General features: G+C 46.4%; 60 protein-coding genes, 1 pseudogene and 3 riboswitches (1 of these 64 only partly in view). Of the genes and pseudogenes, 13 read left to right on the top strand and 48 right to left on the bottom strand.

Annotated elements, in window-relative coordinates; genetic code table 11:
* From moaD to AB1K91_RS16145, 10 genes are all read right to left on the bottom strand, one after another.
* A protein-coding gene (moaD, locus tag AB1K91_RS16190; protein ID WP_413091323.1) for a molybdopterin converting factor subunit 1 crosses the window boundary here: on the bottom strand, window positions 1–38 show its 5' end (the start). 196 nt of this gene lie to the left of the window's left edge; 38 of the gene's 234 nt are visible here — the first part of the coding sequence; the start codon lies at window positions 36–38; its stop codon lies off the left edge, out of view.
* A complete protein-coding gene (locus tag AB1K91_RS16185; RefSeq protein ID WP_413091321.1) occupies window positions 31–510 on the bottom strand; it encodes a molybdenum cofactor biosynthesis protein MoaE in 480 nt (159 codons plus the stop codon). The genes moaD and AB1K91_RS16185 overlap by 8 nt, the downstream gene beginning before the upstream one ends.
* Window positions 503–1816, bottom strand: coding sequence for a molybdopterin molybdotransferase MoeA (locus AB1K91_RS16180; protein WP_413091320.1), 1314 nt, complete (start codon window positions 1814–1816; stop codon window positions 503–505). The genes AB1K91_RS16185 and AB1K91_RS16180 overlap by 8 nt, the downstream gene beginning before the upstream one ends.
* A gap of 5 nt (window positions 1817–1821) precedes the next feature.
* Window positions 1822–2817 (bottom strand): ThiF family adenylyltransferase, encoded by a 996-nt coding sequence (locus tag AB1K91_RS16175; protein ID WP_413091318.1) that lies wholly within the window; start codon window positions 2815–2817, stop codon window positions 1822–1824.
* Window positions 2818–2834: 17 nt separating this feature from the next.
* The gene (gene moaA / locus AB1K91_RS16170; RefSeq protein ID WP_413091316.1) at window positions 2835–3854 is read right to left on the bottom strand and encodes a GTP 3',8-cyclase MoaA; all 1020 of its coding nucleotides are present in this window, start codon (window positions 3852–3854) and stop codon (window positions 2835–2837) included.
* A gap of 96 nt (window positions 3855–3950) precedes the next feature.
* Window positions 3951–5375: a tetratricopeptide repeat protein gene (locus tag AB1K91_RS16165; protein WP_413091314.1), complete on the bottom strand. Its 1425-nt coding sequence runs from the start codon at window positions 5373–5375 to the stop codon at window positions 3951–3953.
* A 14-nt stretch (window positions 5376–5389) separates the two neighbouring features.
* A complete protein-coding gene (narI, locus tag AB1K91_RS16160) occupies window positions 5390–6067 on the bottom strand; it encodes a respiratory nitrate reductase subunit gamma (RefSeq protein WP_413091312.1) in 678 nt (225 codons plus the stop codon).
* 17 nt (window positions 6068–6084) lie between these two features.
* Window positions 6085–6621 (bottom strand): nitrate reductase molybdenum cofactor assembly chaperone, encoded by a 537-nt coding sequence (gene narJ, locus AB1K91_RS16155; protein WP_413091310.1) that lies wholly within the window; start codon window positions 6619–6621, stop codon window positions 6085–6087.
* Between the two features lie 16 nt (window positions 6622–6637).
* Entirely contained in the window at window positions 6638–8110 is a 1473-nt protein-coding gene (narH, locus tag AB1K91_RS16150) for a nitrate reductase subunit beta (RefSeq protein WP_413091308.1), read from the bottom strand.
* Window positions 8100–11783, bottom strand: coding sequence for a nitrate reductase subunit alpha (locus AB1K91_RS16145; protein WP_413091306.1), 3684 nt, complete (start codon window positions 11781–11783; stop codon window positions 8100–8102). Before AB1K91_RS16145 ends, narH begins: the two co-directional genes overlap by 11 nt.
* Before the next feature lie 186 nt (window positions 11784–11969).
* On the opposite strand from AB1K91_RS16145, the gene AB1K91_RS16140 reads away from it, so the two are divergent.
* Window positions 11970–13475: a nitrate/nitrite transporter gene (locus AB1K91_RS16140; protein ID WP_413091304.1), complete on the top strand. Its 1506-nt coding sequence runs from the start codon at window positions 11970–11972 to the stop codon at window positions 13473–13475.
* Between the two features lie 35 nt (window positions 13476–13510).
* Here AB1K91_RS16140 and AB1K91_RS16135 read toward each other — a convergent pair whose 3' ends face one another.
* The 12 genes from AB1K91_RS16135 to AB1K91_RS16080 all read right to left on the bottom strand — a co-directional run bounded on the left by AB1K91_RS16135 (window position 13511) and on the right by AB1K91_RS16080 (window position 25504).
* A complete protein-coding gene (locus AB1K91_RS16135; protein ID WP_413091302.1) occupies window positions 13511–14821 on the bottom strand; it encodes a TRAP transporter large permease in 1311 nt (436 codons plus the stop codon).
* Entirely contained in the window at window positions 14818–15309 is a 492-nt protein-coding gene (locus AB1K91_RS16130; RefSeq protein ID WP_413091300.1) for a TRAP transporter small permease, read from the bottom strand. Before AB1K91_RS16130 ends, AB1K91_RS16135 begins: the two co-directional genes overlap by 4 nt.
* A gap of 39 nt (window positions 15310–15348) precedes the next feature.
* Window positions 15349–16359: a TRAP transporter substrate-binding protein gene (locus tag AB1K91_RS16125; RefSeq protein ID WP_413091298.1), complete on the bottom strand. Its 1011-nt coding sequence runs from the start codon at window positions 16357–16359 to the stop codon at window positions 15349–15351.
* A 61-nt stretch (window positions 16360–16420) separates the two neighbouring features.
* The gene (locus AB1K91_RS16120; RefSeq protein ID WP_413091297.1) at window positions 16421–17611 is read right to left on the bottom strand and encodes a Gfo/Idh/MocA family protein; all 1191 of its coding nucleotides are present in this window, start codon (window positions 17609–17611) and stop codon (window positions 16421–16423) included.
* Window positions 17608–18702 carry a Gfo/Idh/MocA family protein gene (locus tag AB1K91_RS16115; RefSeq protein WP_413091295.1) on the bottom strand — a complete coding sequence of 365 codons (1095 nt, stop codon included), beginning with the start codon at window positions 18700–18702 and terminating at the stop codon, window positions 17608–17610. Before AB1K91_RS16115 ends, AB1K91_RS16120 begins: the two co-directional genes overlap by 4 nt.
* Before the next feature lie 14 nt (window positions 18703–18716).
* Entirely contained in the window at window positions 18717–19535 is an 819-nt protein-coding gene (locus tag AB1K91_RS16110) for a sugar phosphate isomerase/epimerase family protein (RefSeq protein ID WP_413091293.1), read from the bottom strand.
* A complete protein-coding gene (locus AB1K91_RS16105; protein WP_413091291.1) occupies window positions 19532–20707 on the bottom strand; it encodes a dihydrodipicolinate synthase family protein in 1176 nt (391 codons plus the stop codon). Before AB1K91_RS16105 ends, AB1K91_RS16110 begins: the two co-directional genes overlap by 4 nt.
* Before the next feature lie 14 nt (window positions 20708–20721).
* Window positions 20722–21873, bottom strand: a complete 1152-nt coding sequence (locus tag AB1K91_RS16100; RefSeq protein ID WP_413091290.1) for a Gfo/Idh/MocA family protein — start codon at window positions 21871–21873, stop codon at window positions 20722–20724.
* A gap of 80 nt (window positions 21874–21953) precedes the next feature.
* The gene (locus tag AB1K91_RS16095) at window positions 21954–22742 is read right to left on the bottom strand and encodes an AraC family transcriptional regulator (protein WP_413091288.1); all 789 of its coding nucleotides are present in this window, start codon (window positions 22740–22742) and stop codon (window positions 21954–21956) included.
* 67 nt (window positions 22743–22809) lie between these two features.
* Window positions 22810–24138, bottom strand: a complete 1329-nt coding sequence (locus AB1K91_RS16090) for a hemolysin family protein (RefSeq protein WP_413091286.1) — start codon at window positions 24136–24138, stop codon at window positions 22810–22812.
* 176 nt (window positions 24139–24314) lie between these two features.
* Complete coding sequence (locus AB1K91_RS16085; RefSeq protein ID WP_413091284.1) at window positions 24315–24704, bottom strand: sporulation protein; 390 nt, start codon at window positions 24702–24704, stop codon at window positions 24315–24317.
* A 257-nt stretch (window positions 24705–24961) separates the two neighbouring features.
* Entirely contained in the window at window positions 24962–25504 is a 543-nt protein-coding gene (locus tag AB1K91_RS16080; protein ID WP_413091282.1) for a DinB family protein, read from the bottom strand.
* 249 nt (window positions 25505–25753) lie between these two features.
* Between AB1K91_RS16080 and AB1K91_RS16075 the strand changes: the two genes are divergently transcribed.
* Together AB1K91_RS16075 and AB1K91_RS16070 are read left to right on the top strand one after the other, a co-directional pair.
* Entirely contained in the window at window positions 25754–26389 is a 636-nt protein-coding gene (locus tag AB1K91_RS16075; RefSeq protein WP_413091280.1) for a protein kinase family protein, read from the top strand.
* Window positions 26390–26403: 14 nt separating this feature from the next.
* Window positions 26404–26814, top strand: coding sequence for a hypothetical protein (locus tag AB1K91_RS16070; RefSeq protein WP_413091278.1), 411 nt, complete (start codon window positions 26404–26406; stop codon window positions 26812–26814).
* Between the two features lie 49 nt (window positions 26815–26863).
* On the opposite strand, the gene AB1K91_RS16065 is transcribed toward AB1K91_RS16070, so the two are convergent.
* From AB1K91_RS16065 to AB1K91_RS16020, 10 genes are all read right to left on the bottom strand, one after another.
* Entirely contained in the window at window positions 26864–27136 is a 273-nt protein-coding gene (locus AB1K91_RS16065; RefSeq protein WP_093727965.1) for an HU family DNA-binding protein, read from the bottom strand.
* Window positions 27137–27378: 242 nt separating this feature from the next.
* Window positions 27379–28848, bottom strand: a complete 1470-nt coding sequence (locus tag AB1K91_RS16060) for a nicotinate phosphoribosyltransferase (protein WP_413091276.1) — start codon at window positions 28846–28848, stop codon at window positions 27379–27381.
* Window positions 28849–29010: 162 nt separating this feature from the next.
* A complete protein-coding gene (locus AB1K91_RS16055) occupies window positions 29011–29193 on the bottom strand; it encodes a YolD-like family protein (protein ID WP_095216313.1) in 183 nt (60 codons plus the stop codon).
* Between the two features lie 208 nt (window positions 29194–29401).
* Window positions 29402–29707: a DUF3219 family protein gene (locus AB1K91_RS16050; RefSeq protein WP_413091274.1), complete on the bottom strand. Its 306-nt coding sequence runs from the start codon at window positions 29705–29707 to the stop codon at window positions 29402–29404.
* A gap of 66 nt (window positions 29708–29773) precedes the next feature.
* Window positions 29774–30538, bottom strand: coding sequence for a MerR family transcriptional regulator (locus AB1K91_RS16045; protein WP_413091272.1), 765 nt, complete (start codon window positions 30536–30538; stop codon window positions 29774–29776).
* Window positions 30539–30635: 97 nt separating this feature from the next.
* Entirely contained in the window at window positions 30636–31061 is a 426-nt protein-coding gene (locus tag AB1K91_RS16040) for an NUDIX domain-containing protein (protein ID WP_413091271.1), read from the bottom strand.
* Window positions 31062–31076: 15 nt separating this feature from the next.
* Window positions 31077–32228: a GNAT family N-acetyltransferase gene (locus AB1K91_RS16035; protein WP_413091269.1), complete on the bottom strand. Its 1152-nt coding sequence runs from the start codon at window positions 32226–32228 to the stop codon at window positions 31077–31079.
* Between the two features lie 114 nt (window positions 32229–32342).
* Window positions 32343–32696: a hypothetical protein gene (locus AB1K91_RS16030; protein ID WP_413091267.1), complete on the bottom strand. Its 354-nt coding sequence runs from the start codon at window positions 32694–32696 to the stop codon at window positions 32343–32345.
* 196 nt (window positions 32697–32892) lie between these two features.
* A complete protein-coding gene (locus AB1K91_RS16025; protein WP_413091265.1) occupies window positions 32893–33717 on the bottom strand; it encodes an aldo/keto reductase in 825 nt (274 codons plus the stop codon).
* Between the two features lie 80 nt (window positions 33718–33797).
* Entirely contained in the window at window positions 33798–34643 is an 846-nt protein-coding gene (locus AB1K91_RS16020; RefSeq protein ID WP_413091263.1) for an aldo/keto reductase, read from the bottom strand.
* A 170-nt stretch (window positions 34644–34813) separates the two neighbouring features.
* On the opposite strand from AB1K91_RS16020, the gene AB1K91_RS16015 reads away from it, so the two are divergent.
* Genes AB1K91_RS16015 through AB1K91_RS16000 form a run of 4 tightly spaced genes read left to right on the top strand, consistent with a single transcriptional unit; the run spans window position 34814 to window position 37475 of the window.
* Window positions 34814–35272, top strand: a complete 459-nt coding sequence (locus tag AB1K91_RS16015; protein WP_413091261.1) for a LytTR family DNA-binding domain-containing protein — start codon at window positions 34814–34816, stop codon at window positions 35270–35272.
* Complete coding sequence (locus AB1K91_RS16010; protein WP_413091259.1) at window positions 35269–35712, top strand: DUF3021 family protein; 444 nt, start codon at window positions 35269–35271, stop codon at window positions 35710–35712. Before AB1K91_RS16015 ends, AB1K91_RS16010 begins: the two co-directional genes overlap by 4 nt.
* Window positions 35699–36637, top strand: a complete 939-nt coding sequence (locus AB1K91_RS16005) for an ABC transporter ATP-binding protein (RefSeq protein ID WP_413091257.1) — start codon at window positions 35699–35701, stop codon at window positions 36635–36637. The genes AB1K91_RS16010 and AB1K91_RS16005 overlap by 14 nt, the downstream gene beginning before the upstream one ends.
* A complete protein-coding gene (locus AB1K91_RS16000) occupies window positions 36603–37475 on the top strand; it encodes an ABC transporter permease (RefSeq protein ID WP_413091255.1) in 873 nt (290 codons plus the stop codon). The genes AB1K91_RS16005 and AB1K91_RS16000 overlap by 35 nt, the downstream gene beginning before the upstream one ends.
* A gap of 159 nt (window positions 37476–37634) precedes the next feature.
* On the opposite strand, the gene AB1K91_RS15995 is transcribed toward AB1K91_RS16000, so the two are convergent.
* Entirely contained in the window at window positions 37635–38156 is a 522-nt protein-coding gene (locus AB1K91_RS15995; protein ID WP_413091253.1) for a recombinase family protein, read from the bottom strand.
* A 148-nt stretch (window positions 38157–38304) separates the two neighbouring features.
* Between AB1K91_RS15995 and AB1K91_RS15990 the strand changes: the two genes are divergently transcribed.
* From AB1K91_RS15990 to AB1K91_RS15975, 4 genes are all read left to right on the top strand, one after another.
* Window positions 38305–39777: a SulP family inorganic anion transporter gene (locus tag AB1K91_RS15990; RefSeq protein WP_413091252.1), complete on the top strand. Its 1473-nt coding sequence runs from the start codon at window positions 38305–38307 to the stop codon at window positions 39775–39777.
* A gap of 14 nt (window positions 39778–39791) precedes the next feature.
* Window positions 39792–40211, top strand: a complete 420-nt coding sequence (locus AB1K91_RS15985; protein WP_413091251.1) for a universal stress protein — start codon at window positions 39792–39794, stop codon at window positions 40209–40211.
* A 62-nt stretch (window positions 40212–40273) separates the two neighbouring features.
* On the top strand, window positions 40274–40726 hold the full coding sequence (locus AB1K91_RS15980) for a GNAT family N-acetyltransferase (RefSeq protein ID WP_413091249.1): 453 nt from the start codon (window positions 40274–40276) through the stop codon (window positions 40724–40726).
* Between the two features lie 162 nt (window positions 40727–40888).
* Window positions 40889–42685: a zinc ribbon domain-containing protein gene (locus AB1K91_RS15975; protein ID WP_413091247.1), complete on the top strand. Its 1797-nt coding sequence runs from the start codon at window positions 40889–40891 to the stop codon at window positions 42683–42685.
* Between the two features lie 40 nt (window positions 42686–42725).
* Here AB1K91_RS15975 and AB1K91_RS15970 read toward each other — a convergent pair whose 3' ends face one another.
* From AB1K91_RS15970 to AB1K91_RS15900, 15 genes and pseudogenes are all read right to left on the bottom strand, one after another.
* Entirely contained in the window at window positions 42726–43547 is an 822-nt protein-coding gene (locus tag AB1K91_RS15970; RefSeq protein WP_413091246.1) for a zinc ribbon domain-containing protein, read from the bottom strand.
* Between the two features lie 141 nt (window positions 43548–43688).
* On the bottom strand, window positions 43689–43826 hold the full coding sequence (locus AB1K91_RS15965) for a DUF2292 domain-containing protein (protein WP_413091244.1): 138 nt from the start codon (window positions 43824–43826) through the stop codon (window positions 43689–43691).
* 175 nt (window positions 43827–44001) lie between these two features.
* Complete coding sequence (locus AB1K91_RS15960) at window positions 44002–45165, bottom strand: homoserine dehydrogenase (RefSeq protein WP_413091242.1); 1164 nt, start codon at window positions 45163–45165, stop codon at window positions 44002–44004.
* 85 nt (window positions 45166–45250) lie between these two features.
* Window positions 45251–45346: riboswitch (SAM riboswitch) on the bottom strand.
* A gap of 71 nt (window positions 45347–45417) precedes the next feature.
* Window positions 45418–46428: a ThiF family adenylyltransferase gene (locus AB1K91_RS15955; protein ID WP_413091240.1), complete on the bottom strand. Its 1011-nt coding sequence runs from the start codon at window positions 46426–46428 to the stop codon at window positions 45418–45420.
* Window positions 46428–47192 carry a thiazole synthase gene (locus tag AB1K91_RS15950; RefSeq protein ID WP_413091238.1) on the bottom strand — a complete coding sequence of 255 codons (765 nt, stop codon included), beginning with the start codon at window positions 47190–47192 and terminating at the stop codon, window positions 46428–46430. The genes AB1K91_RS15955 and AB1K91_RS15950 overlap by 1 nt, the downstream gene beginning before the upstream one ends.
* Window positions 47193–47197: 5 nt before the next feature.
* Entirely contained in the window at window positions 47198–47401 is a 204-nt protein-coding gene (gene thiS, locus AB1K91_RS15945; protein WP_413091236.1) for a sulfur carrier protein ThiS, read from the bottom strand.
* Window positions 47398–48519, bottom strand: coding sequence for a glycine oxidase ThiO (gene thiO / locus AB1K91_RS15940; RefSeq protein WP_413091234.1), 1122 nt, complete (start codon window positions 48517–48519; stop codon window positions 47398–47400). Before thiO ends, thiS begins: the two co-directional genes overlap by 4 nt.
* On the bottom strand, window positions 48503–49132 hold the full coding sequence (locus tag AB1K91_RS15935; RefSeq protein WP_413091232.1) for a thiamine phosphate synthase: 630 nt from the start codon (window positions 49130–49132) through the stop codon (window positions 48503–48505). The genes thiO and AB1K91_RS15935 overlap by 17 nt, the downstream gene beginning before the upstream one ends.
* 87 nt (window positions 49133–49219) lie before the next feature.
* Window positions 49220–49331, bottom strand: a riboswitch (TPP riboswitch).
* Between the two features lie 111 nt (window positions 49332–49442).
* A pseudogene (locus AB1K91_RS15930) lies at window positions 49443–50214 on the bottom strand (SDR family oxidoreductase).
* A 21-nt stretch (window positions 50215–50235) separates the two neighbouring features.
* Window positions 50236–50988, bottom strand: coding sequence for an SDR family NAD(P)-dependent oxidoreductase (locus tag AB1K91_RS15925; protein ID WP_413091230.1), 753 nt, complete (start codon window positions 50986–50988; stop codon window positions 50236–50238).
* A 279-nt stretch (window positions 50989–51267) separates the two neighbouring features.
* The gene (locus AB1K91_RS15920; protein ID WP_413091228.1) at window positions 51268–51666 is read right to left on the bottom strand and encodes a DinB family protein; all 399 of its coding nucleotides are present in this window, start codon (window positions 51664–51666) and stop codon (window positions 51268–51270) included.
* Complete coding sequence (locus tag AB1K91_RS15915) at window positions 51663–52151, bottom strand: NUDIX hydrolase (protein WP_413091227.1); 489 nt, start codon at window positions 52149–52151, stop codon at window positions 51663–51665. The genes AB1K91_RS15920 and AB1K91_RS15915 overlap by 4 nt, the downstream gene beginning before the upstream one ends.
* A gap of 13 nt (window positions 52152–52164) precedes the next feature.
* Window positions 52165–53163 (bottom strand): serine hydrolase domain-containing protein, encoded by a 999-nt coding sequence (locus tag AB1K91_RS15910; RefSeq protein WP_413091226.1) that lies wholly within the window; start codon window positions 53161–53163, stop codon window positions 52165–52167.
* A gap of 307 nt (window positions 53164–53470) precedes the next feature.
* Window positions 53471–53785, bottom strand: coding sequence for a putative quinol monooxygenase (locus tag AB1K91_RS15905; protein WP_413091224.1), 315 nt, complete (start codon window positions 53783–53785; stop codon window positions 53471–53473).
* Between the two features lie 146 nt (window positions 53786–53931).
* A complete protein-coding gene (locus AB1K91_RS15900; protein WP_413091222.1) occupies window positions 53932–55095 on the bottom strand; it encodes an MFS transporter in 1164 nt (387 codons plus the stop codon).
* A 54-nt stretch (window positions 55096–55149) separates the two neighbouring features.
* A riboswitch (purine riboswitch) is annotated at window positions 55150–55249 on the bottom strand.
* A gap of 371 nt (window positions 55250–55620) precedes the next feature.
* Here AB1K91_RS15900 and AB1K91_RS15895 point away from each other — a divergent pair.
* A complete protein-coding gene (locus AB1K91_RS15895) occupies window positions 55621–55935 on the top strand; it encodes an ArsR/SmtB family transcription factor (RefSeq protein ID WP_093728003.1) in 315 nt (104 codons plus the stop codon).
* A 98-nt stretch (window positions 55936–56033) separates the two neighbouring features.
* Entirely contained in the window at window positions 56034–57200 is a 1167-nt protein-coding gene (locus AB1K91_RS15890; protein WP_413091221.1) for an MFS transporter, read from the top strand.
* Window positions 57201–57318 lie beyond the last annotated feature (118 nt).

The following is a 57318-nucleotide window of genomic DNA, read 5'->3' as shown; positions in this document are numbered from 1 at the left end:
GACTCCTGTAAGTGAGCAAACAATAATACCTTAATCATTCATCTCAACCCCCTCCGAAAGCGGCTGTCCGTCGGGATAGGCAATGTCCCCTGCCTGATTGCCTATCCACGTCTCGCCACCTTCCCAATGTTCTTTCTTCCAAATCGGCACCATTTCTTTGATACGCTCGATTGCAAAGGCATTCGCATCATAAGCTGCTTTCCGATGAGGGGATGAAACAGCGATGACCACTGCAGCCTCCCCGATCTCCAGCCTTCCGATTCTGTGTGTGATAGCAGTTTCCGTTCCCGGCCATCTTTCTTTGATTTCATCACCGATTTGCTTCAGCATCCGAGCTGCCATCGGTATATAAGCTTGGTACTCGAGATACAGCGTCCTCCTACCTTTCGTCCATTCCCGGACAGTCCCGATAAAAGTAGTGATTGCCCCGGCATCCCTGGCTTGCACCCGGCAGATGATCTGTTCCACTGGAATTGGTGCTTCTGTAATGCAATAGCATTCCTTATCCATATCGCTCACTCCCATCGTATTTGGACGTCATTTGTTTGAATCCGTTCCAGGTTGTGCCGCTGTCATTCTCCAGCAAGATGACGGTCACACGTGCTCCACGTTCGTATCCGATCGTTCCCCGCGGCAGCATGATCAGACAATCCGCCCCGGAAAGCGACGTGACCGAATTTGACTTATCCAACCCTACTGGTGTAGCTTGAAGAGCTCCTTCTACTATCGAGATGCTGCCTCGCACAAATCGATCATAAGGATTTGGCTTTGGAAAACTGACACCGAGGAAAGCGCATGCTTTCTGATGATAAGGTACCTTTGAATGAAGAAATGTCCGAATCACCGGATGCACATATAATTCAAATCCAACATAGCAAGCAGATGGATTACCGGATAAACCGAACAACAGCTTCCCGTCTTTTACAGCCGCAGTCGTGACACTCCCAGGTCGCATGGCAATTTTATTGAACAGGACATCTGCCTGCATCCGTTCATAGATGGCTGGCAAGTAATCAAAATCACCTACCGAAACACCTCCGGTAGTTAGCAGTATGTCTACTTGTTCAAACGCTTGTTTTACTCGTTTCAGACTCATTTCCAAATCATCCGGACATTGGCCAAAGTACACCGCCTCCCCGCCAGCCCGCTGAATTTGCGCCCGCAGCATTGCCGCGTTGCTGTTGCGAATTTTGCCCAGCTCCATTTCATCCCCGATATCAAGCAGTTCGCTTCCCGTTGAAAGGATGCCGATCACCGGTTTTTTAGCCACTGGCACTTGGGCATATCCAAATGTGGCCAACAGTGCTGTCACGCCGGGATTGATTCGTTGTCCTTCCTGTACAAGTACACTTCCTTCCCTTGCATCTTCTCCTTTGAAAGAAATATTCTCCCCTGCTGCCACTGGATGTTTCAATTCGACAAATTGCTTGCCTGCCTCCTGAAGGGCCTTTCCTTTCTCCAGCATCACGACAGCATCACAGCCTGTTGGTATTGCAGCTCCTGTCATGATACGAACCGCCTGATTACGTTCGACTACTCCGTCATATAAATAACCTGCTCCAATTGTGGCGACGATTTCAAAACGCCTTGGGTATTTACGCGAGATCCCTTTTGTATCACATGCCCGGATTGCATAACCATCATAAGGTGACTTATGGAAAGGAGGGACCGGATGAGTCGCTGTCAAAGGACCGGCTATTACGCGATCGTAACTTTCCTCGATTGGAACCCTTTCAACTCCGCCCCGATCTGCATAACGCATGACCCGGCATATCGCTTCGCCGACACGGATTGGTCTTCTTTTCTCCACTTGCATTTTTTTCACCCCACTAGTTGGTAATAAAGTCGTTTGGCTTCTGCGATAGAATTGGTACCGTGTACCAACGTTCTTCCATCGCGGAAAAAGACAAATCGCAATTGCGCGTAGCCCGCTACAATCAGATGTTCATTTTTCACTGATATGTCCGGAAGCAACGACTCCAGGACATCCAGATTCACCGGATGACGCCGGATAAGAACTGTATCTCTGCCGCATAATGCCGCTGCCTGCAGCGGATCTTGAAGCAGTGACGGATAAGTGGGATCCTTCCCGCAGGATGGACAGCTTTCCTGTCGCGCAGCTTGCATATCGATTTGGCGATAATGGTTCGACCACAAATCAACCATCATCATGGTTGATCGCAACGCAGTATCTGCTCCTACAAGCAGCTTCAAAGCTTCTGCCGTTTGGTGCGCTGCTACCATCTGGACTGCCGGACCAATGATCCCTTCTTTATCACAAGTCGCACCGCCCTCTGCCTGCTTGAAAAGACAATGAAAGCACGGGGTCTGCCCTGGCAGAATGGTATAGCTCATTCCTGCGCTTCCTGCGCAGGAGCCGAAAATCCACGGTATATTACGCTGAAGCAAGATGTCATTCAACACGTACCTTGTATCGAAATTGTCTGTTGCATCAATCACCACATCCACATCATCCACTAAAGACGGCAATGTCTGCTTCGTTGCTTCCATCACATGTGCCTGTACATCCACATCTTTGTTTATTGCTTGCAGATGATTTCTGGCTGCAATTGCTTTTGGTATCGCTTGCGCAGCATCAGCTTCCGTGAAAAGCTGCTGGCGCTGCAAATTGGTATATTCCACATAGTCTCGATCAATGAGACTCAATTTGCCGACTCCAGCTCGTGTGAGTGTTTCAGCATTCGCTGTCCCAAGTGCTCCGCAGCCTACAATCAGAACGTGCTTTTGCCGAATTTGTTGTTGACCATCATGTCCAATACCTGACCACGCTTCCTGCCTGGCATATCGATCTTCCATCTAAGCTCACCCTTTCTTTATCCGCCGATGTAGGACATCTCGATTTTTTTCCGGCTGCGAACAGTTTCTGCTGTTCTTTCATCTGAATATCTATCTGAACGGTATGCCCACGTTTGAGCGATCAGCTGTTTTAATTCTTCCTCTGTTGCACCGTTACGGAGTGATGTCCGGAAATCCACTCCACCAGTTGCAAACAAGCAGTTGTACATTTTCCCATCCGCTGCTATTCGTGCCCTTGTACAGCCTGAACAAAAGGACTCCGATACAGAAGTGATGAAACCCACTTCCGATTGACTATTTCGATAGCGATAACGCTTGGCTACTTCACCGTTATAAGCAGGCTCCAGCGGCTCCAATCCAAAATGCGTATCGAGCAGGTCATGAATTTGCTGTTTGGGAACGACTTTGTCAAAATTCCAGCCATTCGTCTGCCCGACATCCATGAATTCAATAAACCGCAGCGCGACACCGGCTTCACGAAAATAAGCGGCCATAGGCAAGATTTCCTGTTCGTTCTTTCCTTTGATTACCACCATGTTCACCTTCACTTCCAGCCCTGCCAATCTAGCTTTTTCTATGCTGGCTATTATGCGAGCTGGTCCAACTCCCGTGTCGTTGATGGAACGAAGCAAGCTATCATCCAGCGCATCCAAGCTGACATTCACACGATCTAATCCTGCTTGTTTCAGATCAGTTGCCTGGGAGCCGAGCAGCAGACCATTCGTTGTCAGTCCGATATCTTGTAATCCCGATAAAGATGTAAGCTTGCCGATCAGCTCCGGCAGGCCACGTCTCAGCAACGGCTCTCCCCCTGTGAGACGAATCTTCCGGACTCCCAGACTTGTGAAGATACTGGCCAGACGTACTATTTCATCGAAAGTAAGCAAATTATCTTTGGGCAAAAATGGGAAATCTTTTCCGAATATCTCACGAGGCATACAATAAGTACACCTGAAATTACACCGGTCGATGACAGAGATACGCAAATCCTGCAAAGGGCGTCCAAATTTATCTGTTAGTCGTTTCATGTATGCCATCTCCTTTGTTTCTTGCCTTCATCTTACGCCCTTTCATGAATAGAGTCTGTGAAATATGTCACACATAAACATATAAAAAATCCGCTAAAGTCATCTTTAACGGATTTTTTCCAACTGCCATTTCACTAATTTATTTTCATAGATATAGCGCTTCAAGGGATTCTCGTTTTTCTCGTAGAATCGAAGAATCTGTGCCAACGCTTCTTCTATCCCCTGCCTATGGCGTGTTTTTTCCATTACCGCCACCGCTTCTTCATAACAGACGGCAGCTTGTTTCTGATCACCTATTTCTTCATAACAACCCCCTAGCTTCAGCATTGTCATGCCTTGCTCAAAGCGATGATGGGAATTTTTCCGATAAATAACCGAAGCGTCCTCGAAAAGACGGATTGCCTCCCCGTTATGATGCAGCTCAAATTCGAACGAAGCTAATAGCTGCAAGGCATCTGCACGCATCTTTGTTTTCTCTTGCCTTCCTGAAAACAGCTGCTTTAGTATTTGCCTCCCTCTCTCATACTCCTTTTCTTGTCCATACAACGCGGCCAATGCATATAATGCTGGGTCGCGTATCGATGCAGGTGTATGCGGAGGAATGTTTTCCAAGTAGCGTTTCGCTTTCTCTATATGCCCTGCTTTAATGGCAAGCAAGCCAATCTTGATTTCCAGATAGCTCATGAGCTGATCGGCTGCTTGCCCTGCTGATCTGGCGCGTTCATAGTATGAGATCGCTCGCGGAAACTGTTGCATCTCTTCATCTATCTCGCCAAGCAGCACATATACACGCACGGACAGTTCCGTTTCATCAGCTTGTTCTGTTAGCTGCAATGCCTTGGATAGAATGCGTCGCGCCTTCTTTAAATCAGTGTAGAAGAAAAGTTCTCCTTGTCTGATGCGCCATGCGAGCTCACGTTTCCTTGCTTGCAGACGCATCATCTCTTTGATCTGTTCTTTCACAAGAGTTTGTGCTTCTTCATATAGTCCTGCCTCTTCATATACTTGGACAAGCAAATGCAGCACCTGCTGAACTGCCGGGTGCAGATCAGCGGCTGCTTGCTTGAAGAAGCTGACACTTTCCTTCAACTGTCGAATGGCCAAATCAATCTGTTCCTCGACAATAGCTGTTTTGGCAAGCTGGAGATATATTTTCCCCGAAACAAAAGCGTCCTTGAATTGCCGTTTCTCCAGGAAAAGAAGCAGCTTCGCCAACTCCACCCGGGCCGCGGCAGCTTGTTTGTAACTCGTCTCCATCGCTGCGTAGATGAGATAGGAGTCGATGATAAGTGATAAATCCGGACCCGATACCGCTTCGGCCAAACGGATGGCACGCTGACAATGCAGGATGGTTTGTTCGTATTGACGGCTGCTCGCATGATAGCCTGCCAGCAGGTGATAGATTCGAAGTCTAAGGGAATCATCAGCACCAGCCGACATATCTTCCAGGAGCCTAATGACTTCTTTTGATGCTTTTCCTGTTTGCAGTTCAGCTTTCAAAGCAGTGAATTCTTCCATTTGCACTGGCATAAGCATGCACTCCTTTATTTGACGGTTACTTTTCTTTTATAAATCACATAACTTCTGGATAAGTAACGAATCGGGAAACTGAAAGCATGTACCAATCTGGTAAATGGCCACGCGATATATAAAACGAACGTCATGAAAATATGAATTTTGAACCATACCGGAACGGACTCCATCAGCTCTGGCTGCACGCGGAAGATGAACAGACCGCGAAGCCATGGTGCGATTGTCGTCCGATAATCAAAGCCATGTGAATCGACATTGAATGTCGTTGCCAAGAGACCTGTCGCAATGACAAGCAGCAATAAAACCAACGTCACCCAGTCAGACGTTGTTGATGTCGCACGCAGCCGCTTAAAACTGAATCTTCGGTACGCGAGCAGCCCCACTCCGATAAAGGCAGCAATACCAGCCGGTATACCGAATACAATAGCCATCATGTGATAGGTATGCTCGGAAACACCCAATCTCATATAGAAATCTATCGGTATCAAAAGCCCCATTACGTGACCGCCGAATACCATCATCAATCCCCAATGAAAGAGCAAGGAACCGACGCGCAATCTGCGTTTCTCCAATAATTCACTGGACTTTGTCGTCCAGCCGAACTGATCCTTCTGATAGCGATAGATATGCCCGCCAATGAATATCGTAGCGACGATGTAGGGGAATATACCCCATAGCAATGTCTCCATCTCTGTTTCTCTCCTTTTTAGCCAGCCTTCTCCTCAGGCTCCCACGCGATCCCTTCCTGTTCCATCAAACAGAAAAGTGCATCTAGCAAGGCGGCGTAATAGCTGCCTTCTTCCCTCAATTTGCTGCGGATTTCATTGATGGCCTTTCCATGCATCTCCAGCACTTCCTTACGTGCTGCCTCAGGAGCATAAGCACAGAACTCCAAAAGCAGCGGCAAATAATCAGGCAATTCCTCTTCTGTCGGAGTAAAGCCGTATGCCTCATAAATCATCTTCAGCTTCAGAAGCTCCAAACCGCGTTCCCGCTGCTCCCCAAGCTTAAGATACGATACATACAAATTGGTCAGACGTCCAAAATCGAAGTGATTGATATAGTGATCGATGATCTGATCTATGTCGCGATCCTCTAATTCTTTTAAAAAGGCAGCCAAATGTTCCTGCGCGTCCTTCGGCTCCATTTCTGCACAAAATGCACGGATATCCATCAGGTCGTCTGTCAAGTCCCTCGTAGGATAACGCAGCAGGTAGGACACGACTTGCAATGCGATATGCATGTGTACCTCTCCTTTCCTATTTCACAACGCCGCAGCTGCCAGGGCCGCCTGCAAAGTCCAAGCCGCACGCTCCCTGTTCGGCATACAGATCGGCAACTTCTTCCTTATGGCTGTGCGGAATGACAAAACGATCTTTATATTTGGCGATTGCCAGAAGCCGATACATATGGCGGATATCCTTCTCTGTCATTTCAAGTTCTTCTATCAAACTTGCATCAAATGCTCGTCCTGTCGTTTCAGCCCGCATAAATTGACGCATCACCGCCATTTTCTTCAATACAGTACGAATATGGCTCGTATCTCCTGCTGTCAGCAGGTTGGCTAAATACTCTACTGGAATGCGCATGTTATCGATGGCTGGGAAGATATCTGCTGTATCTGCACCGCTGCCTTTTCCTTCGATCATGTTCATGATTGGACTGAGAGGCGGCACATACCATACCATCGGCATCGTCCGGTATTCCGGATGAAGCGGCAAAGCAATTTTCCAGTCGATGATCATTTTATAGATCGGTGACTGCTGGGCAGCTTCGATCCAGTCTGCCGGGATGCCATCTTTTTTCGCTTGTTTGATGACATCCGGGTCATTTGGATCAAGGAAGATTCCAAGCTGCGCATGGTAAAGTTCCTTTTCATCCGGCACGGAAGCAGCTTCCAATACACGGTCTGCGTCGTACAGCATGACCCCGATATAGCGGATACGTCCGACACATGTCTCGGAACAGATGGTTGGCTGGCCATTTTCGATACGTGGGAAACATAATGTGCATTTTTCCGCTTTATTTGTCTGCCAATTGAAGTAGACCTTTTTGTATGGGCAAGAGGAAACACAGTGCCGCCACGCACGGCAGGCATTCTGATCGACAAGCACAATCCCGTCCTCGTCCCGTTTATACATAGCTCCGGATGGACAGGAACTCACACAGGATGGGTTCACGCAATGCTCACAGATGCGAGGCAGGTACATCATGAATACATCCTCGAACTCCGTCTTGATGGATTCTTCCATCTTTTCGACGTTCGGATCACGCAGCCCAGTCACATGTCCGCCAGCCAAGTCATCTTCCCAGTTCGGGCCCCACTCCAGATCCATGAATTCACCAGTGATGGCAGATTTGGCGCGGGCCACCGGTTGGTGCTTGCGCTCTGCGCTGGTTGTCAACGTTTCATAATCATAGTTCCAAGGCTCGTAATAATCGTCCAATTCCGGTAAGTAAGGATTGTGGAACAAATTCAGCAGCCGGCTTGTCTTGGAACCGGATTTCAGACGTAAAGTATCGCCCTTCAACTCCCACCCGCCTTTGTATTTCCCCTGGTCTTCCCAGCGTTTGGGATAGCCGATTCCAGGTTTTGTCTCGACATTATTGAAGTACATATATTCCGCACCAGGGCGATTTGTCCAAGTGTTTTTACAGGTGACGCTGCATGTATGGCAGCCGATGCATTTATCCAAATTCATCACCATGCCGACTTGCGCTTTAATCTTCAAGCCAATCGACCTCCTTCAGCTTGCGGATGATGACATTCAAATCTCGTTGGTTGCCGGTAGGGCCGTAATAATTGAACCCATAGCTTAATTGGGCATAGCCGCCGATCATATGTGTTGGCTTCACATGAATGCGTGTCGGGCTATTGTGTGTACCGCCTCGGTTTTTGGTTAGCTTTGTGCCCGGCACATGAATATGGCGATCTTGGGCGTGATGCATGAAAGCCATCGTCCTTGGTATTCTGTGTGACACGACCGCCCGTGCTACGACCACGCCGTTCCGATTGAAACATTCGATCCAGTCGTTATCTTCCACGCCAGCTTCTGCTGCGTCGTCTTTATTGAGCCACACTGTTGGGCCGCCCCGGAACAGTGTCAGCATCGGCTGCGAATCGAAATACATACTGTGAATGGACCACTTATTATGCGGAGTCAGATAGTTCAGCGTGATTTCTTTTCCTTCGATATCCGGTCGCTTGCTGCGAAACGGCTGCTGGTTCAGGATCGGTTTGAATACGGCGAAAGACTCCCCGAATTCCTTCATCATGTCATGATCAAGGAAATAAGATTGTCTTCCTGTTATCGTTCGGAACGGGATCAGCTTTTCGATATTGGTAGTGAAAGGCGAATATCTTCTGCCGCCTTTTTCGGAACCGCTGAAAGCAGGGGATGTGATCACCGTTTTCGGCTGTGCCGTTATTTGATCGAATGTGAATACCTCTTCTTCCCGTTCTTCAGCCAAATCTTTCAGTTCTAAACTCGTCTGCTTCTCCAGTGCTTCCCACGCTTTCACGGCGACTTTCCCATTGGTGGTAGAAGAGAGCATCAAGATCGCTTCACATGCATCCCGTGCATGTTTGATATCCGGACAGCCATCGGCAATACCGCCATTTTGAACCGTGCCCAGCACATGCTTCACCGCTTCGTATTCCTTCTTCATTTCCCAGCTGATTCCCTTACCACCGAACGGCTGCTTGCCGATATTCGGCCCAAGTGCCACCATCTTGTCATATACATCTTTATAATCACGCTCGACCACGTGAATCTGCGGCATCGTTTTCCCCGGTATTGGCTCACATTCACCTTTGGACCAGTCTTTGATTTCTCCCATAGGCTGCGCCATCTCTGCCGGTGTATCATGGTTAAGCGGTGTTGCCACCACTTCTTTTACTGGCGCCATTTCGAGTTCCTTGGCAAGGTCTGATACTCCCTTAGCCAGTGTGCTGAATATATCCCAATCCGATTTCGCTTCCCATGGAGAAGCAATTGCCGGATTGAACGGATGCACAAATGGATGCATATCCGTACTGGATAAGTCGTGCTTTTCATACCATGTCGATGCTGGAAGAATCACATCGGAATAAAGCGCTGTACCTGCCATCCGGAAATCCAGGTTCACAAGCAAATCGAGCTTTCCTTCCGGTGCTTCGTCCCTCCATTTAATTTCCTCAGGCCGTATGCTTTCCTCATCTGAATTGAGCAGGCCATGTGAAGCTCCGAGCAAGTGTTTCAAAAAGTACTCATGCCCTTTTCCGGAGCTGGAAATCAGATTCGCCCGCCAGACAAATAGCGTACGCGGAAAATTGACTGGGTCATCCGGATCCTCTATCGCGAATTGCAGTTCTTTCTCTTTTAACTGGGCAGCCACATACTCGCCGATTTCTTCTGTAGTCTGCTTTCCTTTAGCAACGGCTTCTTCGTACAATGCTATTCCATTCTTATTGAAAGTCGGGTAAGACGGCAGCCATCCGAGCCTTGCCGCCAAGACATTGTAGTCTCCATGATGATCATATCGGGCACGGTCCACCGTTGCAGCCGTCAAATCGCTGACAGGTGTTTCCTCAAACCGCCACTGATCTGTCGCGAAATAGAAGAAGGATGTACCATTTTGCAGTTTCGGCGGTCCGCCCCAGTCTTTCGCCGTCGCGATGCTGTTCCAGCCTTCCACGGGACGCAGTTTCTCCTGACCGACATAATGAGCCCAGCCGCCGCCATTCACTCCTTGTGCACCGACTAGCAGGACGAGATTCAGCACTGCGCGGTAAATGGTATCGGAATTGAACCAGTGGTTGATGCCGGCACCGACGATGATCATGGACTTGCCATTTGTGTCCACGGCATTTTGCGCAAATTCCCTCGCTATTTTGATGACCAAGTTACGGTCGACACCGGTGATGCTTTCCTGCCACGCTGGTGAAAATGGCGCGATGTCGTCATACGATTTTGCGACTGTGCCACCGATACCCCGGTCCACACCATAGTTCCCCAGCATCAAATCGTAAACTGTCGTGATGTACATTGTTTTCCCATCCATCTCGAGCTTTTTGACAGGTACGGCGCGTGGGAGCGCTTTATTCTCCTGGGCATCGAAGTATGGCATGCTCACATGCACCACTTCATCCTCCCGGCCAAGGAAGCTCAATACAGGCTCGATTTTCTCGCCGGTCTGTTCATCCTCAAGCTTCAGATTCCACTTCCCTTTTTTGTCCCAGCGGGAGCCCATTGTTCCATGCGGGATGGCGAAACGATCGGTTGCCTTGTTGTACATCGCAGGTTTCCACTCATCATTTTCAGTTGATAGATGAATATCCTTGGCATGGAGAAAACGATCGGCCGTGAATATATCGCCGTCTTTTTTCAGCTTTACTGCAAAAGGAAAGTCTGTATACTGTTTGGCGTATGTTTCAAAATACGGCGTACGCTGCTTCTGATAATACTCTGACAAAATGACATGCCCCATCGCCATGGCTAGCGCCCCATCCGTTCCTTGGCGCACAGAAAGCCAGTCGTCTGCAAATTTTGTGGATTCCGCATAATCCGGGCTGACAGAAATGACTTTTGTTCCTTTGTATCGTGCTTCGACAAGGAAATGAGCATCCGGCGTACGTGTGAGCGGTACGTTTGAACCCCATGTCATGATATAGCTGGAGTTGAACCAGTCCGATGATTCCGGTACATCGGTTTGATCTCCCCAAATTTGCGGGGAAGCAGGCGGCAGATCAGCATACCAATCATAAAAGCTCAGCATCGGGCCGCCGATCAAGGACATGAACCTACTTCCTGCTGCGTGACTGATCATACTCATTGCCGGGATCGGGGAAAAGCCGACATTGCGATCCGGCCCATACTTTTTCATCGTATACAATACCGACGCTGCTATAAGCTGCGTTACTTCCTCCCATGTGCCGCGCACCAATCCGCCTTTTCCTCGTGCGCGCTTATAGGACATAGCTTTTTCTTTATCTTCCACAATTGATTTCCATGCCTCCAGCGGATTGGCATGCGCTGCTAACGCTTCCCTCCACAGGTGGAGCAGCTTTTTCCTTACATATGGATACTTCACGCGCAGAGGGCTGTAGATATACCAGGAGAAACTTGCACCGCGGGGACAGCCGCGCGGTTCGAATTCCGGCATATCCGGTCCGGTTGTCGGGTAGTCCAGCTGCTGGCCCTCCCAGGTGACAATTCCATCCTTCACATATATGTTCCAGCTGCAAGAACCCGTGCAGTTCACACCATGAGTGGAACGAATCACTTTATCGTGCTGCCATCTTTTCCGGTAAACGTTCTCCCAGTCTCGGTTTCCTTCTTGTAATTGGCTATGCTTTTCGGCATATTTTTCGATTGGTTTCAAATAATGCATACGTTGCCAGAGCGGTGAGCTTTTCTTTTTCATTGTTGTCCCTCCAAACGAAGTTCTTACATTCAGTTAAACACCGATTTGCAATCGAGGTTGTGAGAAACATCACACATACGCAAAAAAAACATCCTAGATTGTGATGTTTTTCACTACCTGCTTCCAACAGAGTTTGTAAGATAACAGCATAAAAGACACTTACTAATGGAAAGGAAAGGTTTCCTCATGAAAAAACCAACAATTCAGCTATCTTTGCAAACATCCAGTCTGGTAGTCGGGTTCATGATTTGGGTGTTGCTTTCTTCCTTGATGCCTTACATCCGGGAAGATATCACACTGACTTCCGGCCAAGCCTCACTCGTTACGGCTATTCCTGTCGTACTTGGGTCGCTATTACGGATTCCGATTGGTTTTTATACAGATCGAATCGGGTCACGGATCATTTTCTTGTTTAGCTTTATCATTTTATCGGCACCAGTTTTCTATATCAGTACAGCCGATAGCTTCATGGATTTGATTATCGGGGGGCTGATTTTAGGTGTAGGCGGTGCAACCTTTTCCATCGGGGTGACTTCCCTGCCCAAATACTATCCGAAGGAAAAACACGGTTTCATTAACGGCATATACGGTATCGGCAATATCGGGACAGCAATCACGACCTTTGGCGCACCGATTCTAGCAGGAGCGATAGGCTGGCAAGGCACCGTGCAACTTTATTTGATTTTACTTCTCGTATATGCCGTGCTTATTTTCCTATTCGGAGACAAGCGTGAAGAGAAAGCAAAGAAATCCATGGTAGAGCAAATCAAAGGTGTTTACCGAAACCCGATTCTCTGGTTTGTCAGTTTGTTTTATTTCATTACATTCGGGGCTTTTGTGGCGTTCACTGTATTCCTTCCAAGTCTTTTGGTCGACAGCTTCGGGCTGGATCCCGTTGATGCCGGGATCAGGACTGCCATCTTCATTGTCATCGCCACCCTGCTGCGTCCTGTCGGGGGATGGCTGGCTGATCGCTTCGATGCCTTCATCCTATTGATGCTTGTATTCGTCGGTGTCGCCTTGTCCGGCATTTTGCTATCCTTCTCTCCAAGTCTGCCTTGGTATACGGTTGGCGCGCTTGCCGTGGCATGTACAGTCGGTATCGGAAACGGTACGGTTTTCAAGCTCGTACCGTTGTATTTCCACAAACAAGCTGGGATCGTGAATGGAATCGTGTCTGCCATGGGTGGCTTAGGCGGCTTCTTCCCGCCGCTGCTTCTTACATCGGTTTCCGCCATCACTGGACAACACGCAATCGCCTTCATGCTATTATCCGAATTCGCGATGGTGAGTTTTTTGATCGTCGTCTATCTTTACTACCGCGAACAAGTGGATGTAAGCAGCAAGATCATCAGCGGAACAGCGGAAGGTATCATGGTCACGGACAGTCACTTGGTCATTCAGCAAATCAATCCGGCATTCACCCGCATCACTGGCTACACCCAGGATGACGTAGCAGGTAAAAAGCCCAATCTGCTGCAATCCGGTCGACATGATAAAGCCTTTTACGAAGCCATGTGGCAGTCTATTGAAAGAGAAGGTTTCTGGGAAGGGGAAATATGGAATAAGCGAAAGAACGGGGAGATCTATCCAGAATGGCTGACAATCAGTCCCGTGAAAAACAATGCAGGAGAAACAAAGAGCTATGTCGGGATATTCAATGATGTAACCAATTTAGCTGTTAGCCAATAACAAAAGCCTTCTTCCCGTGGAAGAAGGCTTTCTCTTCATTTATCGAGTACACCCATGAGCTCCGGCAGCCAGAGACTAAGTGCCGGGATATAGGCTACTGCAAGAAAGGCAAGAAAAACCGGAATGTAGAACAGCAGCAATGGCTTCGTCATTTCTTCAACCGTAACATTGCCGACCTTGGATCCGATGAAAAGGACCGTTCCCACTGGTGGTGTAATCGTACCGATAGCCAATCCCATCGACATGATCGTTCCGAAATGGATCGGATCGACACCGAATTCCAACGCAACCGGCAGCAGGATCGGTGTAAAGATAAGCAAGGCAGGCGCGATATCCATGAAGGTTCCGACAACCAAAAGGATCAAGACGATAATGAGCATCAGTATGACCGCATTACCGCTGAAGTCAAGTATGCCGGAGGAAAGCATCTGCGGCAGCTTGGAATAAGACAAAATCCAGGACATCGCTCCTGATGCGCCAATCAAAAGAAGGATGACCCCGGAGAACATGACCGTATCCCGAAGAATGATCGGGATGTCTTTCCACTTCAAGCTGCGGTAAATCAAACTCAGCACCAGTGCATATAAAATTGCCACAGCCGCTCCCTCTGTTGCGGTAAAGACACCGAATGAAATACCGCCGATGACGACTACGATCAGCATCAGGCTTGGGATAGCATCGAGAACGACTTTTGCTGCCTGGGAGAAGCGGATTGGTTCGGAAACCGCATAGCCCTTTCTTTTGGCCACGATATAGGCTGTCACCATGATTAGCACCGACATTAGGATACCTGGCAAATACCCGGCAATAAACAAGGCGCCGATCGATGTTCCGCCGCTTAAAACAGAATATAAGATTGGCGTGCCGCTTGGCGGGATGATCAAACCTGCCGGTGCAGAAGCTACGTTCACAGCTGCTGAATAAGATGGATCATAGCCTTCTTTCTTCTGCATCGGCGCCATGATTTTCCCCATCGTTGCAGCTGATGCAATGGCAGATCCGGACAAGGCTCCGAACAAAGTATTCCCAATGACATTCGTGTGCGCCAAGGAACCAGGAAGTCGTCCAGCCAACAGCTTGGCCAAATTGATCAAGCGCAATGCAATGCCACCGGTATTCATGATACTTCCTGCCAATGTAAAGAAAACAAGCGACAACAGGACAAAGCTATCAATTCCAGCGATGAACTGCTGCGATACAACCATTAGTATTTCGTCGAATGGCAGCAGCATTGCTCCTGCTGCCAATGATGATAAACCGATACTGATCGCAATCGGGACGCCGAAAAAAATCAAAAGAAAGAACAAAGCAAATAGTACAATACCCGCAAGAACGACACTCGTCATGCTGCATCCCTCCCACGGGCAGCTTCTTTACGTGCCATAAGTCGATTCGTCACGATGTAATACACACTCAATAAACCGGACAATGGCAGCGCAGCATAGACATAGCCCATCGGCAGTCCAAGAACCGGCGAAGTCTGTGTCATGGAAGCAAGCATCAGCTGTGTGCCGCCAATGATAAAGACGACGACCATGAACAGAAGCACCGTCACTTCGATAATTAGCTCGGCTGCTTTTTTATCTTTGGCAGCCTTCCATTTGGACATCAGGAATGTGAGTGCAATATGCTCTTTCACTCCAAAAGCATAACTTGCTCCGAGCAATCCAACCCAAATGAAAGAAAACCGCAATACCTCTTCTGTGAACACGCTCGGATTCTGCAGGACAAAGCGTGTGAAGACTTGCCAGATTGCACCTGCAACCAAGAAGACAGTCAATGTACAAGTCACCAGCAAAATACATTTATCTACCCAATACCGTACTTTTTCCACCTCGTTCAGCTCCTCTGGTTTTTCTGTAACGCCGCCGTGTCACTGCAGGGCTGCAATGTCATCCAAGACTTTAGCCACTTCCGGGTCCTTTCGTCTCTCTTCAATCAGCGGCTGCACTAGTTCCTTGAAAGGCTCCTGATCGAGTTCATTGAAAGTTACACCCATCTCGTCCTCTGCTTTTTTGATGCTTTCTTCGATCAGCTGGTCCCAGCGTTCATTATGATTCTCAGAAGAAATTGCTGCTGCTTCCTCGACAGCCTGCTGCTGTTCTGCCGTCAGACTATCCCATGTCTTTTCGCTCATGATAAGAAAATCCGGAATTCGCGTATGTTCATCATAAGAAAAAAACTTAGCTACCTCGCCATGATTCGCATCCGTCAGTGCAATCGGGCTGCTCTCGGCCCCATCAATGACCCCTTGCTGCAGCCCTGTGTAAACCTCCGGGGCAGGCAATGGCGTCGGCGAAGCTCCCAACAGTTCCATCGTCCGGATGGATGTTGTATTCGTCATTGTCCGTATCTTCAGCCCATCCAAGTCTTCCGGCTCCTCAATCGGTGTGTCTGCTGTATAAAAGCTTCTTGCCCCGGCATCGTAATAAGCGATACCATGCAAACCGATAGACTCCAACTCTTCATAGAGGTCCTTCACGATATCAGACTGCATCACCCGCTTGAAATGCTCTTCATCCTCGAAGACATAAGGCAAACTGAAAACAGAGAAATCAGAGTAGAAACTCTCCAGAACCCCGCCATTCACTTTAGCCATATCGACTACTCCATTTTGAACAAGCTCAAGCATTACTCTTTCATCACCAAGACCGCCTTCAGTATAGATATCTGTTGTCAGCACGCCATCAGTGCGGTTTTCCAGCTCCCCGCTGAATTCCTCCAGACTGGCATATACCGGACTATTTGGATTATGGATATGTCCCATCGTCAGCCTTCTCGCCTCCTGGCCAGCGGCATCCGAAGAAGGAGCGACAACCATGAGCACGCCAATGGCAAGCAGCAAAACAGCAAGAATCAGCCACGTCGTTTTCGCTCGATTCATAACTCACCCTCCATAACATGTTATAAAGCGCTTACAATTTACAGCATCCGACAGCCTGCAATCAAGTACTCCCCTTCTGCAGTGTCGAAATCACATCAATTCGTTCAGCGGATTTGCTCCATGGTACATACAATTCATGCGGCAGCTTTCCGCTCCTATAGCACGCATGCATCGTCTTATCCAAATCGATGACGGTCCTGCCATTCTTCGCTGTCTTTGAAATTACTTCGTTAGGGAATGGCTGTACAGCCGCTTTATCATGATGTAATGCATCAATGATCGCCGCATGACCGAGCGCAGTTTCAAAGGTGCATGGAATCTCCCTGCCATCTGTCAGCGCTGCAATGCAATAATCCAACTTATCCAAATGATTCGCCTGCGGATTGCCATAGACTTTCTCCTGACCATCTTCCGTGTACCCAGTGATGATGCCTTGGTCAAGATTGCAATCATAGATGATATTTCCTTTTTCGAAAGTGTAACTGAACTGCGGACCATGCTCTGTCTCTGTAGCATGTGATCCATAAAAAAGCAGTTCGCACCCTTCATCTGTATAAAAACGGATGGCGCATGTATCAAATGTTTCTATGTCATTGGCTCGGTACAGCTCAGCTTCCAGGCGTTTGACGCCGACAGTCCCCTGCAGCTCCTGACCCAGCATGTAAAGCATATTATGGATGAAGTGAGCCGCAGCATTATTGGCTACACTATCGCGAATTTGCCGTCCATCTTGCGCACACAGCTTCCCTGCCCAAGCCGAACGAGAAAAATAGGCTTCATCCCGCGGCCACAGCACCAAGGTTTTCAGCTGCTTCGGCTTTCCGTAGACCCCTTTTTGGATATCCTTTTTCAGCTCAAGGATCGGCGCAGTGAACGACCAGTTGAAACCGATAGCAGCCCACTTGCCTGAGTCTGAAATTGCCTCTTCCCATTTCACCCGATCACGCATATCAGCGAAAATCGGTTTTTCACAAAGAACATTTGATCCATGCCGAAGTGCAAAAATTGCCTGCTCGGTATGCAGATGGATGGGCGTCGCAATAATCGCCAAGTCTGCTTGCCTTTGTTGATAAAAAGCGGCCAGGCTCGTATAAATCGGAATACCTCGCTGCTTCACATGTTTCAGAAGACTGCTTTTTTCCGGATCGATCTCTACGATACCTGCAAATATAATATCCTCCCGTTTCAGCAATGCGTTCAAGTAATGCTCGCCGTATCCATTCATGCCAACTAAAACGACTGCTTGCTTCATCTTCTCTCCCCTGCCTTTGTCAGGCTGATAGCTTGCTCTTGCGCTTGGATGGCCAGAGCCGCTGCCTGGAAAGTATGTTCCTGACGCATTGCCGTCTCCGTCCCCAGCATACAATCATCAATCAACTGTCCGAAATATGGAATGCCGACCTTTCCTTTAGCCGGGAAGTAGACCTCTTCATGGTCCGTTACCACGTACAGATGATCTCCTTCCGCCGATCGTGCCACATCCGTGTATTTGCGCAGTTCCACAAACCCATTCGTGCCGTGCAGCACCGTTCGTCCGTCTCCCCAGACCCGAAGCCCTTTGGGTGTGAACCAATCGACACGGAAGTATTGGCTGACGCCTGTATTTGTAACAAGTGTGGCATCACCGAAATCCTGCCAGTCACCATACTGCGGATGGGCATAATTCGCCACCTTGCTATGCAGCACCTTCGCTTCGTTACATCTTGCATAATGAAGCAGCTGTTCGATTTGATGGCTGCCGATATCACAAAGGATCCCCCCGTTTTTCCCGGGATCGAAAAACCATGCCGGTCTCGTTTGTGCCTGCAGTCGATGCGGACCGGAACCGGTGAGCTGGAATAGCTCCCCGATCAGTCCTTCCTGTACAATCTCATCAGCAAGCAAAGCAGCTTCCACTGCTAATCGCTCGCTGTAAAATACCGCCCATTTCTTTCCCGATCGGCGCACCGCATCCTCCGCAGCATGCAATTGAGCCATCGTCGTGAATGGCGCTTTTGCAGACAGAAAATGCTTGTCATGTTCCAACACCTGAACACCTAATGCCCCCCGCGCAGACGGCACGATACTTGTAGCCACCAGATCAACTCCGCTATGCAATATCTCCGACAGCTCCGCCACGACTTTTCCTGTTTGGAATTCCGCCGATAGTGCATGTGCCTGATCAGGATTACGGTCATAGATATGCACAAGCTGTGCCCCTGCATCCAATAAACCTTGCACCATACCATAGATGTGCGGGTGATCCAGCCCAGCAACGGAAAAAGTGAAAGGAACGATTTCCCGGTTAGCAGCCGCTTCAGCAGCTCTTTGGGCCAGCTCCTCCAATTGGTTCAGCAGTGCCATATAAATACTCCCCTTCATACATGTGCCTGATAGCATCGCTTCATTTGATGAAGCACTTCATCTCCCGGCTGATCCCAAATTTCCTGATTGATGATTTCCACTTCGATTGGCCCATGATAGCCCGCTTCCTCCACCATATTGCGCATCTCGCGCAGATCGATGACACCGTCTCCCATCATGGCCCTTCCTTTGAACATATCCTTCATCGGTACCTTCCAATCCGATACGTGGAACCCGAGAATCTTACCCTTGGCACGGGCAATTTGCTTCTCAAGCTCTGGATCCCACCAAACATGGAAGGCATCGACCACCACCCCTAGATGATCGGATTGAAGTTTTTCAGCCAGTGTGTTCGCCTGTCCCAGTGTATTGATCACCGAGCGGTCAGCCGCATACATCGGGTGAAGCGGCTCGATTCCAAGCTTTACACCCATCTCTTCCGCATACGGCAGGATTGCCTCAATTCCTGCCTCCACCCAATGACGAGCCTGCGCAATATTTTTATCGGAAGCGGGTCCACATACGAGTACCAGTACATCGGTCCCCAATGCCTTTGCATCTTCTATCGCCCGTTTATTGTCGTCGATACGCTGCTGTCTCTCCTGCTCTGTCGCTGCCGGGAACATCCCGCCGCGGCAAAGACTGGAAACTTGTACGCCGTATTCGGTCAACAGCTTTTTCGCTTCTTTCACACCGACTGCTTCCAGCTTGTGACGCCAAATCGAAATCCAGTGGATATCATGGCGGGCACATCCTTGGATTGCTTCATTCAGGGACCAGTTTTCTGTCGTAATCTGATTGAGACTGAGAAGCTGCAAATCTGCCTTTGTCATGACATCACCTTCTGTTCGATGCCTGCAAGCTTCAGTACAAGCTGCATCCGCTCCGCCGCAAGTGTTGGGTCCACCAAGACACCCGCCTGATCAGCCAGACGGAATAGCTCACTCAAATGAACAACCGATCTAGCCCCTTCCGCTCCACCGATCATCCGGAAATGTGATTGATAACCATTCAGATAGGCTAGGAAAACGACTCCTGTTTTGTACGCGTACGTCGGCGTTTCAAAGATATGCCTTGCAAGCGGTACCGTTTTATCGAAAATCTCCCGATATCCTTCCAGATCATCGGCATCAAGTGCACGCAGCGCCTCGGATGCAGCTGGTGCAATCGCATCGAATATCCCGAGCAGTGCGTGACTGTATTGCTCGCCATCCCCTTGAATCAACTCTGGATAATTAAAATCGTCTCCTGTATACATCCGGACAGATGCCGGCAGTTTGGATCGCATCTCGATCTCCCTGTCTTTATCCAGCAAAGAAATTTTAATTCCGTCGATTTTCGTTTCATGCTGGTGAATCAAATCAAGACAAGCGTCCATCGCCTGGCTGATTGCTTCCGCTCCCCAGTAGCCTGTCAACTTCGGATCAAACATTGGCCCGAGCCAATGCAGGATGACTGGCTGTTTCACTCCTCCAAGCACATGCCCGTATACATCCTTGTAATCCGCGGCAGATCGGCCACTGGCAGCCAATGCGCGGCTTGCCATCAGAATGATCCGGCTCCCGGCGCCTTCGACAAATGTACACTGCTCCTCATAGGCTTGCTTGATCTCTGACATCGTATACGTCCTGTCTGCCGGCAAATGATCCGTCCCAGCGCCGGATGCAAGCACTGCATTCTCCTTTTTTGCCTCCACCGCACTTAGCGAAATCAATTCCTTAGCCATCTCCCATGTAAGACCCATACCGCGTTGTGCTGTATCCATTGCTTCTGCAACCCCGAAACCAAGCTTCCATAATGCTTTGCGATACGCCAAAGTAGCATCCCAATCAACGGCTCCGCCAAGGATGGGATGTGCAATGGACGTTGCATCTGCAACCACATGAGCTGCAGAATAAGCAATTCTTGTTCGGAAGGTTCCCTCGGCCGGATAAGAGGAAGCCGGATGGACCAGTTTATATTCTTCCAGTTTGCGCCCTTGCTTCGGTAAAAGAATCGTTGTCATGCAGCTTCCTCCTTTTAATCATCCAGACTCGGAACAGTGACCCATTTCTTCTCACGCCAAGCTTCCAGCCCTAAATCCGATAGCTGGGTGCCTTTTGCACCTTCCAGCAAGTCCCAAGGGAATGCTGCATTCTCTTCCACATGTTTCAGGAACAATTCCCATTGAATCTTGAATCCATTATCATAAGTGCGGTTTTCCGGTAATGTCTCCCACTGGGAACGGAAATCGATTGTATTTGGAATATCCGGATTCCATACCGGCTTTGGCGTTGTCACCCGATGCTGGATCTTGCAATCACGAAGACCCGCCACCGCGCTTCCCAATGTTCCATCCACCTGGAAAGTAACCAAATCATCACGATCGACCCTTGTCGTCCACGAGGAATTAGCCTGGACAACTATCCCGTTCTTAAGAGCAAAAATAGCATAAGCAGCATCATCAGCCGTTGCTTTGTAGCGATTGCCCGCTTCATCTACACGGTACGGGATATGTGTTGCTCCAAGACAGGTCAAGCTATCGATTTCCCCGAAAAGATGGTCGATGACATATCGCCAATGGGCAAACATATCGACGATGATACCGCCGCCGTCCTCAGCTCGGTAATTCCAGCTCGGCCGCTGTGCTTCCTGCCAATCGCCCTCGAACACCCAGTAGCCGAAGTCCAGTTTTACAGAAAGAATCTCCCCGAAGTAATTGCTATCGATCAAATGTTTCAGCTTCTGAAGGCCCGGAAGGAACAGCTTATCTTGTACGACGCCATTTTTCACACCAGCCTCGCGTGCCAATCTGGCCAGCTCCAAAGATCCTTCCAGGCTGGTTGCCGTCGGTTTCTCACAATAAATATGCTTCCCAGCCGCAATGGCCTGCTTGATGCTTGCTTCCCTACGATTGGTCGTCTGTGAATCAAAATAAATCTGATTATAATCATCGGCCAAGGCTGCATCTAAGTTGGTACTATAACGATCCACATCATTTTCCCGTGCAAGCTTTGCAAGTTTTTCTTCATTGCGCCCGATGAGAATCGGATCCGGCATCAATCTGTCCCCGCTCGAAAGCAGCACACCGCCTTCTGCCCGTATCGCAGCGATAGACCGGATAAGATGCTGGTTCGTTCCCATCCTTCCTGTTACACCGTTCATGATTATCCCAATTTTTTTAGTCGCCATTCCGCGCCCTCCCACTATCCAATTTAAGGATAGTATAAGTAAAGCGTTTACATTTTTCTTATCAATCTTTTCCGTTATTCTCAATTCCGGAAATCATCTGTCGTTCGCCGATAAACATTCGGTGTGACACCTACATATTTTTTGAAGACACGATAAAATGTCGAGACCGCTTCAAATCCAACTTCAAAGCAAATCGAGACAATTTCCCTATCAGATTCACGCAGCATTTTCTTCACTTTCAGCAGCCGGACCTCTGTCAGGAATTGATAGGGTGTCATATCATACATTTCTTTGAAAATTTGATTCATGTAACGGCTGCTCACACCTGCTTTGGCAGCAACTTCTTCCATACTGGCAATCTCGAAATATCTTGTTTCCAAGTGATGCTTGAGCCATTTCGCCCGTCTTGTATTTGTGTCCTGCGTCGTATCTCCCCGCTGCATGATAGCAAGCTGGTACAGCACCTGCGAGAGCAGGAGCTTCAACCCCATCGTATGAATCGGGTGTCCCTGCGATTGCTCAAACAGCATCTTGCGCAACAATTGACGAATCTCACTGCTTTCGAATAGGGATAGATCCAAGACTCGCGCTTTAGCAAATACCGGTTCGACAAGATAAGATATAACATCTTCAGCCAGATGCCGGAAATCGAATTCCAGCACGAGCACTGTCATTTTAGAATCGGCTTGGATGGCATGGATTGTATGCGGAGAGATAAGCACAATGCTATCAGGATGCAGCTTCTGGATTTCCATATCCAATTCACATTTTCCTTCTCCATCCAGGACGTATAGCAGCTGATGGGTGTTATGCTGATGCCGGGCGACTTCATTCTTTTCCTGATGTTTATTTTCATAAAGTTTAATCAATAGACGTTACCTCCAGTAAAAAAGGCCAGGATGCATATGGGGCATCCCGGCCTTTTTATTTACCTTATCAAGCTTCCAGACGCGGAAGCTGTTCTTGTTCAAGGATGCGCAGTTCAACCAAAATGATCTGATGATTATCCATTTCGATAACTTCCCACTCATTTCCTGCTGCATCCACCACAGTTGTCTGTGAATCCACTTCATCATTCTTAACAAAAATCCAGCCGCCTATCGTATCAACATCGTCCCGGTTGTCGAATACAAAGCCGAATCGATCCTCCAAATCATCCAGCAGCACACGGCCGTTGATATGGTATGTCAGATCAGAAACTTCCTGTACATCCGGTACCTCATCTTCATCAAATTCATCGTGGATTTCTCCAACGATTTCTTCAAGGATGTCCTCCATCGTCAGGATCCCTGCAGTACCGCCATATTCATCCACAACAAGTGCAATATGCACGCGTTCTGTCTGCATCTTCAGTAGAGCATCCTGCAAGGATGTTCCCTCATGGATGAGCGGCAGCTCATGAATGAAATTAGGCAGACTCTGTCTTCTGCCTGCAGCAAAATCCGTCAGCATTTCCTTCACATTGACGAAGCCGATGATATGGTCCTTATCACCATCCTCCGTCACCAAATAACGTGTGAACTGGTGTTCATCGATGATGTCAATCACTTCAGCAGCAGTCATGGACTTCTCCAAAGTGACCACCTGTGTCCGCGGTACCATGATATCCTTCGCTACGCGTTCGTCAAATGTAAAGATGTTTTCCATATAACTAAGTTCTGTTTTGTTGATTTCACCACTTTGATAGCTTTGCGTCATGATAATGCGCAATTCTTCTTCCGAGTGTGCCGATTCATGGGCTGCCGGTTTCACGCCGAACAGCTTCAGAAACACACGAGCAGAACCATTCAGCAAGTAAATGAATGGTGCCATCAGCTTACCGAACCAATACAGCGGCGGCCCTAGAATCAATGTCAATTGCTCTGTATACTGGATTGCCAATGTCTTTGGCGCCAATTCACCAATCACCACATGCAAGAATGTAACGGACGCAAAGGCAATGGCATAAGACAGAACCGTAGACAAGGAATCAGACAGCCCGATTTCGTGGAATAACGGATGAAGCATTTTCTCCACGGTCGGTTCACCTAACGCACCCAAGACAAGCGCGGTTACAGTGATACCAAGCTGACAGGCCGACAGATAATAATCCAGGTTATCCACTAGTTTCTTTACGATGGTTGCCCGTTTATTGCCCTCTGCGACCAGCTGATCGATTCGCGACATACGCACTTTCACAACTGAAAACTCTGCACCTACGAAAAAGGCCGTAAAAATGATGAATAACACAACTAAACTTAAATTAATGACTATTGATGGGTCCAATTAATTCCCTTCTCTACTTGAAGGGACTCACCTCACTTATTTGATTGATAGTTTACAAGCCGATTAATAAAATAGCTGCGACGCCTCGACGAGGAGCAGCGCTAGCAAAACTTCTGTCATAAGTGGTTGTTATTCTCAGCAAAGCCTCCCCAATGCAATCTCCTCCTTTTTGGCATCTACGCTAAAATCCGTACTTGCCTATCATCTTTCGCACATTTTTCATTGGCGAATACAAGCTTGGTCTGCAGCTCATAGACCAATGTACCGGAGCTCGGTTCCAGTTCCTCTGGCAATCGGAACGTGAACGGCTTGTCGATCTGTTCATTTGATTTCAGCTGCTTGGACATGAAGATGCTTATAACATTCTTTATATTCACTATTTTATCGGTTGCGCTGTTTTTTATAACCAAATCGCAATCCAATCTATTTAAATCCTGATCCTTCCAGCCTCCAAGAAGCCGAATGTGCCCTTCGATCTTATCGCCTGCATGATAGCTTGCCTGATTCAGTTCGAGCGTGATGGATGGTGCTCGCCGCTGCATCAACTCTAAGCATTTCTTCAACACCGAAATAATTCCTCCATTAACATATACTAAACGAAAAGGACCCCCACAATGTGAAGGTCCCGTCTGTAATCAATCTTCACCAAATTGGCAAAGGTCTGGCAAACAACATGACGTTGTCAGTTAAACCGGCGACAGCAAGCTATCACGTATTGTCGACTTAACTGGAAGCTACTCCCCTTTGGAGCAATCACAATCTTATTCTATTAATCTTCAATATAGTCTACATGATTGTCATTCCTCTGTCAATATACCCCAAATCACATACGATTGAGCGGATACATGGCAGAAGCGAAGTAACGGTCATGAAGGATATGGTGGTGATGGCGTTCATGGCCAAGCATCATATAAGCCAGTGCCCGGACCGATGTGACATGGCCGTTTGCCATTCCCTGCCTGATCCAGTCCTGATCACTCAGCGATTCCACTAAAGCAATCGTTGATGCACGAACTGCCCTGTATTGCGCCAGCAGGCTCGCCACTGTCATCTGGGTGAATTTTGCTTGCTCCACATAGGAATCCTCATCAAAACCTGGCAGAGGCGTCATATCTCCGCGGGCAACGGTAAGCAGCCGGTAAGAAAGGATTCTTTCCGTATCTGTAAGATGGCCAATCATTTCTTTGATCGTCCATTTTCCAGCATCATAAGCAAAGCTTGCCTGCTCATCAGTCAGCCCTTGCAAAAGATTCGTTGTCTGTCGCTCCTGTTCCTTTAACAAGGCAACAATATTTCCCTCCGGAACGAGATTCATGTAATCTTGGTAATAAGCAGGATATTCTGTTTTACTAGGTTTCTCTTGCATGGGATCACCTTTTTCTTTATATGATTACAAGCCGAAAAAAGAAGGGGCTTTATAGAGGACGATATCGCTATTTTCCCGACGAGTAAAGCAAACAGTCCACATTTTGGTGAAAATAACCACAAAGCAGGAAACACACACTGAAATTACGAAAGGTGGACCAGCTTTTTTACTATTTTTATGCACCTACTTCCCAGTTCGTGCGTATAAATGACTGTATAAGCCTTGTCCCAAAGAAAAGGAGTGCTGGAGATGGCTGATTTTGAGCAGCTTGCCGAGCAGATTCAGATGTCAGGTTCCGATACGATGCCCGATTTGACAGCGTATCCCGCCTCTTTAGTCCTGATCGGGACCGGCAGGAGCGCATTTGCATTCCGCCTTAATGATTCCTCTAAAGTAATGAAGGTGTTCTTTCCCGCTTTCCGTCACATCGCAGCGGAGGAAGCGGAAATCTATAAAACGCTTGAAAACAATCATTTCTTTCCAGCGCTGCACGAAGCAGGTGACGGTTATTTGGTAATCGATTACATCCCTGGCCAAACCCTATACGATTGCCTGCGTGAGGGCATCCGCATAACCGATCATCATATTGCAGATATCGATAATGCATTGGCACATGCAGCAGCAGAAGGATTGAACCCATCTGATATCCACCTCCGGAATATCCTCATTACACCGGGAGGAGATATCCGATTGATCGACCCAGCGCGATTCCGTCAGCAGAAGCACTGCACACAATGGGAGGACCTGCACCGGGCTTATAAGAGATTCTACAAGAAAAAGCTCTTCCCAAAAAAGATACCAGGCTTTCTGTTGGAGCTGATCGCCTACCTATACAAAAGACGGAAATCCATCACCATTCAAGCACCGAATAAAGCCATTCACTAAAGGAGACGCATAACATGACAACTACCATATCACAAGCAGAAGCCTATCAAATTGAACGAATTGTCCATAGCGGACTGGGACGGGAACAAACAGCTGAGCTGATCGAATCAGGTAATATAAGCGCCATCCAGGGTAGTTACCCAAAAGCCGACCCTGAAATGCTGCAAGAACAAAAAAGCAAGCTCACAGCTGCTTTGAAAGATGGCTACAGCATTTCATTCCCCACCTTCAACGGCATACGCAACCTTCTTCAGTTGCGCTTCGGCTTGGAAGAAGACAAAGATTACACCACAGATGACAAGACAGTTCGCGGGTTGAAGGCTGACGAAGCTACAATCGCCATTCTGCGCATGATGTTTGAACCTATATGGAAAGTGGAAAAAAGCAGCGATAAACTATCCATCACACATATCAGCAAATTATAAAAAAAATGCCGACGCATGCGTCGGCATTTCCATTCCGCAAGGGAATCTCTTATTTAACAGCTTCTTTGAAATCTTTACCTGCTTTGAAAGCTGGAGCTTTGGAAGCAGGGATAGTGATTTCTTCACCAGTCTGCGGGTTACGGCCAGTACGTGCCGCACGCTCCCTCACTTCGAAAGTACCGAAACCTACAAGCTGTACTTTTTCGTCTTTAGCTAATGTTTCAGAGATTGTTTCAAGAAGTGCATCAACTGCTTTGCTTGCATCTTTTTTAGATAGTTCTGCTTGTTGCGCTACTGCTTCTACTAATTCTGCTTTGTTCATGAAAAACACCTCATTTAATAAATTTATACATAACCTTCACCTGATGTAAAAGCTGTATGTTTGTGTTTAATATGCAGGAACATTGCTGCTCCCGTATTTCCTTATTATAGCATGTATCCTGGCTTCCATGGCTATTAATCTGCATTCTTAACATTGCTGCAACAGCATTTTCACAGGTTTTCCATTTGCGAGATATCAACCGGATGATACAGTTATTCCCAATAAACAGAATTGTAACCCTATTAAGTTGACTTATGCAAAGATTTTACATGGTCTTTCACTTTCTGGATATTATCCATCTTATTATCCCAGCACTTTTGACTGAGATCGACAGGATATTCCTCCGGCGCTTTCGGACGTTTATACTCATCCCATAGAAGAGAAAGATTCGCCTTCGCGTAAGTCTTGATATCGTCAATAGCCGGAAGCTCGTAAACAAGCTTGCCATCCTGGAAGATTGTCTGATGCAAATCGACTGCGTCATAATTCGTTACGAACTTACTGACATACGTATGGACAGGATGGAACATTTTCAGATGATCCTCTTCCTGTGGATTCTCATCCTCCATGGCGATGTAGTCCCCTTCGGATTTTTTATTGATCCGATTGACGATCCGGTAAACCTTCTTCAAGCCTGGTGTCGATACTTTCTCTGGATTGGCACTGATTTTAATCGTATCCTGCATGGCACCATCATCTTCTATGCTCACCAGTTTGTACACCGCACCTAAAGCAGGCTGATCGTAAGCAGTAATCAGTTTCGTACCAATACCCCAAATATCGATTTTCGCCCCTTGTGATTTCAAGCTCTGAATCGTTTCTTCGTCAAGATCATTCGATGCGGAAATCTTCGTTTCAGTAAATCCAGCATCATCCAACGCTTTCCGAGCCTTTTTGGACAAGTAAGCTAAGTCTCCGCTATCCAGTCTTATCGCAGTGAACTTAATCTTATCACCTTGCTCCTTCGCAACACGGATGGCATTCGGTACACCAGAACGAAGGGTGTCATATGTGTCGACAAGGAATGTACAATTCGTATGTCGCTCTGCATACTTGGTGAATGCTGTATATTCATCACGGTAAGCCTGAATCATTGAATGCGCCAGTGTCCCTGCTACCGGAATGCCGAATTTCTTGCCCGCACGGACATTCGACGTTGCCTCAAATCCGCCGATATAGGCCGCTCTCGTACCCCATACTGCTGCATCCAGCTCATGTGCACGACGACTGCCCATCTCCAGTGCAATCTCATCGCCTAGCAGAAGCTTGATTCTGGATGCCTTTGTGGCAATCAGCGTCTGGTAATTGACGATATTTAAAATTGCCGTCTCTACCAGCTGCGCCTCAGCCAGCGGTGCCTCGATCCGCATAAGCGGCTCATTGCTGAAGACAAGCTCCCCCTCTACAACAGAATGAACAGTTCCAGTAAAGCGTAAATCCTTCAAGTAAGCCAGGAAATCTTCCCCATAGTCAAGCTCATCCTTTAAATACGCCAGATCACTCTCTGTGAAACGGAATTGCTGTAAATATTCTATAACGCGTTCCAATCCTGCAAATATGGCAAAGCCATTACCGAACGGCAGCTTGCGGAACGAAACCTCGAACACTGCCTTTCTTTCATGGACCCCATCATTCCAATACGTCTCCGCCATATTGATTTGATAAAGATCTGTATGTAAAGTCAGTCCATCATCTGGATATTGCGAACTCATGCTTGAAACCTCCACTAATCAGCCCTTCTTCTGACAGCTGTTTTCCCGTATCCGTTTACATTAGGGGACGGGTATCTTATTCGTTCCATCTATTGTACCGCAAAACTGGTAAAAAACATAAAAAAATGCCGAAAACATCGAAAGATGCTTTCGGCTGTCCGATCAATGTATCTGCTGAATACCCGCGATATGGATTATCATTCGTTTCTTCTCATCATTTTCCAGACAAAGCGTTTGGTCCAAGAGATTCAGATTATGATATCTTCCGGTAAAGGTATGCAGCGTACCGTTCTCATAGTAAGAGATCGTCATATCACCGTTTTCCTTAAGCGCTTTCAAGATCACCCTCAGCCTCCCCTTTCTGTATACCTCACACTTTATACTGTTAGTATACGCGATAAAGTAACCGCTTACACATTACAGTGTGACCAATTTGTGAAGTTTTATACATAAAGAAAGGTATCTTTCAAGGCTTGATATGCAAGGAAAGAATTCTTTTAAAACAATCCAGTAATTCAGCTGATTTTATATATAAAGGGAGCTGCGTTGTCACTCACATCGCAGCCCCTGGCTTTTCCTCCAGCACTAGCGAATATTCACCCACCTGTCCCTCTTCGTAAAGATTGGTGATGCTCGTACTATATTGTTTGATCGCGGCCTTGAAAGCAAGGTTATCTTCAGGAACTTCCACCTGAAAATCATCCTTATAGAGCAAAACCGCCACATCATGATAAGCTTCGCTTGTCACTGGGAATTTAAACTTGATCTCCTGCAACTGCTTTCCACTTTTATCGACATATTGATGCGCATATTCATATGCGGCCAATTCCATACCGTTCACAAACACTTTTCTATTCATGTCATCGCTCCTTTACCTATAAGTGTATCACCTCCTTGATAAACAATACAAAACTGAGCATGGCGCTTAAAGCTTCGTGTAATGCTCGATGCAATCCCGCAGAAAATGGGCTGCACCATTTCCAGCCTTGTCGTCATAATAAACCGTAAAACGATCATCCTGGACATACATCTCCGCTAAATGTGCATGCGCTTCTTTTGAATAGTCCGGCCATGTGAATGACAGCCATTCTCGATGCAGCTCAGCCACTCGCATGGCTTCTTGTCCAGCAGGATCTCCTTGCTGCATTGCACTTTTCAGCTTTTCAAATAAACACCGTTCCACTTCCTGCATCTTTTTGTACTGCTCTTCCGATAATCCCCGGAACTTCTGATTGGCAGCTTCGACTGTTTGTTCGCCATATGCTTCCCTGATCTCTTCCCCGTACAATGCTTCATTTTCCGCAATTTTCTTTTCCTTGAAGCCTGTGAACTTCTCGTTATCCGTCATTCGGACCTTCCTTTCCATTGCATGAATGCTTTTTTCAACGTTTCCAAGGAGCATACGAATACGTTCCTGCTCTTTTAGTAAGCTATCCCTGTGCTCCTCCAATGCCTTCTTCCTATCGAATCCCGGCGAATGAATGATGGACTTGATTGTATCCAGATCAACTTCCAACTCCCGGTAAAAGAGAATCTGCTGCAGCAAATCCACCTCTTTTTCCGTATAAATACGGTAGCCGCTCGCATTGATTTCAGCCGGTCGGAGCAGGTCGATTTGATCGTAATAACGCAATGTACGTTTACTCACACCAGCAAGCTCCGCAAGCTTTTGAACGGTATATATCATCATGCTTCCTCCCCTCTGATTTACACTCTAAACGTTGACGCTGCGTAAACCGCAAGCCTTTTTTCAAAGAAAAAAAGACAAACAGATAAAATCAGTTTGTCTAAAGTGTGCTTCGCCACACTGAGGCAGGAAGCTGCTTTTCACGCAAAACCTCGATAAGCGGATATGGCTGCAAATCCAGTTGTTCAAGTTCGGCCGGCTTCGCCCAAAAGAAACGAAGATGCGGCTCCTTGCTCTCGATCTGTTCGCTATCAATCACCGCTTCAAATACATGCGTCAATTCAAAATGCGTTGTATCTCCGTGCTGCCAGCTATGTTCAAAGTCTCCGAGAAAGTGAACGACTTTCCCATCCACACCCAATTCCTCCTGCAGCTCTCGCAGCAAAGCCGATTCAGCACCTTCCCCGATCTCGACATGACCACCGGGCAAGAAGCTATTTTGCCACCCGTCTGCCTTGGCAAGCAAGATTCTGTCGCCTTTTTGGATAACAGCTCGGGCAAGGCGGTGAAATTCTTTCTTTTTCATATAATGCCAGTCTCCTTAGAAGAAATCATAAATATACGGCTCACGCCTCGGGATACTATACTCCAATTCTTTGACCATCTCTTTTGGTCCATCGATCAAACCAGCCTGCCACAGGACAAGCGGACGCTTGTAGCCGAACATTATAGCAGAGAGCAGGTTGATCGATAACTTGATTCCACTGGACTCAGAAGATGTCTTAGCTTTTCCATCTTGAAAAACAAATGTCCGGTTATGTTCCTTGATGATGGGATCCTCCACTTGAAGCACAACACCTGCTGGATCCTCCTGCCAATCATACTTATCGAAGAAAGCAGGAATATCAACAATTCGAGCCATAAAGTATGGATAATGCTTCACTGCAAGTTCGGGATCCGGCAGCATGAAAACGAGTGGATCATGCGGCGGCAAATCCAGCGTAACCTCTTCAAACATGGAATCATGCTGCGCAATGAAGTTCCACAAACCGATGCGTGCATCTGCCGTAAGAGCAACAAATTCTGGAATAGCTAGTTTGTCACGAGATGCAATCTCATAAATGATGTATCCCTGCGCCTTCCCATCAGCATCCCGATAAAGGGCGATGAAGTCATGATCACCGTAAAAACGCTGTTTCCACCAGGAAGCACCCCGTGCAAGCATGCCGCTGTATGTAGCTGCATAAGCCGTATAGATATCCTCGATTTCCTGTGAATGTCCTTCCTTCTTCACACGTTCGATTTTTCCATCCACCGGCGCCATCCGCACAAGATCTTTTTTCTTCAGTGTGTAAATCGTACGATCTGTGAATAGCTCATAGCCAAATCGACGATAAAAATCGACATAGAAAGGATGCAGCATGGAAACAGGCATCCCTTGCCTTCGCATGTGATAAAGCGTATCAGTCAAAAGCTGCTTGATATAGCCATTCCGACGGTATTCAGGATAGGTAGCTACACCCGCAATACCGCCCATTGGAATCGTCTGCTCACCGAGTCTTATCGCTAACGGCAGCAAATGCAGCTTAGCAGCCAGTTTCCCATCTTCCTTGATTCCGTAAAGCTGCTGATACTGATCCATCTGCCCCAGTCTTTCATCCCGCGTATCTTCCGTGATGCGATACCGGAAGGCATACTCCGACATTTGCATTGCCGCTTCCAAATCATGCATTTGTAACCGTTCTGTCTTCATCCTGATCCCTCCTCCATTTTTCCTTTTTACTATAGCATACGTATTCCAGAAGATTACCATTGACCCGTGTTTGTATCGATTTATTGTTTACTGTTTTTTTTATAGGTTTTTGCCTTATCCCTCTTTCTTACTTTCTTCTGCTTGCAAAGCTACATCCCCTTTTGCAAAATGAATGCGACATCCGCCTTTCGTATGCTTTCCTTCGACCCTGATGGAGTAACGCCGGTGTTTCGTTTTAGCTGTAACCTTCCCTTGCGCGTCTTCAGAGAATGTTTCTCGCCAGATCAGCCGTTTACGGTCACGCCATTCCAACATCAATTCCCCTTCCTCTACTTCCACTTCATAGGAGAGTGTTACCATGTGATCCGGCTTAAATTTAAAATAATAATAATCAAAACCATTGAATTTACCATAAGTGATACTTAACTGCTGTTTGGATTGCTTATATGTAAAATCCTTCTTACTCACTATTTTGACTACCCGAAGCCTTATCAATAAGCCAATTATTATCAAGAAAATGATAATAGCTATAACATTTGAGAGCAATTAGTTCCGTCCTTTCAATACAATTAGTCCAGACTATACCAATATAAATGATTCTGCTTCCCCATGATTGTCAAGTTATGAAAAAAAGAGCGCCGATGCGGCGCTCTTTTCGTCTTTCTTATCGCTTGTTCATATCATTCGGATGTGCACCTTTGCGGCGGCCTGCATCCAATTTGTTGATTGCATCCATATCTTCAGCAGAAAGCTCGAAGTCGAATACTTGGAAGTTTTCTTCGATACGGGATGGTGTAACGGATTTCGGAATGACGATTGTGTCATTCTGAAGATGCCAGCGAAGCACGACTTGCGCTGCTGTTTTGCCAAGCTTTTCAGCGATTGCTGTCACGACTTCATCCTTCAGTACATCGCCGCCCTGATCCAGCGGGCTCCACGCTTCCAAGAATATATCATGCTTCTTGCAGAACTCTTTTAGTTCGTTTTGTGCCAAGTACGGGTGGCATTCGACTTGGTTCAATACTGGAGTGATTTCTGTTTCTTTCATCAGGCGTTCGAGATGCTCAATCTCAAAGTTGCATACGCCGATTGCTTTCACGCGGCCATCTTTGTAAAGCTTCTCCAATGCTTTGTAAGTATCCACATACTCATCATATTGCGGTGTCGGCCAGTGGATAAGATAAAGATCCACATAATCCAGACCAAGACGCTCCAGGCTCGCTTCAAATGCTGCGATTGTGTTGTCATATCCTTGATCGGAGTTCCACACTTTTGTCGTGATGAACAAATCTTCTCTGTTCACGTTCGCTTCCTTGATCGCTTTGCCGACGCCTTCTTCATTTTTGTAAATCATAGCTGTGTCGATGCTTGTATAACCAACTTCAAGTGCTTTTGCTACTGCAGCAGTTGCTTCTTCGTTTCCTACTTGCCATACTCCAAAGCCAAGCTGTGGCATTTTCAAGCCATTGTTAAGTGTTACATAGTTCATTGAAAGCACTCCTTTAGCGGTTTTTATCGTATTTAGTATAGCGTTGCCTGCATAGGCTGTCATGTAAAATGCCTATGCGGTCACACGACCTCCAACGGTACTTTCGACGTTGGCGGCAGGAATTCCTTGTTCAATTTTGCATGATCTTCTTTATTCAATACAAGATTTCCAGCCTCAGCATTCTCCACCACATGAGCAGCCTGCCCCGATTTCGGAATGCTGAGAACCTGGCCAGACTGGATCGTCCATGCTAAGGCGATTTGAGAAACGGACACTTCATATATTTTTGCTAGTTCCCGGACTGCAGCATTCTGCAGAATCTCCTTCCGGTCACCTTGTGCCAATGGACAATACGCCATGATCGGAATACCTTTTTCCTTATGCCATGGCATCAAATCATATTCGATCCCTCTAGCTGTGAGATTATAGAGCACTTGATTGACTGCACAATTCTTTCCGTTCTCGACATTCCACAACTCTTCCATATCATCAGTATCGAAATTCGATACGCCCCAGCGTTTGATTTTCCCAACTCCCTTCAGCTGTTCAAAAGCAGCTACCGTTTCAGCAAGAGGCACTGCTCCGCGCCAGTGCAGCAGATACAAATCCAAATAATCAGTGCCCAAGCGCTCCAGGGAACGATTACATGCCTCCAGTACATCCTCATATGCTGCATTGGAAGGCAGCACTTTTGAAACGAGGAAGACTTCATCTCTTCTATTAACAATAGCTTCCCTTACAAGACACTCCGATCGGCCCTTTCCGTACATTTCCGCTGTGTCAATCACCAAAAGTCCTTGATCGATGCCAGTGCGCAAAGCTTGGATTTCATCATGACGCTTCGACCCATCATCCCCCATGTTCCATGTACCTTGTCCAATCGCAGGTATTTCCGTTCCATCCGGCAGCTTAATCATCCTCATCATCTACTCCTCCTTATTACTTATTTTTTCCCTCCAAGCATTCTTTATCAAACGTTTGTCCAATTGCAACGGCATCTTACTGCCCCCTATTGGCAGGATACACCACCTGCTATTGTTTTTCCTGAGTCGACCGTTACACTGAAAATACCAACAATAAAAACAGGAGGTTTGCCATGAAAATCACAATCCAGGAGGACGATAATTGCAAGGAAACAGAAGTGCAGATCACCTGTCGCCAAGCCAATTCGCGAATTCTTGAATTGGTCAGAATGCTATCGGCATCCAGCCAAGAAAGATTGTCTGGCGAGCGGAATGGCGAGTTGCATCTCCTCCAGCCGGAAAGCCTTTATTATATCGAGTCCGTAGATAATACGGTATTTCTCTATGACAAGGATGCTGTTTATCAATCCTCGTTAAAGCTGTACCAAATCGAGGATGCGAACTACAGCCCCGATCTGATACGTGTTTCCAAATCTGTCATCCTAAACCTCGCGAAGGTGGAGAAACTGAAGCCCGCACTTGGCCGCAAGCTGACCGCCACCCTGACAAACGGAGAAAAGTTAGTGATTTCTCGACAATACGTACCGCAGCTCAAACGTAAACTCGGAATAGGAGGGAGGAATAAATCATGAAAACATTCGTAAATTTCATTCAAAGTTGGGGCATCATGTTCATGTTTTCCATTTTTGCAACCAGCATATATATCTATGTGTTTATTGGAAATAAGGAAATGGCTATTGCTTTCGTACCTCAAACTGCACTAATCACTTTCGTACTGACTTGGATACAAAAACTAATCTTTAGCCGCCGTGCGAATGAATCAAACTTTTTAATCCGCACCTTCCTATACCTCTTGGTCGTCTTAAGTGCCTTCACAGGGGCTGCTTTCTTTTTCGACTGGTTTGATACAGGCAACTGGAAGCTGCTCGGATTATTATTTGCTCTTGTTATCTTTATTTATATCATCCTGTGGGGCATTTACCATCTAATTCAAACCGTTGAGACAAAGCAGTTAAATGAAGAACTCGCTAATTATAAAAGGAAGAAGCGTGAAATGGATGAAAATCATTGACATCAAGAATCTGACAAAATCCTATGACAAGTCAAAAGCTGTAGATGATTTAACATTTAATGTAGAGAAAGGCCATCTATTCGCATTCCTGGGCGTAAATGGTGCAGGGAAATCAACCACCATCCACATGATTGCTACCCGTCTGCGGCAATCAGCAGGATCAATCCTCGTCGACGGGTTCCGCGCGGGTAAAGACGATGCAGAAATCCGCAAGCGTATCGGTCTCGTTTTTCAAGACAATGTACTGGATGATGTTCTTACCATTAAGGAAAATCTCGAGATGTGGGGACGATTTTATGGCATGACGAAAACAGATACGCAAACCAGCATTTCATGGGTCACCGATACCTTGCAGCTTGCCCCAATCTTGAAAAAGCAATTCCGTCATTTGTCTGGAGGGCAGAAACGGCGTGCAGAAATTGCCCGGGCACTGCTTCATCGACCAGCAATCCTGTTTTTGGATGAACCGACAACCGGTTTGGATCCCCAAACCAGGGTGGACGTATGGAAAACAGTTGCCAGCCTGCAGCAGCAGCTCCAAATGACTGTGTTCCTGACGACACATTACATGGAAGAAGCCGCTGAAGCGGATCAGATTGTTGTAGTCGATAAGGGAAAGATCAAAGCACAAGGAACGCCAGCTGAATTAAAGCGGGAATATGCCACAGATACACTGCGCCTCCAAGTGGATGAACCCGCATATGCAAATGCATTATTAGATGAACTATCCCATCACTATATCCGGAAACAAGGTTACTTTCAGATTTCTGTACCAAATAGCCTGACAGCTTATCACATCCTCCGGCAGCTGGAGGGTAATGTAACGGATTTCGAATTAATCAAAGGCAGCCTTGACGATGTTTTCATTAATTTAGTAAAGGAGCATACCCATGCAAACAATTTGGCAGCTGACAACACGTTCTAACCGACTGTATTTCCGCGACAAGACTGCTGTTTTCATGTCTTTACTGACCACTGGGATCATCATTGTGCTTTACTTGCTGTTCCTGGCCGATGTAACAACTGATTCAGCCCAGCAAGCAGCCCAAGGAGCAACTGGCATGAAAGCCTTGATGCAAAGCTGGCTATTGGCAGGGATCATCGTCGTCATCTCACTGACAGTCACGCTATCGGTATTGGGTACGATGATCGAGGATGCTGCCAGTAATCAGTTGCACGCGTTGCTCATCACACCAATCACGAGAACACAATTGGTTATTGGATATCTATTATCTGCGTGGCTCATTGCTGTCGTGTTTTCTGTTGGTGCCCTGCTTATTTCCCAAGGCTATTTTTGGCTAAGTGATAAGCCTACCATTACTTTGAGCAGCCTAATCGCAGCAATCGGACTGATTATGCTGATCACCTTTTCTTCTGCGGCGTTTCTATTTGCAATAACTGTTCCAATCCAATCCCGAAAATCTTTTTCATCCATGGGCACGTTGGTCGGAACCTTATCCGGGTTTCTGCTCGGCATTTACATCCCGATTGGCCAGCTGCCTGCATTCGTCCAGGAAATCACGAAGTTCTTCCCGCCGACGTATGGCGTCGCAGCACTTCGCGACGTCCTGATGCAGCCCGCAATGGAAATCACTTTCGCCGAAGCCCCAATCTCTATTTTAGATGGATTCAAAGAAACATTCGGCTTGCAAATCACTTTATTCGATTCTGTTACGCAGCTACCTGTCATTCTAGGTATCCTGGCTATGACAGGTATCATTTTTCTAAGCCTTGGCATTTGGATGCGTTCTGTTCGGATGTGAATTGAGCATAATCAGCTGCTAGTTTATTTACCAAGGCACCATAAAAAAGCCAGTACACACGTTAAAGATGTGTACTGGCTTTTTTATATTCAATAATTCCCTATTAGCTTAGTTCATATTAATTCAAACGCTTGTTTGACTTCCCTTTTCGATAAAAATCTACTCTTGCAGGTATCGATATAAAGTCGTCTTACTTATGCCAGTCTCGATGGTAATGTCCGCAATCGTATATTTCTTGCTGCGATACATGTCAATCGCCTTTTGAACATTCCTATCAGGCTTGCGCGGCCTGCCGCCTGTCCGGTTCCTTGATTTAGCTTCAGACAAACCTGCCTTGGTTCTCTCTCCGACCACTTCTTTCCGGAAATCAGCAATCTGTTCCAGGTGCTGAAAAAACGAATCTCCCCTAGTATCGATGCTGTCTTCAATCGATATTAGAGCTGCTTGCTTTTCCTTCAGATTTCGACAAATTTCGATTAGATGTTTTGTCGAATTGGCTAAACTGTACAATTTGCGTACAACCAGTACATCGCCTGGCTGCAGCTCCTCCAATAGTTCCTCCAACAAAGGCTGTCCTTGTACGTCTTCCCTTTCCTCTATCACTGTTTCACAGCTCCGGATTTCTGGTGGCTGCTGTCTCCATTTTTCTTGTAAAAATTCCCTTATATATGCGATTTTCATTCTAAATCACTCCAAACAATGTACCAAAAACGTTAGTTTTGGTTCACAAAATACTTCAATCATGTTACAGTAAGCTTATCAAAATTCGGACCCGACTTCTATGAGACTTGGAAGTCAACAAAATAAATAAAAACGAGGTGTATGTAGATTGTCAGAAACAAAACTGAATAAACAATGGTTTGGAAATATCCGTGGTGATCTCCTGTCCGGGATTGTCGTTGCCTTGGCTTTGATTCCGGAAGCGATCGCCTTTTCCATCATCGCAGGTGTGGACCCGATGGTCGGATTATATGCATCATTCTCCATGGCCGTCATCATTGCCATTGTCGGCGGAAGGCCCGCCATGATCTCTGCTGCAACAGGCGCAATGGCATTATTGATGGTGACATTGGTTAAAGAACACGGCTTACAGTATTTATTTGCCACTACTATCCTTACAGGCGTCCTGCAGCTCTTATTCGGCGTCTTAGGTATTGCCCGATTCATGAAATTCATTCCGCGTTCGGTCATGATCGGATTCGTGAACGCACTTGCCATCCTGATTTTCATGGCGCAAGTTCCGCATTTCATCGGGATCAATACGACCACTTATATCGTAGTTGGTGTCACACTTGCCATCATTTACCTGTTCCCTTACATTACAAAAGCCGTACCGGCGCCGCTTGTAGCCATATTGGCAATAACGATCTCAAGCATAGTCCTGCATCTTGATGTCCGGACGGTTGGTGACCTGGGAGAAATCAAGCAGGCTTTACCTTCTTTCTTGATTCCTGATATCCCATTCAATTGGGAGACTTTGCAAATCATCTTCCCAACGGCATTGGCACTATCGATCGTCGGGTTGCTGGAATCCTTGTTGACTGCATCGATCGTTGATGACATGACGGATACGGCTAGCAACAAGAACAAAGAAGCTCGCGGACAGGGTATCGCCAATATCGTGACAGGCTTTTTCGGCGGCATGGCTGGCTGTGCGATGATCGGACAGTCCGTCATCAATGTTAAATCCGGGGGCCGAGGACGTCTTTCCACTCTTGTTGCAGGAATCTTCCTGATGTTCCTCATCCTTGTTTTAGGAGATTGGGTCGTCATGATTCCAATGCCTGCGCTTGTCGGTGTCATGATCATGGTTTCCATCGGTACGTTTGATTGGTACTCACTGCGCAGCCTGACACGTGTTCCATTATCGGATTCGGCTGTCATGGTTGTAACCGTCGTCGCGGTGGTAGCTACACATAACTTATCCATCGGTGTATTCATCGGTATCCTGCTAAGTGCCATTTTCTTCGTTGCCAAGATTTCAAAAGTGAAGGTAGAAAAAAGTCCTGGAACAACAAAAGATCATATCCGATACGCTATCACAGGCCAGCTGTTCTTTGCCTCGGTCACCGATTTTACGAATAGCTTTTCTTACGAAGGCAATCTGAAGCAAGTGACCCTTGATTTTACCAATACCCATATCTGGGATGACTCCGCAGTGGCAGCAATCGATAAAATCATGCTAAAATTCATGGAGAAAGGTACGACTGTCACTTTGGAAGGCTTGAATAATGACAGTCAGGCGCTTATGAGCAGATTGACAACTAGCGATTCAGCATATGTGAAAGTATCAAACCATTAAAAGGCGGTGCATCCATGTATAAGAAGATCGTAGTGGCAATCGACGGATCTGATCATTCGTTTCTCGCAGCAGAGCACGCAATCCAGCTGGCAAAGCTGCAGCCCGAAGCACATGTTGAAGGGATTCAAGTCCTGGATTATGAGAAGACAAAAGCAGATGTCCTGCACAGCAGTGACCCAATCCAGCTGCAAAGCAAGCGCGACGAAAGGCTCCAGCGCTTCCGCGATGCATTCGAAGCTGCATCCATCGATTACAAACTAATCATGAAGCACGGCGAACCTGCTCCGATGATCCTTGAGCATGCCCGTGACACGAAAGCCGATCTCATCATCATCGGCAGCCGGGGGCTGAATCCTCTTCAGGAAGTCGTACTCGGCAGCGTCAGCAGCCGTGTCGCAAAACGCGCCAAATGTTCTGTGCTGATCGTCAAATGACTGACAACGGTTGCCGGCATATCCCGGCAGCCTTTTTATATGCCCAAAACAGGAGTGATACGATGAAGATACGAAAACTTACCCCATCAGAGACACCCCCTATGGAACTGCTGCTCGAGGCAGACCCATCTCGTCCAAAAATAGAATCCTATCTTTCCAAAGGAAGCAGCTTTGTTGCAGAAATAGAGAATCATATCGTCGGCATATATGTCTTACTGCCGATCAGTCAAAAAATGGCCGAGATCATCAATATCTCTGTAAGTGAAGACAATCAAGGAATGGGAATCGGTAAATATCTTATCCGCCATGCCATTGAACAGGCCCGTTCACAAGGATTCACTATCTTGGAAGTGGGAACCGGCAACTCCAGTATCAATCAAATCGCTTTCTACCAGAAATGCGGCTTTCGCATGACAGAGATCGATCAGGATTATTTCCTCCGGCATTATGAAGAACCGATTTATGAAAATGGTATCCAGTGCCGAGACATGATTCGTTTTTCTTGTAAACTATAAATGCAGCTGTTCTTATCTTTAGCATTTTTATAATAAACTTCCAGTTCTCCAAATTAATTCCCTCAATCATCTAGATATTTAGTAGGATAATATTATAATAAGAATGCTGTCTTTATTTGTTCTTATATTATTTATTCTGACGAGACAGAGAGAGGAGAATTTATGAAGTACTGTAAAGAATGCGGTAAAGAGTTGAAGCCCGGCGCTCAATTCTGTAATGACTGCGGCACACGCGTAGATAGCAGCCCTGCTCCTCAGCGCCAGCAGCAAGCTGCGCCAAAGAAAAAAATGAGCAGGAAAAACAAGATCATTTTGTGGAGTGCCATCGCAGCTGTCGTCATCTTAATAACCGGTTATAAGACAGGGGAAGCTTTTACCTCAAAAGAAAGATTGCTTGAAAAGTTCGAAACAGCTGTGGACAAAAAGGACGCAAAGGCACTAGCAAAAGTCATTTCCACAGATGATAACAAACTCAAGATAAACGATAAAACGGTCAAAGGTCTAATTACATACTATGATGAGAATCCGGAAGAATTCGACATGCTGGTTGATGATCTCCATAACCAGTCTGGTACGGAAAGAAGTACCGAAGGACCAATCAATCTGAAGATGGATGGGAAAAAGCTTCTGTTTTACGATAACTATCAAATAGATGTCACTCCTTATTACATCACTTTATCCACTGATTACAAAGATACGGTACTTAAAGTTGACGGGGAAGAAGTAGGCACCGCTGATTCTGATGGTTTTGAGAAGACATTTGGTCCTTACGTTCCAGGAACACACAAGTTATCTGCCGCCCTGGCAACAGACTTCACGGAATTAGCCAAGGATGAATCCATCGATCTGATGGGGACTTCGACTGACTCATCAGCTTATCTGCAATTGGATGGAGAAGACGTAGAACTTTCTCTTGGTTTGGAAGAAATGCCAGATGTAAAAGGGAAACTTTATGTAAATGGCAAAGAAACCGAAATTGATCCATATAAAGACAGTACATTCGGTCCGGTCCTGATAGACGGATCCATGACGATGGCAGTGGAAACGGAATATCCTTGGGGAACAGCAAAAACAGAGGATGTTTCAATCGATTCCTCTTACATGAGCATACCGGCGCTGAGTGAGGACATGAAACAGCAGCTGATCGATCGCATAGTCGCTGTAAATGATCAATATGCTGAGGCGCAAGCACTTGCTGACAAAGGGAAATTGAAGGACGCAACAACCAATTACCAGGATAACGTAAAAGATATAATCGAAAGTTATACCACATGGGATGAGTCCTATCAGGGTTCCCTTCAATCTACATTGTTTGATATGGATTCATTCCTATTAGATTATAAGAATGGAAAGTGGTACGCCCAAGTAGACGCAAGTGTCACATATAAGGAAGACTGGTATGGAGAAGATGAACAACCTGAACTGACTGAGGAAACTTCGGACAACAGTTATACGCTTATCTATGATGAAAAAGCAAAGAAATGGCTTGTAAATGATGTTGGCTCCGTGTGGTCCTTGGGGGATAATACGAAAGAAGTAGTGAATGAAGAACCTACTTTATACAAACCAGATGGATCTGCCAAAACAGAGGTGGCAACAACAAGTAAAGCTGATGTTCCCGAGACTGCTTCTGCATTGATGGATAACTACTTGAATGGTTTAATTGTTGCCATCAACAATGATAGCTTTGACTCGGTAGCACCCTACATGGAAGAAGACTCTGAACTGTATAAAGCTCAGGTTGCACTTGTTGATAATCTGACTTCCAAGAGCATCACAGAAAATCTTGATGCCTATGAGATTACAGGATACAGCGAAGATGGAGACACCGCCACAATCACGACAAAAGAGACTATCACCATAAACTACAGTGATGGATCTTCTGAATCACAGCAATATGATTGGACTTATACAGCAAAAAAATCCGGTGATGACTGGAAACTTACAAAAATCGAATAAAAGAAGAGGAGACAGGCTCATCTGTCTCCTCTTTTTTTATTTAGAAGAAGAATCCTTGACCAAGGATTTGCTCGACTCTGTCCAGCATTTCTGCGATATACATGCGTTGTGCAATATATAGCACAATCATCGTACATACGACAACAAACAAAGAACTATAAGCGATATCGATTCCAGTTCTATTTCCGCGATACAAACTCACCAATACCAACACTGGCACGATAAAGAATGTCCCTATGAACCCAATTGCCGAGAACCACGTGAAAATATCGATATTAATCACGGATAGAAGGAAGCCAATTGCTACCAAACCGAGAAATGGTACTAGGTAACTTCCGTATCTTACAAGAATGGATTTAAAGTCAGCGTCCATCTTGGATAGCTTACTTGCTGCATACACCAAGGCTGCAATGATGAAAACAAAAACAGCAAAAAACAGGAAAGGTTTGATGGCAAATTCAACAAATGAAACTTGGATATTCATTTCTTCAGAACGTATAATCTCACCGATATAGCTCATCGTTCCTAATTCTTTTATCAAGTTCTTGATTCCGAAATAAACCGTTAAACCCAAGAAGACTGCAAAAAGCACCATTGTGATGATACTATTTGTAAGATTGCTTGCACCATAACGTTTGCCCGAGCTAAATGGATGTTTGATCACATCCGAAAAATAATGGAAGAATGATAACGAAACCTCTTTTGTAGCTTCTAGATATTCATTAGCCTTGGCATTATCTGCAGTTGCGGCAGCTGTATTACGGGTACTTTGTATTGATTGTCCCTGCAAAGCTGCACCGCATTTTTCACAAAACTTACTCCCTTCTGCATTCTCGTGTCCACATGACGGACAAGTAACCATAAAATCTACTCCCTTAACCAAATAATTGCACATTTCTCTATGTACTTCCTCAGTATACAGAAAATAGGACAAAAGAGGCAGTGCTTCTTACAAATCCATAAAAAAGGCATACGCGACGTATGCCCTTTCCCCCGTATACCTTCAAATGAAACGTATCTTTTCTGTAATATCTGCCTGCTTGATTTCATTGTCATGTACAGTGATCAAGACGGTGCCATATTGCAGATCATCCACTTTCTTGATGATTTCTTCCCATTTCTCTCCATTTTCCTTACTCACATCAATCATCCTTTCATCACGGATTATTTAGGGTAGGACGGTTCCGGCAGACCAAGATGCGCTCGTAATGTGCTGCCTGAATAACCCTCGCGGTAAATCCCTCTCTGCTGCAGGACTGGAACCACTGGAAAACTGCCTTAGGGAATGAGGAGTAGACGGATTCAAACTATAGCTGTCAACGTTTCTGAATAGTTTGGATGACTCCGCGGACATCAAGCCCTGCTTTAGCAGGTGTCCTGGCAGCAATCCGATAATAGCGTCCATCAGCTTCTACATGTTCTGCATGCAAATAAACAGTCTCACCAGTCGGTAAATGGACGAAAGGTACTGTTCCGCTTTTCTCGGTAAATCGGATTTCCCGTTTTACAAGGACTTCTTTTCGGTTATGAACGAGATTAGCCAAATCCTCCACGATGGCACTGGCTGTCGGCAGGGCACCGGCACCCGGTCCTTGGAGTTTCAGCTTGCCGACCAGATCCCCCTCGATACAAACCGCATTATCTACTCCATCGACGCTGTAGAGCGGATGATCAACGGATACAACCACCGGCTCGACAGATGCAGTGACTTCTCCATTTGCATTTTCAAGCGTGGCAACGTGCTTTATTTTCCATCCTTGTTCAGCTGCTGCCTGGATATCCTGTGCGGAAACCGAACGGATTCCCCTGTGCGTCACTTTTTCCCAATCCGGCTGGGCCTCGAATAATAAATCACTCAGGACCATCAGTTTATAAAAAGCATCCCAGCCATCCACATCATTGGCAGGATCTGCCTCTGCAAATCCCGATTCCTGCGCAAGCCGCAGTGCGTCTTCAAATACAAATCCTTTATCGGCCATCTCAGTCAGAATGAAATTGGAGGTGCCGTTCAGTATCGCCTCCACTTTGACAACCCGGTTGATATGGAGCAGCTGCTTCAGCGTACCGATCACCGGGACACCGCCTGCGACTGCTGCTTCGTATTCAAGCCTCACACCTTTCTCCTTGGCCAATTGCTTCAGCTCCGCGCCTCGGGACGCGATCAGCTCTTTATTCGCAGTGATGATATGGCAGCCGCGATGGATCGCCTCAGTCAAGTAACGGAAGGCAGGCTCGATACCCACACTTGCTTCGATGATAACATCAAGATCTTCGATTGCGAAAAGCTCCGCTGCTTCATCAGTGAGCAGTGCAGCTGTGACTTGCTGCGTGTATTTTTGTTTATTCCGTACCAATACTCCAGCCACCTGTACTTCTTTCCCGAAAATGGTCTGCAGATTCTCCTGATGGGATCGTATCGTCCGCCCCACTGCACTGCCTACTGTACCGTATCCTATCAATCCAATCTTAACTGCTGTCATCTATATTGCCTCCTTCGAATGTTTTTCCGCATAAAAAAAGTCCCCCTGAGAGGACAGGGAGACGAATGTAACCGCACTGTGTCTTCTCTCATCTACAGGAATTAGCACCTATACAAGTCTAAGATAACTTGCAGGTTGCCGGGCATCATCGGGCCAGTCCCTCCGCCGCTCTTGATAAGAGTTTTGTATTCGTTTGTTATGAAGGAGTTTAGCATGAATAAGACATACCGTCAACTGAAAATTCTAACAATACTATCCGACCAGGCTGTCATACAGGATACGCGCTCGGACAATATCATTTACACCGTGGATGATTGCCCGTCCATCAGCAAATAACACAATTCGGTGACCTCTGTATTGAATGGCAAGCAGGTGTTCATTGGCAGCAACATGATCGATCGAAGAGGCCCATTCTTTTGATAAAGCCGGCAGATCAAGTGATTTCTTGGCACCGGGCCGTATGTGAACAGCCTCCCTGCCGCATAATACATCGAGCCTTGTCTGTTCAGCTCCATTCAAAAAGGGCAGCACTGCATGTGTGCCGCAGCTAGGACAGCTCGAATCCCGCAGACCTCGTACATCTACCCTTGAATAATCAGCCGTCCAAATATCAAACGCACATAACTCCGCTTTAACTTTTTGACCGGATAAAAGCCGCAACGCCTGCGTCACTTGCACAGCTGCCACCCATTGGACAATCGGACCGATGATCCCTGCCGTATCACATGTTTCGCTTTGCTGCGGCAGCTGCTCCAAGAGACAATGCAAACACGGGGCATCTCCGTTGGCAAGTACCGGACACGTCACCCCATAGCTTCCGACACAAGCCCCATATAAGTAAGGAATACCATGCTTCAACGCTGCATCATTGACAAGCAAGCGTGTCTCAAAATTGTCTGTAGCATCCAGAATCACATCTGCACCTTCCATCAGCTGTTCGATATTATGATGATCGACATTTTCAATCACCGATTGCAGCTTTACATGCTGATTTATTGCCTTTAGCCGCTTTGCCGCAGCAGATGCTTTCGGCAAATAGGCAGCAGCGTCTTCTTCCGTATACAGCTGCTGGCGCTGGAGGTTATGAAGTTCGACATAATCGCGATCGATGAGTACCAGCTCCCCGATGCCCGCACGGACAAGCATCTCTGCAGAAGCAGAGCCCAATGCCCCCATACCGATCAAGACAATTTTACTTTTCCCCACCTGCGTCTGCCCTTCCTTGCCGATAAACAATTCCTGCTTCCGATAACGATCCCGCATCAAGTAAACAACCCTTCCGTCGGACTGCTTGCTACAGCATAGTTCTTCTCAGGAATCCTGCCTGCTTCAAACCCCATTCTGCCCGCATCGATTGCCAGCTTCATTGCATGCGCCATTTTAACAGGGTCTTGAGCTCCGGAAACTGCCGTATTCAGCAGGACTCCATCCGCTCCGAGCTCCATTGCGTAAGCGGCATCCTTTGGAGAGCCAATGCCCGCATCGACAATCACTGGTACACTGCACTGTTCCACGATCATACGAAGATTGAAAGGATTGATGATTCCGTTTCCTGAACCAATCGGCGATGCACCTGGCATAATAGCGTGGACTCCCAAACCTTCAAGCCGCTTGGCCAATACAACGTCATCGGATGTGTATGGCAGGACGATGAAACCCTCCGCCAATAACATTTCGGATGCACGCAGTGTTTCGACTGGATCGGGAAGCAATGTCCTATCACAGCCGATCACCTCCACCTTTACCATATCGCATAAACCAGAGGCTTTTGCCAGCTTGGCGATACGGACAGCCTCCTCGGCCGTTTTAGCCCCCGCCGTATTCGGCAGCAAGGTATACCGTTCTAAATCAAGCTGTTCGAGGAAATTCGGCTGGGATGCCTCGAAAATATCCATCCGACGCACTGCAAATGTCAGTATCTCTGCTTCTGATATAGCCACGGCCTCTTTTTGCACCTCAAAGGACGGGTATTTGCCTGTTCCCAACAACAAACGGGAAGCAAATGTCTTATCTGCAATTTGTAACATCTCGTTCATCCTCCTCCTACAAAATGGATCAGTTCGACTTTATCGCCATCTCTGATTGGCTGATCTGCATATGCAGATTTGCTGATGATTTCCTTGTTCAGTTCGACTATCACAATCCTGTTTTCCAATGAAAGTGATCCTAACAGCTGCGCGACATTCTGGATATCCGCGGATAATTCATGCTGCCTGCCATTCAGTTGAATGCTCACATCCGTACCTCCTCACCAGTATGCAGTCGGTTGACTCGAAAAGCTTTCGTCCATTCTTCAGGGACAGTATTGCCGTCAATCAAATCACTGATCATCTTACCTGTAACAGGAGCAAGCAGGATCCCATTGCGCTGGTGGCCAGCGGCAATGAACAACCCCTTCATCTCCGGATGCTCCCCGATCAGCGGCTTGCCATCGATCGTCTGAGGCCGGAGACCAGCCCAGCTTCTGAGAAACGGCATCTTATCTATCTCCGGCAGCATCTGCCTCGCTTTCTCCATGACGGTCTGTATGCCTCCAAAAGTCGGCTCTGTACTCCAATCACCCCTGACCTTCGTCGCACCGATGATCAGCTCGTTATTGTTTCGCGGAACAATGTAATGCTGATCATGGAATAAGCTGCAAGTGAGTGGCATCTGCGTATTTGTGACAGCGATGCATTCCCCTTTTACCGGATAAAGCGGTGTTCCCAAGCCCAAACGCTGCAAAAGGGCATTACTCCATACACCGCCGGCAATGACTGTATATGCAGCCTGCCATTCTCCCTTGGAAGTCTGTATCCGATATTGCCCAGCTTCGTTCACGACATCATCAACTCGAGTGAATTCATGTATACGCGCTCCAAATGTTTGGGCAGCAGAATAGAATCCTCTGCAGGCATTGGCAGGGGTGACATGCACATCGTAAGCTATATGAACAGCCCCTAGTACAGACTTTGTCAGCCCGGGCACTTCTTTTTCCGCACCAGTTTGATCAAGCCATGTCACACCTGCCAAAGAACGAATCTCGGACAGCCTAGCTTTTTCTTCCGCCGTAAACACAAGCTGCAATAATCCGCCAGTGCGCCGCTCGATATCTATTCCCGCAAGCGCACGAATATCCGTTTCCGCTTCTTCGTACAGCTTTTGACTAGTGCGGGCAAAAGAATACAGCGACGCTCCGAACTCTTTGTATTCCGAATGCGCACCCAGCATGCCCGCTGCTGCTTGTGTCGAGCCTGAACCGACTTGGCCTGCTTCAAATAAATCGACCTGGTGGCCTGCCTTCGCCAAATAATAAGCAATTGAACTGCCGATGATACCTCCTCCAACGACAGCTACCTCAGTGGATCGCTTCAAGACGCGAACACTCCTCCCTTAATTTCTTCACAGCTTCCAGCGGTTGTCTTGCTGAAAAAATGCCGCTCATCACAGCAGCACCATCCAATTCAAGCGCTTTCAATACAGCTAATCTCTCTGCGGTGATTCCTCCTATCCCATACAACGGCACTCCAACGTTCTGGCGGATTCCTCCTAGATGGGATAGCGGTTGAGGAATTTTCCCTTGCTTGCTTGCTGTCGGAAAACAATGACCATACAGCACGTATGCTGCACCAGCTGCTTCTGCCTGCGCAGCTTCCTCAAGTGAATGGATAGGAGCCCCGAACCGCATCTCAGGATAATGTCTTTTCAACTCTTTCAACGGCAGCCCATGCCCTGGAATATGCACTTGCTTGAAACCAAGCAGCATGGCTGTATCAACCCGGTCATTGATCCATAGCTTTGCCTCTGGCAGCCCTCGCTTCACCAACTCCCGGCATAGCTCATACACCACGCCAGCCGGCTTTTTCTTCTCCCGAATCTGTACATGATCGACATAAGGATGAATCTCCAGCAATATACGGAGCAAGTCAGAAGTATCATGCCTGTCATCTGTCACTGCCATCAATTTGATCACTATCACCTTCTTCATGTGAACAAGCCCGGAAGCACAAAAAACCACTCCCCCGGAGGAAAGTGGTGTGTGATCTGCGAAAAATACATACAAAAGAGCATGTAAACTCGAGTGTCTACACTTTCCTACGCAGGTCCGAACCTGTTCAGGTTATGAGGGTTTAAAGAGTCGCCACTCTTAATCTCAGCCCTTATGAAGGGATCCCCTAGTGTGAAAAACTAACTATGAACTTATCCATATCGTAGCATAAATAACATAATATGCAAGAATTTTTCAGCAATAAAAAGACCATCTGAATCAGCCAGATGGTCTCCCGAGAAAACATAGATCAGTATTTATAAGATTGTCCGCCGTCAATCGGCACAACCGCTGCATTGATGAAATTCGCTTGATCAGAAAGCAGGAATGCAACCAAAAATCCTACTTCTTCCGGCTTGCCGAATCGCTTCATCGGGTTGACGCTGACGAATTCCTTACCTGCCTCTTCCCAATTATCTCCGCCCAGCTGACGGAGCGATCCCTCAACCATTGGCGTCATGATTGCGCCAGGTGCAATTGCCTTGATACTGACACCGTATTGACCGTATTCAATACCAGAGTTGCGTGTCAATCCGACCACGCCATGCTTGCTCGCTGCATAGCCGGACTGGTTGCCTACACCGCGGATCCCTCCGACTGAGGCTGTGTTGACAACAGAACCGAAGCCCTGCTCTTTCATGACTTTCAACACATGCCGCATGCCATAGAAGACACCATTCAAATTGATGTTTACAACACGGTCAAATTCTTCCACGCCGTAATCTTCTGTGAGATTCTGTTTTCCTTCCACGCCTGCATTGTTGAAGAAACTGTCGATTTTGCCGAACTTGTCTACTGTTTGCTTCACATAAGCTTCTACTTCAGGCTCATTCGCGCAGTTTGCAACAATTGTGAGGACTTCATGCTGCAAGAACTTCCTGCTTTGTCTCTTCCAATCCTATTTCGCTCAAATCGACCAGTGAAAGCTTTGCACCCTCTTTTGCTACTTGAAGTGCTGCTGCACGACCCAGACCTGAACCGCCGCCTGTGATCAAAACTACTTTATCTTCAAAACGTTTCATGAGAATCTCTCCTTTAGTTTTTTAGATTGCAGTGAATCCGCCATCAATCGGCACAACTACACCGTTGATATAAGGTGCTTTGCCAGTCAGCAAGAAGGTGACAAGCTCCGCTACTTCTTCCGGCTGGCCAAGACGCTTCTGCGGGATTGGTTCTGTTGCATTTACGAATGCTTCCGGATTTTTCTCCTTGTACTCTCGTACCATTGGTGTTTCTGTCGTACCTGGTGCTATTGCATTCACTACAATCCCTTGCGCCGCATACTCAGCAGCCAATGTTTTCGTGATGCCGACCATCGCGTGTTTCGTCGCAGAATATGTACCGACTGTAGCCTGCCCGACAACGCCCGCTGTGGACGACGTGTTCACGATGCGCCCGCCGCCATTGGCAAGCATCACTTCCAAAACATATTTCAAACCATAAAGAGCTCCATTCAGATTGATACCTAAAACCATATCAATCTGTTCAATGGTATTATCTACAAATTTGACTCCAGGTCCCGAGATTCCTGCATTATTATAGAACATATCGATAGTACCAAATGCCTCGACTGTTTTAACTACATATTGTTTTACTTCTTCTGCTTTGCTGACATCAGCTTTTATGAAAATTGCTTTTGATCCTTTTTCTTCCACCAAGCGGACCGTTTCCCGACCAGCTGCTTCAGATACGTCAACGACGCTGATTGCGATACCTTCTTCTGCCAATCGTAAGGCGACAGCTTGCCCAAGACCGCTTCCGCCTCCCGTAATGACCGCTACTTTCTGCCTATCCATAAGCATAGCCTCCTACCTTTATAAAAAAATAGGTTAATTTACCTACTCTATATGTAAGAGCTTACACCTTTTATGAAAAAACGGTCAAGCAATTTGCAACTGCCCGGAAATTATTCTTGAACAGATACAATCAATGTGTTCATTAACTCAAGTGGTAGTATTTTTCACAGAGACGAAAGTGATGTTTTTCATGAATGCCTATCAATTGTATGCGCTGAATCAAGTTGGGGTAATGTGCGAGTGGGTCAGGATAGCGAATCCGGCCGGCAATTTGGCTCTCTATTTCGAAACCATCTTTTCGAGCTGTACTGTCTCCTTATGCAAATTTTGTTTAAGCTGATCAAATTCCAGCCTTCCCTCTATATTTTTTGGCGGCTGTAAAATGGATGGAGCTCTCATCGGTTTTCCATGCTTTTCCCGATATGCTTGATAAATATCTTCTATCTCTGTTTTAAAAGGCTTCTGCTTCCGAATGGATCCAATCGGGATATATACCTTATTCAGCTGCCTGAATCTCTTTAACAGCAAATACAAATGATAATACGTTTCCCCTATAGACCATTTTTCAGACATAGGACGGATCCATTCTATTTCTTTATATGCAAGGATTTGCTTATCGAACTTTTCCCTTTGCCGATAAATAGTGTCGAAGTGGCTCTTCATATACTTACATTTCATTCAGTCACCGCCGTAACCATCTCTTTATGAACCAGGTGTACTGGTGCAGATGGCAGTTCAGCAAGTTTCTCTTTCAAGAAATCGGGTTTTAAGGAAAGCTCTTTGATTTTGTCGATAGAAATCCATTCATAAAGAAAATTGCCGCCTTCGAGAGAAGTAACCTCACCGGTACCTTGAAGTTTATTTTCAACATCTTTCATCAAATAAATAAAACTGTATTCATGAAAAGGCCGATTCCGCAAGATGAAGAAATTCTCTACTATCCACAGCAGCCTCTCTGCCCTAGTAGGAATTCCAAGTTCCTCCTCGAACTCCCGTTCCGCAGCTTGTACTGAATCTTCCCCCAGCTGGATCCTGCCTCCAATCAGCGTCCAAAATGGATCTTTTTTATTCTTGTGTAGCAGGACATGATTATCTTTTATTAAAATGCCTGCCGTTCGGCAATTTAATACATGCTCTCCCAGATCAATCGTTAAATCCTGCATCCTGCCACTCCTTTTAGGCTTCAATTGCTTGGACAATATAAAATGGGCCAGTCCCATGATTAGAAGGCACCACTATCTTTCGTCCACTATCCGGGTAATACGCCGCATGGAAACTCACACCAGGGTCAAAACCGATAACATAATATTTCTTGATCTCTTCCGCTGCTTTTTTTATCCAGATACCGTAGCCATAACTTGTTTCTTCATCCACCTGAACATGCGGCTTCAGCAGCTCGCCCGTCAGTTCTGCGCTAAGAAGCTTATTCTGGAACAACGCATCCCAGAAATGCATCATATCAGACGCACTTACATACACGCCTCCATCAGCGCCGCCTCTTACCGGCAGTGCATATATATTGGAACGATATCCTTTTTCCTCTTTTATATAGCCGATCGCTGTATTCTCCGGTAATTTATCAAAAGCAAAATAGCCAGCTTCTGTCATTCCAGCAGGATCGAAAATATGCTTTTGGACAAATGCTGTAAAAGGCTGACCGGCCAACTCTTCCACTACTAATCCCAAAACGATGAATGCTGCATTGTTATAATGGAACTTTTCACCAGGTGAGAACTTCATCTCCTTGTTCTGGAATAAAGGCAGGAAATCCGCACCAGATTTCACTCGATACATCGGCAAGGTCTGCCATAGTTCTTCGAAGTCATCCATTTCCTCTTCATCGAAATAATCGGGAATGCCCGATGTGTGCGTCAGCAGATGGTGAATCGTCACGTCCTGATGGAAATAAGGAAACGTAATCGACAGACAATCTTTCAATTTCGTATGGAAATCCAATTTCTTTTGTTCTACCAGTTTGGCAATTGCCACAGCGGTAAAAACCTTTGCCCCTGAAGCTATTCCAAACCTTGTCTGCTTATCAAATGCCAGCTTGTCTTGCTTATTGGCATACCCATTTTGGAAGAAATAGCTTTCCTTATCTTCTTCTATATAAGCTACGCCAGAGAAATCTATTTCCTCTGCTATCTTTTTCAATCTGTTTTTCAAATCTTCCATTATTAAACCTCCCCATCTTTCGAATCTTCAAAATACTTACAGCAAATCCAAAGATCAGAGAACAGCATACAGAAGCCGCAGTGCCAAGCACCTACAATCAAGCCTTTCACGTCAAGAACATCTCTATTCCTGTCTCTCTTTTCATGGTACCATAATTGGAAATAAATGATGGATATAGAAATAATGAATGGAGCTGATTATAGTTGCATTGCTGCCCTGACAGATATACACGATAGGTTGGAAGTACAAATATTATGTAGAACAGCTGCAGAAAAAAATAAGAGCGGACAAATGATTTGCCCGCCCTTCAATTAGTTTCAATACCTAATCCTCCTAATGTTTGCAAAGTATTCATTCGGTCCATTCCTGTTATAAGGGGCTTTGCCCGTTGGATTAATGTTTGTGTCACTTCTAGGGAAAGCGAGGCCTGATGAGCTGCTTCATCTTTCCATACCTCATATACATATACTGCTTGCGGCTCTTCATTGGACACACTGACCTGATATACTTCGCATCCATCCACATCCTCCATAGCCGCTGCTGCCTCCAAAAGAATCGTACTCAATTCTTCTCTATCTTCTTTATCTACTAAGAATCTGCCAAATAAGCCGAACTTCTGCATCCGATCCAACCTTTCCTCGTAAGAGTAGTTTAAAAGAGAAATACGACATGCTTTATGTAAAATCCTTTATCCACCAGAGCGGTCATCGTGACATCATTTCAAAGAAGAAAACAAAAAAGCGGACAATTGACTTGTCCGCTTTACAATTACCTATTTTGGATTACCTTCCGTACTGGACTTCGCAAAGACCAAACCGCAAAAGCAAGTGAGATGATGACCAAGAGACTGCCGACATGCGCTGTCGTCTGCATCGAGGACGTCGCTCCATTCACCACTCCACCTACTAATGATCCCAGGGAAATACCGATCTGCAGCGCTGAATTGTTAAAGCTTTGATGAATGCCAGCAGTCTCCGCATCCGTTTCCACGATATAATTCTGCAATGGCGGTGCCAGACTCCAGCTTAGAGCAGCCCAGATTACCATTACCACTAGGAACAATGGGAAAGAAGCCGTCGAGAACGGCAGCACGAATAAAATGATGGCGAATGATGCCACCACAAGAATGATACTCACTTTAGAACCGAATTTATCCGCCAGGCTTCCCCCGAAGGCTCCACCGGCAACTGCTGCAATACCGAAGATAAAGTAGCAAATACTGATCCATTGTGTATTCAGATTCAATTCGAATTCAAGGAAAGGCGTGAAATACGCGTAAATCGTATAGTGACCTGCAAGCAAGAACAGCATCGTCAAATGGGCTGTCAGCATCTTTTTGTTCCTTAGTGCTTTCAGCTGTGATTTCAAGGATTGAACCTGTTCGACCTCGATGCGATCGAGCGTGAACGCAATCAAAATCATGGATAACAAAGCCATCAAGCCAATGAACAGAAACAGCATTCTCCAGCCGAAAGCATCACTGATGATAATACCGATCGGCACCCCAAGCACGAGCGAGGAACTGATTCCCATATAAATAAGACCAATTGCTTTTGCGCGATGCTGCGGCTGGACAATCTTCGCCGCAATAGTTAAAGAAAGAACAATGATCAATGCAGTACTCATGGCTGTAATTACACGAGCAATCATGACAAAAAGAAATGATGGACTCACATAAGTAACGACATTCCCCAACACGAACACACCTAACGTCAACAGCAAGAGCTTCTTCCGCTCAATGTTCGCTGTCAGTGTATATAATACCGGACCGGATAGCGCGTAAACCAAAGCAAACACGGTAATCAGCTGGCCAGCCTGGCCGATTGAAACATGTAAATCATCTGCAATCGTCGGCAATATTCCCCCAACGATCAATTCTACTAACCCTACCGATATAACAGAAATAGCTAATATAAAGACTCTGAAATTCAATTTCCATTTCCTTTCTATAACCTATATTCGAAAATGGCACAAAAAAAAACTCCCTGATTACAGATTAATATCTGTAATCAGGGAGTTATGGCTCCTGGTAGAGACCCTCAAACCAAATTATTGAGGTTATACAGTGTAAAACGAACGTATTCCATTTTCTTAGAGCATTATAGCAAGATACTGGCATATCTGCAAGATGGAGAAAGTATCAACGAATAGATCTTATTATTTATCAAATAATTAGATTAATATTGGTTCCGCCCTTTTATCATAAATGCCATAGATCCCGTCGCTATGATACCTGCGTAACCATATAGGTTAAAGTCTAGCCAATTGTTAACTACTACTAGAAATGAAAGCAACGATGGCGGCAATAGAAATCATATTTCCAATGCTAATAATTCATAGATTACCTCCTCCTATCAAGCAGTTTAACTAATTAGATAGACTAAACTCAATAAAGGATTTTTGTAAAATTGAGTTTTATGATTGCTTTATCGAGAAAACCCGATATACAATGGACTCATGAATACAATCGAACTATTCAAAGCTTTGTCGAATGAGAAACGACTGCAAATCCTGCATTGGCTCAAAGAGCCGGAGAAGCATTTTCCCAAGCAGCAGGCACATCTGCCAAAGGAGGTTCATTATAAGGGCGGTGTCTGTGTCGGAGACATTCAAGAAAAAGTCCAAGCTTCTCAATCCACGGTATCCCAATATTTGGCCATGATGCAGCGTGCTGGATTGCTGGAGTCCATCCGTCATAATCAATGGACGTATTACCGCAGAAATGAAGAGACATTGCAGAAGCTAGCAGCATATTTAGATAAAGAGTTATAATTGAATTGCGGGAGATCCTTTCAAGGATTTCTTTTCTTTTCACATTGAATATCGATTTATTCCGATATACAAATACACTAATGAAATGGAGCGACACAATGGCTTTAACAAAAAGACAAACTTTCTTAGCATTCACCTTAACTTTACTGACGTTCGTCATGGGAACAAGCGAATTCGTCATTGTCGGCTTACTGACGGAAGTAGCTGCTGATCTGAACGTAACCGTTGCGACAGCTGGCACACTCGTTTCCGGCTTTGCCATTGCCTACGCAATCGGTACCCCTCTTTTGACTGGCTGGGTAAGCAGGTTTGGGAAATATCCACTTATGCTGACACTGATTATTGTTTTTATTTTAGGTAATATCGTCAGCGCATTAACATCATCCTTTGGCATCCTGCTCACAGCACGTATCGTGACAGCTGCGGCAAGTGGTGTCCTCACCGCTTTAGCGATGACAATAGCAAGTGATGCCATGCCGGCAGCAAAACGTTCTTCTATCATTGCACTCATTTTTGCCGGTTTCACGATTGCCAATGTCCTCGGCGTGCCTCTTGGCACCTTTATCGGTCAATTAGGTTCCTGGCACCTGACATTCTGGGCAACAGCGCTGCTTGGGTTGATTGCCTTCATCATCAGTCTGTTTATTTTACCGAAAACAGCTGCCGGTGAGAAAAGTTCCATGCTGAAACAACTTGTCCTATTTAAAAATCCAAAAATCCTTGTCGGCTTCTTTATCCCGACATTCAGTATTGCAGGGACTTATACGATTTACACGTATATCACTCCCATCATCGAGGAAGAATTAGGCATTGCTTCCAGCTCCGTTGGAATCGTACTGCTCGCATATGGCGTCTTCTCTATCGGCAGCAACTTCCTGGCGGGTAAAATCGCCGGCCGGAACGGAATCGGGGATTTGCGTTACGCATTCATCATTCAAGCGATCATCATCGGCTCCCTTTACGTGACAATGGACATTACCATAGCTGGACTAATCAGCATCATGCTCATGGCCGTCATGATTTATGTCATGAATGCCACCATCCAAATCTACTTGATGGACGAGGCAGCAGCCTACTCGACAGCAGCCAGGGATTTCGCTTCTTCCCTTACGCCTGTGTCGGTCAATATCGGCATTACACTTGGTTCAGCTTTAGGCGGATTGGTAGTGGCCTACGGGAAGCTGCCGCATCTCGCCATTGTAGGCGGGATTTGTGCTCTTATTGCCTCTGCGCTATCGTTTGTGAGTTATCGCATGAAAGACTGAAAATAATCCATAGCAGAAAAAAAGACAGGCTTGGCCTGTCTTCAGGCTGTCGAGAAAGTCTCGACAGCCTTTTTATTTTGGGTTCATTTCTTTTTCTAACTTTTTTATAATAGAATAA

The organism is Terribacillus jepli, assembly GCF_047228925.1.
Lineage (GTDB): Bacteria > Bacillota > Bacilli > Bacillales > Amphibacillaceae > Terribacillus.
This window is presented reverse-complemented; position numbering and strand designations above follow the sequence as displayed.

What these genes read in the sequence shown, in the direction of transcription:
- AB1K91_RS15960 (WP_413091242.1), bottom strand. Translation starts at nt 45,165, where the DNA reads ATGACAGCAGTTAAGATTGGATTGATAGGATACGGTACAGTAGGCAGT.
- AB1K91_RS16135 (WP_413091302.1), bottom strand. Translation starts at nt 14,821, where the DNA reads ATGACGAGTGTCGTTCTTGCGGGTATTGTACTATTTGCTTTGTTCTTT.
- AB1K91_RS15890 (WP_413091221.1), top strand. Translation starts at nt 56,034, where the DNA reads ATGGCTTTAACAAAAAGACAAACTTTCTTAGCATTCACCTTAACTTTA.
- AB1K91_RS16010 (WP_413091259.1), top strand. Translation starts at nt 35,269, where the DNA reads ATGAAAACATTCGTAAATTTCATTCAAAGTTGGGGCATCATGTTCATG.
- AB1K91_RS16045 (WP_413091272.1), bottom strand. Translation starts at nt 30,538, where the DNA reads ATGATGATATATACCGTTCAAAAGCTTGCGGAGCTTGCTGGTGTGAGT.
- AB1K91_RS15950 (WP_413091238.1), bottom strand. Translation starts at nt 47,192, where the DNA reads ATGTTACAAATTGCAGATAAGACATTTGCTTCCCGTTTGTTGTTGGGA.
- AB1K91_RS16040 (WP_413091271.1), bottom strand. Translation starts at nt 31,061, where the DNA reads ATGAAAAAGAAAGAATTTCACCGCCTTGCCCGAGCTGTTATCCAAAAA.
- AB1K91_RS15970 (WP_413091246.1), bottom strand. Translation starts at nt 43,547, where the DNA reads ATGGTTACTTGTCCGTCATGTGGACACGAGAATGCAGAAGGGAGTAAG.
- AB1K91_RS16025 (WP_413091265.1), bottom strand. Translation starts at nt 33,717, where the DNA reads ATGAACTATGTAACACTTAACAATGGCTTGAAAATGCCACAGCTTGGC.
- narJ (WP_413091310.1), bottom strand. Translation starts at nt 6,621, where the DNA reads ATGCATATCGCATTGCAAGTCGTGTCCTACCTGCTGCGTTATCCTACG.
- AB1K91_RS16140 (WP_413091304.1), top strand. Translation starts at nt 11,970, where the DNA reads ATGAAAAAACCAACAATTCAGCTATCTTTGCAAACATCCAGTCTGGTA.
- AB1K91_RS15995 (WP_413091253.1), bottom strand. Translation starts at nt 38,156, where the DNA reads ATGAAAATCGCATATATAAGGGAATTTTTACAAGAAAAATGGAGACAG.
- AB1K91_RS15905 (WP_413091224.1), bottom strand. Translation starts at nt 53,785, where the DNA reads ATGCAGAAGTTCGGCTTATTTGGCAGATTCTTAGTAGATAAAGAAGAT.
- AB1K91_RS16070 (WP_413091278.1), top strand. Translation starts at nt 26,404, where the DNA reads ATGACAACTACCATATCACAAGCAGAAGCCTATCAAATTGAACGAATT.
- AB1K91_RS16105 (WP_413091291.1), bottom strand. Translation starts at nt 20,707, where the DNA reads ATGACAACGATTCTTTTACCGAAGCAAGGGCGCAAACTGGAAGAATAT.
- AB1K91_RS16180 (WP_413091320.1), bottom strand. Translation starts at nt 1,816, where the DNA reads ATGCAAGTGGAGAAAAGAAGACCAATCCGTGTCGGCGAAGCGATATGC.
- AB1K91_RS16050 (WP_413091274.1), bottom strand. Translation starts at nt 29,707, where the DNA reads ATGAATAGAAAAGTGTTTGTGAACGGTATGGAATTGGCCGCATATGAA.
- AB1K91_RS16005 (WP_413091257.1), top strand. Translation starts at nt 35,699, where the DNA reads ATGAAAATCATTGACATCAAGAATCTGACAAAATCCTATGACAAGTCA.
- AB1K91_RS15920 (WP_413091228.1), bottom strand. Translation starts at nt 51,666, where the DNA reads ATGAAATGTAAGTATATGAAGAGCCACTTCGACACTATTTATCGGCAA.
- AB1K91_RS16060 (WP_413091276.1), bottom strand. Translation starts at nt 28,848, where the DNA reads ATGAGTTCGCAATATCCAGATGATGGACTGACTTTACATACAGATCTT.
- AB1K91_RS15980 (WP_413091249.1), top strand. Translation starts at nt 40,274, where the DNA reads ATGAAGATACGAAAACTTACCCCATCAGAGACACCCCCTATGGAACTG.
- AB1K91_RS16120 (WP_413091297.1), bottom strand. Translation starts at nt 17,611, where the DNA reads ATGAAGCAAGCAGTCGTTTTAGTTGGCATGAATGGATACGGCGAGCAT.
- AB1K91_RS15935 (WP_413091232.1), bottom strand. Translation starts at nt 49,132, where the DNA reads ATGAAGAAGGTGATAGTGATCAAATTGATGGCAGTGACAGATGACAGG.
- AB1K91_RS16020 (WP_413091263.1), bottom strand. Translation starts at nt 34,643, where the DNA reads ATGATGAGGATGATTAAGCTGCCGGATGGAACGGAAATACCTGCGATT.
- AB1K91_RS15955 (WP_413091240.1), bottom strand. Translation starts at nt 46,428, where the DNA reads ATGCGGGATCGTTATCGGAAGCAGGAATTGTTTATCGGCAAGGAAGGG.
- AB1K91_RS16165 (WP_413091314.1), bottom strand. Translation starts at nt 5,375, where the DNA reads ATGCCAGTGCAAATGGAAGAATTCACTGCTTTGAAAGCTGAACTGCAA.
- AB1K91_RS16115 (WP_413091295.1), bottom strand. Translation starts at nt 18,702, where the DNA reads ATGGCACTGCTGAACCAATTGGAGGAGCTGGCCCAAAGAGCTGCTGAA.
- AB1K91_RS16145 (WP_413091306.1), bottom strand. Translation starts at nt 11,783, where the DNA reads ATGAAAAAGAAAAGCTCACCGCTCTGGCAACGTATGCATTATTTGAAA.
- AB1K91_RS16100 (WP_413091290.1), bottom strand. Translation starts at nt 21,873, where the DNA reads ATGGCGACTAAAAAAATTGGGATAATCATGAACGGTGTAACAGGAAGG.
- moaA (WP_413091316.1), bottom strand. Translation starts at nt 3,854, where the DNA reads ATGGCATACATGAAACGACTAACAGATAAATTTGGACGCCCTTTGCAG.
- AB1K91_RS15895 (WP_093728003.1), top strand. Translation starts at nt 55,621, where the DNA reads ATGAATACAATCGAACTATTCAAAGCTTTGTCGAATGAGAAACGACTG.
- AB1K91_RS16185 (WP_413091321.1), bottom strand. Translation starts at nt 510, where the DNA reads ATGGATAAGGAATGCTATTGCATTACAGAAGCACCAATTCCAGTGGAA.
- AB1K91_RS16015 (WP_413091261.1), top strand. Translation starts at nt 34,814, where the DNA reads ATGAAAATCACAATCCAGGAGGACGATAATTGCAAGGAAACAGAAGTG.
- AB1K91_RS16125 (WP_413091298.1), bottom strand. Translation starts at nt 16,359, where the DNA reads ATGAATCGAGCGAAAACGACGTGGCTGATTCTTGCTGTTTTGCTGCTT.
- AB1K91_RS15915 (WP_413091227.1), bottom strand. Translation starts at nt 52,151, where the DNA reads ATGCAGGATTTAACGATTGATCTGGGAGAGCATGTATTAAATTGCCGA.
- AB1K91_RS16065 (WP_093727965.1), bottom strand. Translation starts at nt 27,136, where the DNA reads ATGAACAAAGCAGAATTAGTAGAAGCAGTAGCGCAACAAGCAGAACTA.
- AB1K91_RS15910 (WP_413091226.1), bottom strand. Translation starts at nt 53,163, where the DNA reads ATGGAAGATTTGAAAAACAGATTGAAAAAGATAGCAGAGGAAATAGAT.
- AB1K91_RS16035 (WP_413091269.1), bottom strand. Translation starts at nt 32,228, where the DNA reads ATGAAGACAGAACGGTTACAAATGCATGATTTGGAAGCGGCAATGCAA.
- AB1K91_RS16075 (WP_413091280.1), top strand. Translation starts at nt 25,754, where the DNA reads ATGGCTGATTTTGAGCAGCTTGCCGAGCAGATTCAGATGTCAGGTTCC.
- AB1K91_RS15985 (WP_413091251.1), top strand. Translation starts at nt 39,792, where the DNA reads ATGTATAAGAAGATCGTAGTGGCAATCGACGGATCTGATCATTCGTTT.
- AB1K91_RS16080 (WP_413091282.1), bottom strand. Translation starts at nt 25,504, where the DNA reads ATGCAAGAGAAACCTAGTAAAACAGAATATCCTGCTTATTACCAAGAT.
- AB1K91_RS15925 (WP_413091230.1), bottom strand. Translation starts at nt 50,988, where the DNA reads ATGGATAGGCAGAAAGTAGCGGTCATTACGGGAGGCGGAAGCGGTCTT.
- AB1K91_RS15975 (WP_413091247.1), top strand. Translation starts at nt 40,889, where the DNA reads ATGAAGTACTGTAAAGAATGCGGTAAAGAGTTGAAGCCCGGCGCTCAA.
- AB1K91_RS16000 (WP_413091255.1), top strand. Translation starts at nt 36,603, where the DNA reads ATGCAAACAATTTGGCAGCTGACAACACGTTCTAACCGACTGTATTTC.
- AB1K91_RS16175 (WP_413091318.1), bottom strand. Translation starts at nt 2,817, where the DNA reads ATGGAAGATCGATATGCCAGGCAGGAAGCGTGGTCAGGTATTGGACAT.
- AB1K91_RS16110 (WP_413091293.1), bottom strand. Translation starts at nt 19,535, where the DNA reads ATGACAAAGGCAGATTTGCAGCTTCTCAGTCTCAATCAGATTACGACA.
- narI (WP_413091312.1), bottom strand. Translation starts at nt 6,067, where the DNA reads ATGGAGACATTGCTATGGGGTATATTCCCCTACATCGTCGCTACGATA.